Consider the following 57,671-nt stretch of genomic DNA (forward strand, 5'->3'; position numbering starts at 1 on the left):
GTGGCGGGGAGGCGGGCCGGGCGGAGCTTCGCGAGATGCCGGGCACCGGCGGCCGGCTGGGGAAGTTGGCCGCCTATGACGTCCGCACGATGGACGAGGTGTGGAGCCACGAGCAGCGCGCTGTCTTCTTGACGTCGGCCCTCACTACGGCGGGCGGCCTCGTGTTCGCGGGCGATGCCGATCGCTACTTCCGCGCCTTCGACGTCCGGACGGGCGACGTCCTGTGGGAAACGCGTCTCGGCACGGCCGCCCACGGGTTCCCGATCACCTACGAGGCGGGAGGCCGCCAGTACATCGCGGTTCCGGCCGGGCTGGGCATCTTCCGGGGCCTGACCGCGTCACTCCTGCCGGAGGTCTATCAGCCGGAAATGGGCAACGCGCTGTACGTCTTCGCGTTGCCGGACTGAGAAGGTGCGCCGGCATCCATGCCGGCTGTCTCTCTTGCCGGTCTGGACACCGGCGCATCCGGCCGGCGAAACGTCCGAAAAGGCCTTGAAATCGTCCTATTCGAGGGCCTAAAATACCCGCGTGCCGGTCGTAGTCTGTCCAGGCGTCCGGTCCGCGGTCCGTGCGTGGTGTGTCCGCGCTACATGCGGAGCCATGGCGCTTCTGTTCTGTCTGCCCGTGCCGGTCGCTGCACAGCAGGCGGACGGCGTGGCCTTCACCGCCGACGAGGGCCATCGGCTGTTCCGCCAACACTGCGTCTCGTGCCACAACGACCGGCTCGAGACCGCCGGTTTCAGCCTGGAGGGTGTCCTCGACCACCTCGACGCCACCGGCATCGCGGCCGAGGCGGAGACGTGGGAGAAGGTCGTCCAGAAGCTCCGGACGGCCACCATGCCGCCGTCCAACCGGCCGCAGCCGTCTCCGGAGGAACGGACGGCGGCGCTCCACTGGTTGACGTCGACGCTCGACGCCGCGGCGGAATCCACGCCGAACCCGGGCCGGACCGAGACGCTGCGCCACCTCAGCCGGACGGAGTACCGGAACGCGATCCGCGACCTGATCGGGATTGACATCGACGCCCAGGCGTTGCTGCCGCCCGACGAGTCGGGCCACGGTTTCGACAACGTGATCCTCGGCGACCTGCCGCCGGCCCTGCTCGACCGCTACGTCTCCGCCGCGCGCCGGATCAGCCGGCTGGCCGTCGCCGGAACGTCCGAGTCGGTCGACAGCGTCGTCATCCGCGTGCCGCCCGACACGACGCAGGAAGCGCACGTGCCGGGGCTGCCGATAGGCACCCGCGGCGGTGTCGCCATAACCCACAACTTCCCGGCGGACGGCGAGTACGACATTCAGGTCAACCTGGCCCGCAATCGGAGCGGCAACATCGGCGGCCTGCGCGATCCGCGCCCGCACGACATGGAAGTCCTCCTCGACCGCTGGCCGGTCGCCAACTTCACGGTTCGGCAGCCGGAGGATCGGATCGACGACGGTCTGGTCGACGCCAACCTGAAGGTGCGCGTTGCCGCGACCGCCGGCCCGCGCGAGCTGGGGGTCACGTTCATTCAGAACGCGTCGTCGCTGCTCGAGACCGAGCGGCAGCCTCTGCAGTCCCACTTCAACGAGACGCGCCATCCCCGGCTGACGCCTGCCGTTTATCAGGTGACGATCACCGGGCCGTACGAAGCCAGGGGGGCCAACGACACGCCGGCCCGCCAGCGCATCTTCGTCTGCCGGCCCGGCGCGGCGAACCCGGGTGACGCCGACGCCGAGGCCGCGGCGGACGTGGCCGAGACGGAGGCGTGCGCCGCGGAGATCCTCTCGACGCTGATGCGGCGGGCATATCGCCGCCCGGTTGTCCCGGCCGATCTCGCGACGCCGATGACGTTCTTCCGCGAGGGCCTTGCGGCCGCCGGTTTCGACGCCGGGATCGAGCGGGCGCTCGGCGCGGTGCTGATGAACCCGGAGTTCCTCTTCCGCGTCGAGGCCGATTCGGCGGAGGCGGCGCCGGACGAGCCGTACCGCGTGAGCGATGTCGAGTTGGCGTCGCGGCTGTCGTTCTTCCTGTGGAGCAGCATTCCGGACGACGAGTTGCTCGACGCGGCGGAACGGGGCGTCCTGAGTGATCCGGACGAACTGGAACGGCAGACGCGCCGCATGCTGGCCGATCCCCGCTCGTACAACATTGCGAGCAACTTCGCCGGGCAGTGGCTGCAGTTGCGCAACCTGCCCGCGGTCAGCCCGAACGGCCGACTCTTTCCCGACTTCGACGACAACCTGCGCCAGGCCTTCCGCGAGGAGACCGAACGCTTCGTCGACAGCGTGATGCGCGAGGACGGGGGCGTCGCCGACCTGCTGCAGGCGGACTACTCCTTCATGAACGAGCGCCTGGCGAAGCACTACGGGATCCCCGGCGTCTACGGCACCCGCTTTCGGCGCGTCGAACTGGACGAGCACAGCCGGCGCGGAGGCCTGCTGCGGCACGGCAGCGTCCTGTCGGTGACCTCGTACGCCACCCGCACGTCTCCCGTCATCCGCGGAGTCTGGGTGCTGAGCAACATCTTCGGCGCGCCGCCACCGCCGCCGCTGCCGAACGTCCCCGCCCTCGAGGACGCCAAGGTGGATCCGAACCTGCCGTTGCGCGAGCGTTTGGCCGCGCACCGCGCGAACCCGGTCTGCGCCAATTGCCACCGCACCATCGACCCGGTCGGTTTCGCCCTGGAGAACTATGATGCGCTGGGCCGCTGGCGCGACCACGAAGGGGACAATCCGACCATCGACGTCTCGGGCGCCCTGCCGGGCGTCGGCGAGTTCCAGGGGATCGACGGGCTGGTGGACGGCCTGCTCACGCGTCCCGACCTGTTCGCCGGGACGATCACCGAGAAACTCATGACCTTCGCCCTGGGTCGCGGCGTCGAGTACTTCGATCAGCCGTCGATCCGTCAGATCCTGCGCGATGCCGAGCCGGACGGCTACCGGCTGTCGTCGCTCATCCTGGGTATTGTCCGGAGCGCACCGTTTCAGATGAGGAGAGCGGAATCATGATCATCACCAAGATGGCCCTGCCCCGGCGGACTTTCCTGAAGGGCGCCGGCGCCACACTGGCCCTGCCGCTGCTGGATGCGATGGTGCCGGCGGCGACCGCCCTGGCGAAGACCGCGGCGCGGCCGGTGCCGCGGCTCGGGTTCGTCTTCATTCCGATGGGGTGCGACCATGACCGCTGGACGCCGTCCGAGGACGGGCGGCTCGGGCAGTTGACGCCGATCCTCAGTCCGCTCGAGCCGGTGAAGGACCAGTTGACGGTCATCACCAAGATGGAGTTGCAGAACTCCTACCCGGGGACGCATGACACGTCCAACTCCGGGTTCCTGAGCGCGGCTTACGCCAAGCACACGGAGAGTTCGGACTACTACCTCGGAACGACGGTCGATCAGATTGCCGCGAAGGAGATCGGTCAGGAAACGCAGCTCCCTTCGCTCGAGCTGTCGATGGACCTGAACCCGCTCTCCGGGGTCTGCAACAACGGCTACGCCTGTGTCTATCAGAACTGCCTCTCCTGGTCTTCGCCGACCACGCCGCTGCCGTCCGAGGCGCATCCGCGGATCGTCTTCGAGCGCCTTTTCGGCGAGGGTGGCACGGCGGAGGAGCGGCAGGCGGCGCGGGCGAGCCGGGGAAGCCTGCTCGATGCGTTCAGTGACGACATCGCGCGTTTGAAGGGGGCGGTCGGACCGGCCGACCAGATGCGGGTCGATCAATACCTCGACACCGTCCGCGAGATCGAGCGGCAGATCGAACGGGCCGAGGCGGGCGCGCTGAACAACGCAACGATCGACGCCGACCGTCCGGTCGGCGTGCCGGCCTCGTTTGCCGACCACGCCCGGCTGATGTTCGAGTTGCAGAAGCTGGCGTTCCAGGCCGACATCACGCGCGTCGTCACCTTCCAGTTGACCCGCGAGCTGAGCAACCGGACGTATCCTGAGATTGGCGTACCCGATCCACACCACCCGACCAGCCACCATGGCGGCGACCCCGAGAAGCTGCTGAAGATCTCCAAGATCAACACGTTCCACATGTCGTTGTTCGCGGAGTTCCTCGAGAAGCTGAAGGCGACGCCGGACGGCGACGGGACGCTGCTCGACAGCACCGTGTACCTGTACGGCAGCGGGATGGGGAACTCGAGCCTGCACGACCACGAGAACCTTCCGATCCTCGTGGCCGGCGGTGCGGCGTGCGGCCTGCAGGGCGGGAGCCACATTCGCTACGCCGAGGGGACGCCGCTCGCGAACCTGCACCTGACGCTGCTCGAGCGGGTGGGAGTCCACCTCGATCAGTTCGGCGACAGCGACGGCAAGGTGGCGAATCTGTTCGATACGGTTCCGGTCTAGGGCGTGCGGCGACAGCAGCAGGGGAGACGAACCATGACCTGGGGACGACGCGGACGAACCGTGGGACGAACCGCCGCGCCGTGCGCCGCGCTGGCGATCCTGATGCTTGGCGTGGCGGTGGCGTCGGCGGCCGAGAAGGGAGCTGTCGCTGACGCCGTCGAGACGCTCGCGGCGGACGAGCGCGCCGAGCGTGTTCGCGCGCTGTTGGCGGAAGGGGCCGACGTCAACGAAGCGCAGGTGGACGGCATGACGGCGCTCCACTGGGCCGCCTACTACGACGACACCGCCACCGCGCAACTGCTGATCGAGGCGGGCGCCGACGTCAACGCTACGAACCGCTACGGCGTGCCGCCATTGTCGCTGGTGGCGACGAACGCCAACGCGACGCTCGTCTCGGCGCTGCTCGACGCGGGGGCGGACCCGAACGTCGCGCTCGAAGGCGGCGAGACGGTACTGATGACCGCGGCGCGGACCGGCAGCATCGATGCGGTGCGGGCGCTCCTTGCGGCGGGAGCCGACGCGAACGCGACCGAGCGGCGCGGGCAGACGGCGCTGATGTGGGCCGCCAACGAGGGACACAACGACATCGTCCATACGCTGATCGAGACCGGCGCGCAGGTTGACGCATCGCTCACATCGGGCTTCAACGCGCTGTTCTTCGCCGTGCGCGAGGGGCACATGGACGTCGTCGCGACGCTGCTCGACGCCGGGATGGACGTCAACGAGCTGCTCATGCGGGTGAAGGACGGACCCGACGAGACCGTCAACAATGCCAGCTTCCGTCCCGTGGACGACGGGATGAGCCCCCTGCTGCTGGCGGTTCGCAACGGTCATTTCGAACTGGCGATTGCGCTCGTCAACGCCGGCGCCGATCCGAATGACACGCGAACCGGTTTCGCCCCGCTGCACACCATGAGCTGGGTCCGGAAGCCGGACGCGAGCGATCGGGGAGATCCCTCGCCGATCGGTTCCGGAAACCTCACCACCCTGCAGTTCGTCCGCGAACTGGTGGCCTTGGGCGCCGACGTCAACCTGCAACTCGCCGAGAATGCGCCGCGGGTCCCGAACACCGCATCGAGCTTTGGCACCGGGGGCGCGACGCCGTTCGCGCTGGCCGCCGACCGGGCGGACGTCCCGTTGATGAAGCTCCTGCTCGAGCTGGACGCCGACCCGTTCATCCCGAACGCGGAGAGCAGCACTCCGTTGATGGCGGCTGCCGGGCTGGGCACCGGAGCACCGGAAGAGGAAGCGGGCACCGAGGAGGAGGCGTACCAGGCGGTCGAGTTGCTCCTCGAGCTGGGCGCCGACATCGACGCGGTCGATGACAAGGGCGACACCGCCATGCATGGCGCGGCCTACGGCAGCTTCCCGAGCGTCGTGCAGTTGCTGTCGGACCACGGCGCCGACATCGACGTCTGGAACATCCCCAACAGTATGGGTCGCACGCCGCTGTTCATCGCTGAGGGCCACCGTGGCGGCCTGCCGCGCCCGTCACGCGAGACCATCGCGGTGCTCACGGCGCTGATGGACGGCGCCGGCGTCTCGACGGAGGGACCCCGACCGGAGATCATCGACCAGTACGCGCCGAAGCCGAAGGACGAGAAGACCCAGCAGTAGCGGTGCGGCCCACCAACGTTCGATCTCCCGGTTCCAGGGTCGTCCAGCGGCTCGCGGCGAGACGGCCTCCCGGCCGGTAGCGCCGGCCGTTTGCTTGTGGAATGGCCAGGGTCACGGCCTCACGTGGTTACACTTCCCACCTGCGTTGACGGGGCCGCGGCCGCGGTTTCCGGCGTGGAAGCTGGATGAGCGTACTAATCAGGAACGGCCGGATCGTGACCGCGGCCGACGACTACCGGGCCGACGTCTTCATTGACGGCGAAACCGTCGCGATGATCGGGCGCGACCTGACCGTGTCCGCCGATCGGACCCTCGACGCGACGGACCGGCTCGTGATCCCCGGCGGCGTCGATCCGCACACCCACATGGAGATGCCGTTCGGCGGCACCGAGTCGTCGGACACGTTCGAGACCGGCACCCGGGCCGCCGCGTTCGGCGGCACGACGAGCATCGTCGACTTCGCGATCCAGAGCCGAGGCGCCTCGACCCTGGCCGCCCTGGACACGTGGCACGCCAAGGCCGCCGGCCACGCGGCGATCGACTACGCGTTCCACATGATCGTCACCGACCTGCCCGGCCAGCGGGTCCCGGAACTGCGCCGTCTGGCCGACGAAGGCGTGACCAGCTACAAGCTCTTCATGGCCTATCCGGATGTCCTCCTTTCCGACGACGCCACGATCTTCCGGGCGATGCGCAAGGCCGGCGAGGACGGGACGCTCGTCTGCATGCACGCCGAGAACGGCGTCGTGATCGATGAACTCGTCAAGATCGCGCTCGCCGAGGGAAAGGTCGAACCGAAGTACCACGCGCTGACGCGGCCCACCCGCCTGGAAGGGGAGGGCGCGCACCGCGCGCTGGCCATCGCCGAGGTCGCCCGGGCTCCCGTCTACATCGTGCACCTGAGCTGCTACGACGCACTTACCGAGCTGCGGCGGGCGCAGGAGCGCGGCGTCATGGCGCACGCCGAGACGTGCCCGCAGTACCTGCTCCTCGACATCGAGGCGTACGACGAGCCGGACTTCGGCGGCGCCAAGTACGTCATGACGCCGCCGCTGCGGGAGAAGTGGAATCAGGACGAGTTGTGGCGGGGACTCCGCGCCAAGGATCTGGACGTCATCTCGACGGATCACTGTCCCTTCTGCCTGCGCGAACAGAAGGAACTGGGCCGGAACGACTTCAGCCGGATTCCCAACGGCGGGCCGGGCGTCGAGAACCGCATGAGCCTCATTTTTCACCATGGCGTCAACGCCGGCCGCATCGACGTCAACCGGTTCGTGGAGATCACGTCCACCGCCCCGGCACGGATCTTCGGCATGTTCCCGCGTAAGGGAACTATCGCGGTCGGCTCCGACGCGGACATCGTCATCTTCGACCCGGAGCGCGAAGTCACGATCAGCGCCAGCAACCCCTGCACGCATCACATGAACATCGACTACAGCACGTACGAGGGCTTCCGGGTCCGGGGCTATCCGGAGACGGTGCTGTCGAGGGGACGCGTGGTCATCGACAACGGCGAATATGCCGGCCGGGCCGGGGACGGAGAGTTCATCAAGCGCGGGCCGTATGGCGGCGCGTATGCTCCGCACGCCGCCACGCTGCGGCAGGGCGCAGCCGAGGACGCCGGCGGACGTCGGCGGAAGGGCGAGAGCGGAGAGTAGAGTGGCGAACTCCACGTCGACGCCCGGCGTCGCGCCGGGCCGGCTGCCGGCCCCGGCCTACGACGAGAACTTCGCCGACCTGCATCCGCCCTATAGCGCTCACGAGGCTGCGGTCGCGGCGGACCGATGTTACTTCTGTCACGACGCGCCCTGCGTTGCCGCCTGTCCCACGACGATCGATATCCCGCTGTTCGTGCGCCAGATCTCGACCGGCATACCGCGGGCCGCCGCGAAGACCATCCTCAACCAGAACATCCTGGGCGGGATGTGCGCGCGGGCCTGTCCGACGGAGACCCTCTGCGAGCAGGCTTGCGTCCGCGAGGCAGCCGAGGGGAAACCGGTCGAGATCGGCCGGCTGCAGCGCTTCGCCACCGACGCCCTGATGGCGCGGGACGGGCATCCCTACCAGCGTGCCGACGCCACCGGCCGCCGTGTCGCCGTCGTGGGAGCGGGGCCGGCGGGGCTCGCCTGCGCCCACCGGCTTGCCATGAAGGGGCACGCCGTGACCCTGTTCGACGCGCGGGCCAAGGCGGGCGGGCTCAACGAATTCGGCATCGCCAGCTACAAGACGGTCGACCGTTTCGCGGAACGGGAGGTCGAGTGGCTGCTCGGGATCGGCGGCATCGCGGTGGAGTTGGGGCGGCGCCTGGGCGGTGACCTGACCCTCGACGGGCTCGTGCAGGACTACGACGCGGTCTTCCTGGGCATCGGGCTCGGTGGGGTCAACGCGCTGGGGGTCGGCGGCGACGGGGCGCGGAACGTGGCTGACGCCATCGATTTCATCGCCGAACTGCGCCAGGCCGAGGACCTGGCGACGCTTCCCGTGGGGCGTCACGTCGTGGTCATCGGCGGTGGCATGACCGCTATCGACGCCGCCGTGCAGGCGAGGCTTCTGGGCGCCGAGGACGTTGCCATCGTCTACCGGCAGGGGCGCGAGCGGATGAGCGCGTCCGGCTACGAACAGGAGCTCGCGACATCGAGGGGCGTGCGCATCGTAACCAACGCCCGTCCGGTGCGGTTCGTGACGGAGGGCCGGGTGCGTGCGGTGGAGTTCGTCCGTACGGAGGATGTGCCGGACGGCTTCCGGGACACCGAGGAAGCGTTCCGGCTACCCGCCGATCAGGTGTTCAGGGCCATCGGCCAGACGCTCGAGCCGTCCACGGCGGGCCTGGCGCTCGAAGGCCGCAAGATCCGGACCGCGGGTCCGGGACGCACGAGCCTCCCGGGCGTCTGGGCGGGGGGCGACTGCGTCGCGGAAGGCGACGATCTGGTTGTCACCGCAGTCGCCCAGGGACGTGACGCGGCGGAAGACATCCATACGGCCCTCATGGGTTGAATCTCCGGAGTTTCGTGACATGGCATCACTGGCAACCGACTTTCTCGGCATTCGTTCTCCCAATCCGTTCTGGCTCGCGTCGGGACCACCGACGGACAAGGAATACAACGTTCGCCGTGCGTTCGAGGCGGGCTGGGGCGGCGTCGTCTGGAAGACGCTGGGCGATGTGGGGCCGCAGGCCGTCAACGTGAACGGCCCGCGATACGGCGCCGTGTGGGGAGCGGACCGGCGCCTGTTAGGCCTGAACAACATCGAGCTGATCACCGACCGTCCCCTGGAGCTGAACCTCCGCGAGATCAAGGCGATCAAGTGCGACTATCCCGACCGGGCCGTCATCGTATCGCTGATGGTGCCCTGCGAGGAGCACGCGTGGCAGCGCATCCTGGGGCATGTCGAAGAGACCGGGGCGGACGGGGTGGAGCTCAATTTCGGTTGCCCGCACGGCATGAGCGAGCGGGGCATGGGCTCGGCCGTGGGCCAGGTGCCCGAGTACATCGAGATGGTGACCCGGTGGGTGAAGGCGGCGACGCGGATGCCGGTCATCGTCAAGCTCACCCCCAATGTCGCCGACATCCGGCGCGCTGCCCGCGCCGCGAAGGCGGGCGGGGCCGACGCGGTCAGCCTGATCAACACCGTGAACTCGATCACGTCGATCGATCTCGATACGTTCAGTCCCGAGCCCTCCATCGATGGGAAGGGCAGCCACGGCGGCTACGCCGGTCAGGCCATCAAGCCGATCGGCCTGCACATGGTGGCCGAGGTCGCCCGGGATTCCGAAACCGCGGGCCTGCCCATTTCGGGGATAGGCGGTATCACCACCTGGCGCGACGCCGCAGAGTACATCGCACTCGGCTGTGGCACCGTTCAGGTCTGCACGGCGGCCATGGCCTACGGATTCCGGATCGTCCAGGAGATGATCTCGGGACTGGAGCTCTGGATGGACGACAAGGGGTATTCGCGGCTGAGCGACTTCGAGGGGCGCGCTGCACGGAACGTCGTCGACTGGCAGTACCTCAACCTCAACTATGTCGCCAAGGCGAACATCCACCAGGAGCATTGCATCCAGTGCGGGCGTTGCTACGCCGCGTGCGAGGACACCTCGCATCAGTCGATCGCGATCCGGGACGGGCGCCTCTTCGAGGTGATCGACGAGGAATGCGTCGCCTGCAACCTGTGCGTAATCGTCTGTCCGGTGGAGGGTTGCATCTCGATGGATGCACTCCCGGTGGGGTCCGTCGACACGCGTACCGGCCAAGTGGTCGGCGAGTACGCGAACTGGATGACCCATCCCAACAACCCCACCACGCGCTCGGACCGCGAGTCCTGACGCCCTCGTCCCCGCCGGCTCAGGGATGCGTTAAGTGCGATAGCGTTCGAGTTCGCGCCTGACGATCGGCGCCATCAGGTACAGGCCGACCAGGTTCGGGATGGCGACCACGAAGACCAGCGCATCCGACAGATCGGTAATCGCGCCGAGATTTACGCTGGCGCCGACGACGACGAACAGGCAGAAGAAGAACTTGAAGCTGAGGTCCTGCAGGCGTCCTTCACCGGCCAGGTACGTGAACGCCTTCAGCCCGTAGTAGGCCCAGGCGATCATCGTGGAGAAGGCGAACAGGATGGCCGCGATGGCGAGCGGGACGGGAGACCAGGAAAGCGTGGAGGCGAATGCTCGGATCGTCATCTCGATCCCGCTGACGTCACCCGAGGCGAGCGACGGGTCGTAGATCGTGGTGGTAATCACGAGGGCGGTCGCCGTACAGATCACGACGGTGTCGATGAACGGCTCGAGCAGGCCGACGAAACCCTCGCTGGCCGGCTGCGGGGTGCGGGCCGTGGCGTGGGCGATGGCGGCGCTGCCTAATCCCGCTTCGTTCGAGAAGACGGCGCGCCGGAATCCGATGATGAGCGCGCCGATCGCGCCTCCGGCGGCGCCGGAAGGCGTGAACGCCCCCTCCCAGATCGCCGCGATTGCACCCGGCAGCCGGTCGGCGTTCAAGGCGATGGTCAGCGCGGCGAGCGTCAGGTAGAGCAGCGCCATCGCCGGCACGAGCCGGACCGTGGTGCGGGCGATGGACTGAATCCCGCCGATGATCACGAGGGCTACGACGCCGGCCAGCCCCAGGCCAATCAGCCATCCGCGCCCCGCGAAGAGGCTGGCGTCGCCGCCGGTGATGTCGATGAAGATCGCCGCCGCCTGGTTCGACTGGAACATGTTCCCGATGCCGAGGCAGCCGAACACCAGGCTGGCCGCGTAGAAGGCGCCGAGCCGGCGGCCGAGGCCCGGCCAGCCGCGTTCACCCAGTCCCCGCTCCAGGTAGTGCATCGGTCCGCCGGAAACCGACCCGTCGGGATTCTGGCGCCGGTAGAGCACGCCGAGCGTGCACTCGGCGAACTTGGACGACATGCCGAGCAGCCCCGCGACCATCAGCCAGAACGTGGCGCCGGGGCCGCCGGTCGAGATGGCGACCGCGACGCCCGCCATGTTGCCGATGCCCACCGTACCCGAAACGGCGGTCGTCAACGCGCTGAATTGCGAGATCTCGCCCGGGTCGCCCGCGCGTGCGTACTTCCCGGAAACGACGCGCACCGCTTCCGCGAATCCGCGCACGTTGATGAACCGGAGATAGATTGTGAAGAAGAGTCCTCCGCCGACCAGCCACAGCACGATCAGTGGCATCTCCGTCCCGAACAGCGGAACCGTGAAGAAGATGAAAGCCGAGACCGCGTCCGCCACCGGACGCATGACGGCGTCGATGCGCTGATCGATAGTCACCGCAATGCGTCGGGTCCGAACGCGTCGGGCAGCATCTCGCTGATGGTGTGGTGTTCGTTGACGCGAAGGTCTCCACCACCCGCTTCGTACAGCAGTTGGCGGCAGCGGCCGCACGGCTTGCCCGGTTGCAGGTCGTCCGCGTCCCGGCCCGCCACTACCGCGATCGCCACGAGGCGGCCCCCGCCGCTCGCGTGCAGGGCGCATACCACCGAGCACTCCGCACAGAGCGCCAGCCCGTAGGAGGCGTTCTCCACGTTGCAGCCCTCGACGACGCGCCCATCGTCGACGAGGCCCGCGGCGCCCACGTAGTACCCGGAGTACGGCGCGTAGGCGTGGCGGGCCACGGCGCGAGCGCGGCGAAACAGATGGTCCCAGTCTGGTCGGGCGCTGCTCATCCGGGCAGCGTAGCAGACTGGCGCACCTTGCAGGCCGCCCTCGACTTTCGTGTACCCTTTGGTGCGAGCAAGGGCCATGCGTGCAGTGAGCGTTGCTTCAGGGCTTCTGGCCGCCGCGTTGATCCTGGTGGCGATGGCGCCTGTTCAGGCGCAGTCCCGAGAGCCCGGGGCTGCTCAGGGAGCCGGCGGCACCGTGCTCGTGCTGCCGTTTGCCAACCTGACCGGGAATCCGGCCGACGACTGGATCGGCGTAGGAATCGCCGAGGCGGTCGCCACCGACTTGCAGGCCGGGGGCACGCGAACGCTCCGCGCCACCCGGCCGCCGCTCGACGAGAACGATCCCGGCGAAGGCTGGGAGGCGGCGCTGGAAGCGGGTCGGCTCGCCGGCGCCGCGCTGGTGATCAGCGGCACCTATCAGCGCCTAGGTGACGAGATTCGCGTGACCGCTCGGGTCGTCGACGTGATGGGTGGCACTGTCATCCGGTCGGCGATGGCGACCGGACGGACGGACGAGATGTTCGACCTTCAGGACCAGGTCGCGGCGAGCCTTAGGGACGTCCCGGCGGTCGCCCAAGCGCAGCCGAACCGGGATCCGGCGCCGGCGCCAGTGTCACCGCCTTCAGCTCCGTCGCCGAGCGGGAGCGCGGCTGCAATCTTCGAACGCTACCGATCGTCGGCCGCTCCCGCCACCGCTGCCACTTCCGCCCCCCGCACCGCCGGCGGGGCAGCCGCCGCGCCGGCGGGCGCCGCGGTCGAAGCCGGACTCATTGACGGCCCGCCCGCGCCGGAGCCGCCGGCTGTCATGACACGCGACGAGGATGGGCGGACGACGGTTCGGGCGATCCGCCTCGACGAGGGTATCAGCCTCGACGGCGTCCTCGACGAGCCGGTCTACGAGACGGTGCCCGCGATCACGGGGTTCATTCAGCAGGTGCCCGACATCGGCGCGCCCGCGACCGAGCGCACCGAGGCGTGGGTCATGTTCGACGACACGAACGTCTACGTGGCGGGCCGTCTGTACGAATCGGTTCCGGAGAGCCAGTGGGTTGCCAACGAGATGCGGCGCGACACCAGTCAACTCCGCCAGAACGATACGTTCACGGCGTTCTTCGACACGTTCTACGACCGGCGCAACGGCTTCAACTTCTATACCAACCCGCTGGGCGCTCGCGCCGATCAGCAGTTCACGAACGAGGGTAACCCGAACGCCGACTGGAATCCGGTCTGGGACGTCCGGACCGGCCGCTTCGATGGCGGCTGGACGGTGGAGATGGAGATTCCGTTCAAGACCCTGCGTTACCGGTCGGAGCCGCCGCATATCTGGGGCATCCAGCTCCGGCGCGCCATCCGGCGCAAGAACGAGTGGGTCTACCTGACGCGGCTGCCGATCTCGGCTGGTGGCGGCAGCGGGTCGGCCGGCATCTTTCGCGTCTCGGCGGCCGGCACGCTGGTCGGTCTGGAGCCGCCCCCGGCGAGCCGCAACATCGAGGTCAAGCCGTACGCCATCGGCGGCGTTACTACCGATCTCACCGCGTCTCCCTCGATTGTCGACGAAAGGAGCGGCGACGCCGGCATCGACATCAAATACGGTATCACGCAGAATCTGACTGCGGATTTCACCTTGAACACCGACTTCGCCCAGGTGGAGGTGGACGAGCGGCAGGTGAACCTGACCCGCTTCCCGCTGTTTTTTCCGGAGAAACGGGAGTTCTTTCTCGAAGGACGGGGCATTTTCGGGTTCGCTCGGGGTGGCGTCACCGGCCGGTTCGGCGGGCCGGGAGGCGGGCCGACCGGCGGTGTTTTCGGCGACGTGAATGTCCCGCAACTCTTCTATAGCCGGAAGATCGGACTGGAACGGGGTCGGGTGGTGCCCATCGTTGGGGGCGCACGAGTCACCGGCAAGGTGGGGCAGTTCGACGTCGGCGCCCTCAACATCCATACCGGGGACGAGACGGTCTCCAGCTCGGATCCGACCAACTTCACCGTCGTTCGACTCCGGCGCGATCTCCTGCGGCGCAGTTCGGTCGGCGCGATGTTCACCAACCGCTCCGTCTCCCGTGTCGCTCCGGGCTCCAGCCAGGCGTACGGCATCGACGGCACCTTCGCCTTCTTCGAGAACGTCAGCCTGATTACCTACATCGCCCAGACTCGTCTTCCCAGCCCGGAATACCGCGGCAAGGACATGAGCTACCAGGGCAAGTTCGAGTACGCGGCGGACCGCTACGGTTTCCAGGTGGATCACCTGGTGGTGGAGGACAACTTCCTGCCGGAGGTCGGTTTTCTCAGGCGCGATAACTTCCGGCGCACGTTTTCCGCGGCGCGGTTCAGCCCCCGGCCGCGGTCCATCGAGAGCGTCCGGCAGTTCAGCCTGGAGGGGAGCATCGACTACATCGTCACGGCCGACGAGAACCTACTGGAGACGCGGCAGGGCATCGTGGCGTTCCAGACCGAGTTCGAGTCCAGCGACCGGCTCACCTTCACGGGGACCGACAACTATGAGGTGCTGGTTCGGCCGTTCACACCTCCCGGTTCCGATTTTTCCATCCCGATCGGGGGTTACGGTTTCACCGATGGCGAGGTGTCCTATTCGATCGGCCAGCAACGGCGCATCAACGGGACGTTGGCAGCGCGGTACGGCGAGTATTTCGGCGGCGACCTGACGTCGGTGGAGTTCAGGCAAGGGCGCATCGCCGTGCTGCCGCAGATGTCGATCGAGCCGACTATTTCGTTCAACTGGATCGACACGCCGTACGGCGCGTTCCAGACCAACCTGGCGGTGACCCGCGTGAACTACGCCTTCAATCCCCGCATGTTCTTCAGCGGGCTCCTGCAGTACAACTCGGCGAGCAACTCGTTCGGCAGCAACCTACGGCTCCGCTGGGAGTACAGCCCCGGCAGCGAGTTGTTCGTCGTGTACACCGACGACCGCGACGTAACCGGCGGATTGCGGCCCGACCGCGGCTGGGACCTGCGGAACCGCGGCTTCGTCGTCAAGTTCAACCGGCTGTTCCGATTCTGACTACAGCCCCGAACCGCCGACGATAAGCGCGACCGCGAGGAGCGCGCACGCTACCCCGGCCACCTGCCAGCCGTTTAGGTGCTCGCCAAGCACCACGCGCGCCAGGATGACGGTACTCGCGGGGTACAGCGACGACAGGGTTACCGCGACGCTGAGCGGCCCGTAACGGGTGGCGAGCAGGTACAGCGCGTTGGCGCTCATATCGAGGGCCCCGGAGGCGATGGCGATTCTGGCGGTGGGCGTAGCCATGCGCAGCGGTCGTCCGCCCAGGCGCGCCAGGACGCTCAGAAGCGTCACCGAGACGGCACGTGCCGCAACGAGCGGCCACATGCCGGCTTGGGCGTCCGTTTCGGCCAGGGCAAGAAAGAACAGGCCGATAGCCACACCCGCCGGAAGTGCAAGTCCAACGCCTGGGGGAAGCGCACCGGCCCGCACCGACGGGGAGGTGGCCGTTCCCTGCCGGCTGACCAGCACGATGGCCACAATTGCCAGCGCGATGCCGAGTAGCGCCGGCCCCCCGAGGCGTTCACCGAGCAATACACTGGTGGCTACGGGGATCATTACGGAGCACACGGCCGTCGTTGGAGCCACGACCGCCATTCTCCCCACCGCCAGCGCACGAAAGAGCAGTGTGATGCCGACACCGCCGGTCAATCCGGCCACGCCGCCCCAGGCCAGGTCACGCGTCGAAGGCGCGGCCTCGGGCAACAGCGGCAGCAGAAGGGCCAGGAGCGCCAGGCCGGTGCACTGCGACGTCACGACTATGGCGAGAGTGTTCGTTCGCCGCGATGCGAAACCGCCAAGGAAATCGGCCGCGCCGTACAACGCTGCTGAACCGAGTGCGAGCAGAGAAGCCATGGCGGTCGGCGGCGGGTTCGACCGGCCGTCAGCCCGCCGGCGGCAGTCAGTACCTGAACAGGTACTGGAACTTCGTGAAGAACGCCCGGTTCGTGCGCTGCAGCGTAGTGACCGACGGGAACAGATAGTCCTGGATCCCGTCGCCGTCGATGTCGTCGCCCACGATGAGGCTGCCTTGCCGGTAGCGGTCGTCGTAGCCGACGTAGAAGACCGTTCCTGCGTTGACGCGGTAGCTTACGAGCAGGTTCAGGCCCGCCGTCTTCTGCAACGTGTTGAACTCGGCGATGTTCCGCAACGCCAGCCGGTCCGTGAACTGGTAGGTGCTCAGGGCGCGCACGATGGTGACGTCGAAGATCAGGGGGTCGTCGTTGCGCGGGTCGATGCGCGGGTCGAACAGCCGGCTGGAGTTGATGTTGATCTGCGACTGGAACCGGGGTACCGGACGGAGCGTCAGGAACATGCCGCCGCTGCCGCCGTGACCGAGGAACGGGTTCTCCTGGTACCGTACCTCGTCGCCGTATTGATAGAACCCTCCGATGGAGAATCGGCTGCTGGTGCTGACGCGGCCGAAGGCGCGGTAGCTGACCTTGTCGAAGTTCACGCCGAGGTAGCGCTCCATGTCGCGGTTGGCGCTGACGCTGGCGCTGATGTTATTCGCGAACGTCGTGTTCAGGCTGGCCCGGAACTGCTCGTCCTCCAGTACGTCGTCGAAGTTCCAGTTCCGGCCGTAGGTGACACTCGGTCCCCAGTTGATGAGCCAGCTCTCCGGCCAGAACCGGTATCCGACAGTCGTGACGTTACGCCGCTGGTCGGTTCGCTGCACGAAGCCGACGTCGGTCTGGAAGTCGGGCGACAGAGTATACGTGCCGTTGAAGATGCTCCAGTTGCGGCCGTTCAGTCGGTAGTTGACGTCGAACAGCGTGCCCCGGGAATCGATGCCGTCGAGATCGCGGTTGTCGGTCTGGACCGCCGTGAACGCGACCGCCTGAGTCTGGCCCAGCCGGAACGCGCCGTCGGCCAGCACCATGCGGCTGTAGCCACCCAGGAAGTCGCGGTTGGTCACCATCGCGCCGATGTGCGACTCCGAGTAGAGGTCGTAGCGGGCTCGCCCGATCAGGACGTTGGCGCCGACGTCGGCGGCGGGTCCCGCCAGGCCGGCCACGGCGCCCGCCGCGGCATCGTTCGCGGCCAGGAAGCCGATAGAGGTCCGTCCCACCTTGCCGGTGATCTTCGCTCCCCAGTCCGGGTCCCGGATCGTCCGCGTATGCACGAAGTTGACGGGTCCGAACACGTTGAAGATCTCGGCGCCCTCGAGAAAGAACGGCCGCAGTTCGGGGTAGAAGAGCGCAAACCGCTGGTTGATCTCGATTTGCGGGCGGTCGGACTCGACCTGCGAGAAGTCCGGATTGAAGGTGAAGTCCAGCGTCAGGTTCGACGTGATGCCGTACTTGACGTTGACGCCTCCTTCCGGCTCCGCATCCCCGGGCTGGAAGGCGCCGGTCGACGTGTCGATCGATCCGAGCTGGAGGCCCGTCGCCACCGGCATGATCTCGAGATTCCGGCTCGTCGAGAGGTTGGTCATGCCTTCAAGCAAGCCCATCTGGGGCAGGAAGCCGGCCACCCCGCGCGATATCGGCGCCCAGACGACGTTCTCGTCCTTGTCGCGGATCTCGCGGACGATCTGGAACGCCCATCGATGCGGGACGTCGCGTTCCCGCCGCGGATAGCGCAGGCTCTTGAACGGGATCGCCATCTCGGCGGTGAAGCCGTCGTCGACGATCTGGGCGCCGCTGTCGAACAGGACATCCCACGAGTCGTCGCCCCAGGGAATACCCGAGCGTCTGAAACCACCGCCACCGCCGCCACGACCGCCTCGGCCACCACCCCCGCCGCCGCGCGCGTTGATGATCTCGTCGCCCTGCACGTTGTAGCCGTTGACGGAGAATGCGTAGGCGCGCTGCTGGTCGAGGAACGGGTCGAAGTAGACCGTGATCTTGTCGTCGCGAAACGCCCGGTCGCGGTCGACCCGAGTTGCCCGCATGATGCCGGGATCCTCGTAGTGGGCGTGGAAGGCGACGTACAGGTTCTGGCTGTCGTAGCTGATCCAGGCCTCGGTCTCCTCGGTGGCGGGTGCTCCCTCCAGGGGCTGTTCCTGAACGAACTCGGTGATGCGCACCGCGTTCCGCCAGACCTCGTCGTCGAGGCGGCCGTCGATGTCCGGGCGGGTATCGGTCCGCGTGGGCCGGAGCATCGGACGTCCGGTCAGGATGCCGGCTGCGGCGGCGAATCCGGCGGCCGGTGGACCGTCGCTCGCCGGTTCGGCTCGTGCGCCCAGTTCCAGACTGCCGGCCACGTCCGCTGGCGGCATCGGAGCCCGGCGTGCCGATCGCCGGGGTGGCACCGTCCCGCCACTGCCGTTACCGTTGCCATTGCCGGACACCAGCCGGGGGAGAGAGGAGTCAACCGGTGTCGCATTCCCACCGTTGATGCGAACCCGCAGCGTGGTGCTCAGGTCAGCGGCGATCTGGTCCTGGAGTGCGAAGAGCTCGCCCACGCTACCATCCGCCCTGGCCGCAGAGGCCACCGCGCCGGTCTCCGTGTCCGTCACGCGCGCCGTGATGCGCATGCGATCGCCCACGCGCTGGTAGGCGCCAGTGACGAGCCACTTGGCGACGGGTTGCCGGCCGACGACCGACACCGTGTCCAGGCGGGCGAACTCCGCCGACAGAGTCTCCGCGATACCAGCGCCGATCCAGTCGTCGGCCGGGTTGGCCGAGATGTTCTCGAAGGAAGCGATCGCTACTGAGACGGGTTCGGTGGCCATCACGGCCGTCGAGGCTCCGGCTCCGGGCCCTGTCTGCGCCAGCGCCACGGCCGGAAGGGCAGCGAGGAACCAAGCGATCACACCGGCCAGTGTCCGAATCCACTGAGCCCGGCGCTCGCTTGTCGAGGGGCGGATCCGCATCTGCTTCCTGCTGAGGTTACCTGAGAATCCAGACCCCGGGCGGCGGGGATTCGTTTACGCTTCGCGCCGACGCTAGCTTACGTCAGAATCGGTCGACTCTCGGAGGTGACCGATGAACCAGGTCAGGATGCCGATGCGTGACGGCGACGGACCCGGCTGCATGTACTGGATCGGCGCTTCGTAGCTGTCACAAGACCGGACCGCAGGGCGCGGCCTCCACCCATGACCCCGCAACTGGCGCGCAGCGTCCAGCCCAAAGTCCAGCTAGGCAAGTCAGGGAAGCAGATCGTTAACGACGATCCGTGCCTGCGGGCGCGCGGCCGGGGCCACGCTATCGCCGGCCGCATGCTTGGTGACGCTTCGGTAGCCGTCTGCATCCGGATCGCGGTACACCTCGAGCCGGGCCTCGGGTATGGCGAGGATCCAGTACTCCGGAATCCCGCAGCGCGCGTACACACTCTGCTTGACGCTCCGGTCGTGCTGCAGCGACTCGATCGCTACCTCGACGACCAGCACCGCGGACGTTGGGTGGGCGTCCCGGTAGTCGCGCATCACGCCGGTGACCACGGCCACGTCCGGCTCGGGCTCCGAGTAGTCGTCGGTGGCCAGCGGGTGCTGGATGCGCACGTAGCACCCGGGGCTGAACACCCGCCGCAGGTAGTCGGCGACCAGGTCGATCCCGAGCGCATGGCGGCTTCCTTCCGGTGTCATGGCGCGCAGGTCTCCGTCGATCAACTCCAGTTTGGCGTCGGCCGCGAATACGCCGGCTTCGACGGCGCGGTCGTACTCGACGCGGCTCAGCCGATAGTTGCCGATAGGCACGTTGGACACGTGGACCTTATGACGGTTCATCTATCATAGCGCCGACGGCCCGAGAGACTGTCCCGCCGCCGACGCCAGCACCGCATCGGCCCGGCTCCCGGCCGGTTCCTGATCCTGGTACTGCAACTGATACAACGTGTGGTAAAGGTCGCGCCGCGCCAGCAGTTCCTGGTGGGTCCCCGCCTCGCGCAGCTCTCCCCTGTGGAACAGCAGAATCCGGTCCATGTCCTGCACGGTTGACAGCCTATGCGCGATGGCGATGGTGGTCCGTCCCGCCATCAGGACGCCGAGCGCGTCCTGAATGAGCCGTTCGGTGCCGGTGTCGACGCTCGAGGTCGCTTCGTCGAGCAACAGAACCTCGGGCGCAAACGCGAGCGCCCTGGCAAACGACAGCAGTTGCCGCTGGCCGGTCGAGAGCGTTGCCCCCCGCTCGGCCAATTCGCTGTCAAGACCCCCCGACAACCGCTCGATGAACCCGTCGGCATGGACGCTCGCCGCCGCCGCACGCACCTCGGCGTCACCGATCTCCTCATGGCCGAGCCGGATGTTCTCGCGGACGCTGCCGGAGAAGAGATGGACGTCCTGCAGCACCAGCCCGAAGCGACGCCGCAGGTCGGGCAAGGGAAGCTCCCGGATGTCGACGCCATCGATCGTGATGCGGCCGCGGTTGACGTCGTAGAAACGCATCAACAGGTTGATCAGGGTCGTCTTGCCCGCCCCGGTTGCGCCGACCACGCCCACCCGGGAGCCGGGCGGGACGTCGAACGTCACGTCGCGGAGCACGTAGTCGTCATCCCGGTACGCGAACCAGACTCCTTCGAACCGGATGTGTCCCCGGCCACCCACGGTGGTCGTTCGTGCGGCCGGCCCCTGCGGCCCCGTCGCCGACGCCGGCGACGTCATGGCGACCGGCGTGTCGAGCAGGCCGAAGATCCGCTCCGACGACGCCATTGCCGACTGCATCAGATTGAACTTCTCCGACAGGTCGCTGATGGGCCGGAAGAACAGATGTGAATAGCTGATGAACGCGATGAGCGACCCCAGCGTTATCGTCTCCTGCAGGGCGCGGCCGCCGCCGTACCAGAGGATCAGCCCGGTTGCCACCGCTCCGAGGAGCTCGATGGCGGGATAGAACGTGGCGTAGTAGAAGATCGAGTCGACGTTGGCGTCGCGGTGGGCCCGGTTGATCCGGCTGAACTGCGCGAAGTTGCAGCGCTCGCGCCGGAACACCTGGACGGTGGCCATGCCGGAAATGTTCTCCTGCAGAAACGCGTTGATCCGCGCGATCCACGTCCGCACCTCCCGGTACGACGCGCGCGCATGGGTCCGGAACCAGTGGGTGACGGCGGCGATCAGCGGCAGGACGACAAAGGTGACCAGCGCGAGGCGCCAGTCGAGGACCAGCAGCAGCACCATGATGCCGGCCAGCATCACGACGTCGCGTACCACGGCCACGACGCCTGAGGCGAACAGGTCGTTCAGGGCATCGACGTCGGTCGTCACCCGCGTCATCAGCCGTCCGACCGGGTTCCGGTCGTAGAACGCGACGTCCAGCCGCTGCAGGTGCCGGTAGATCTCCATCCGGAGGTCGTACATGATCCGCTGCCCCATCATCTGAAGCGTCAGCGTCTCGATGTAGCCGAGAACGAACGAGCCAAGCAGGACGCCGAGGAACACCAGGACGATCTGCCCCAGGCCATCCAGGTTGCCGGTGGCGACATGGTTGTCGATGACCAGCTTCGTGAGCCACGGCGGCGCCAGCTGGAGCACCGATCCGGCCGCGATGGTCCCGAGCGCGAGAGCCACCGAGCGCCGGTGCGGCCCGAGGTACGTCAGCAGCCGCCGCATCAGACGGGCGTCGTACGCTTTGCCGAGCACCTCCGGTTCGTACATCTACGACTCCGCCAAGGCGGCTTCGAGCAACTGCTTGTGGTGCAGTCCCGCATAGAGACCGCCCGCTCCCACGAGTTCGTCGTGCGTCCCGCGTTCGACGACACGGCCCTCTTCGAGCACCAGGATCAGGTCCGCGTCGCGCACGGTCGAGATGCGGTGCGACACCAGGATCGTCGTCCGTTCGCGCATCACCCCCCGCAGCCGCGACAGGATCGCCTCCTCGGTGTGCGTATCGACGGCCGAAAGCGCGTCATCGAGGATCAGGATGCGGGGGTCGGTCAGAAGCGCACGGGCCAGCGCCGCCCGTTGCTTCTGTCCGCCCGACAGGGTAATCCCACGCTCTCCCACTTCGGTCGCGAGCCCCTGCGGAAAACCGGCGACGTCCGTGTCGAGCTGCGCCAGCGCCACTACGCCGGCCACGTCGTCCGCGAGCGCCCCGCCCGGCAGCCCGGCTTGCCGTCCAGCCGCAAGCGTGTATGGCAGAGCGCCATCGTCATCGTCGCCCTCCAGATCCGCGAGCGCCCCGAACGCGACGTTTCCCGCCACCGTCTCCGAAAACAGCAGCGGCTCCTGGGGCACGTACCCGATCGCGCCGCGCAACTGATCGAGTGGCAGGTCGCGGACGTCGACGCCGTCGACGAACACGCTGCCGCCCGGCGGATCGAACAGCCGCGGGAGCAGCTCGACCAGCGTCGACTTGCCCGATCCCGTCGGGCCGATGAGGGCGAGCACCTGACCCGGCTCGACCCGCGCGGAGACGTTCGAAAGGACGGGCTGTCCGTTGTAGGCGAACGTCAGGTCCCGGAACTCGACCGCGCCACGGATCGAGTCGACCGACGCCGGCCGCTTCGCGTCGCGGATGGCGGGCTCGACCTCCAGGATGTCGAGCATCCGCCTCCAGGCCGCCATGCCCCGCTGGAGCATGTTGGTCACCCAGCCGAATGCGATCATCGGCCACGCAAGCATCATCGTGTAGCCGCTGAAGGCGACGAAATCCCCCAGGGTCATCCGCCCCTCGACCACGTAGCGGCCGCCGAACCAGAGCACCAGGAGGCCGGAAACTCCGAGGAACAGGCCGAGCGACGGATGGAACGCGCCCTGCAGCTCCACGAGCCGGCGGCTCCGCTCCAGGTACTCGCGGTTCGCGCCGCGGAAACGTTCTACTTCCACGCCTTCCCGCCGGTAGGCCCGAACGACGCGGACGCCGGCGAGTGCCTCCTGCACGACCGCGCTCATCCGAGCCAACTGCTCCTGCACCGCCTCCGATCGGCGGTAGATGGCACTGCCGAACCACTTGACGACGACCGACACGAATGGCAGCGGCAGGAGTGCGATCAGGGTCAGGGCAGGCGAGATGGATACCATCAGCAGGACCGCGACTACGAACGTGATGGAGGTGGTGGCGGAGTACATGATGGCGGGTCCGGCCATCATCCGGACCGCCGACAGATCGTTTGTCGCCCGGGACATCAGGTCGCCGGTTCGCTGCGCGTGGAACCAGGCGGGCGGCAGCCGCTGCAGGTGACGGAAGAAGTCGTTGCGCAGGTCGAATTCGACGTCGCGCGACGCGCCGATTATGATCCGCCGCATCAGGAAGCGGCAGACGCCGGCCGCCGCCGCGAGACCGACCAGCATGGCGGCGTAGGTGACGAGTCCGGCGAAGGCGTCCGGGCCAGCGGCCGCATCCTGAGCCAGTTGCGTATCCAGATGGTCTATGCCGAGCTTCACCACCCAGGGCGACAACAGTTGCAGACTCGTGGCGCCCACGAGGAAAATGGCGCCCACGGCAAACCGGCGGCGATACCTGAGCAGATACGGGAGGAAGGCGGACGCGGCTGACGACATCGATCCACTGAGGATAGCAGGCGCTGTCGGCGCGGTGCCGGGGAGCAGAACGGTGGCAACGAACGGACGGATGCGGCAGGACGGGCGAACTGCCGGGCGGGCGATACGAAGGGCGATGGTGGCAGCGGCCGCAGCAGCAGTCGTGCTGGCCGCTGGCGCCGCCACGCCCGTCGTGGCGCAGCAACCGGAGGCACAGCAACCGGAGGCCGAACTCACCGAGTATCTCTGGGCGATCAACGAATCGCTCTGGGTCGGCCCCGCGGTCGGCGAGGACTACACCATCGAGGTCTCGGGTGGCGGCTGGCGGCCAATGCCGTCTCTCTTCGCCTCCAGCGAGCAGTTCGGTATCCTCGGCACGCGGATCGACTTCGGATCGGACCTGGGCCTCTCCCGCACGGACCACCCGGAAGTTCGCGCGACCGTCAAGCGGGGCCGGCAGAAGCTGCGTGTCTCGGTGGTGCCGATGCGCTACGAACAGGAGGTGCAAGCGCTGGCGCGGCCGATCACCTTTCACGGCATCCGGTTCGACGCCGGCCTGCCGATCGAATCGGCTCTCAACTGGAACGCGTGGAGGATCGGCTACGAGCTCGACGTCCTGTCGTTCTCCCGCGGCTACCTCGGCCTGATTGCCGAAGCGAAATACAACCAGATCGACCTGTCGCTCGAGACGCCCTCGCTCGACCCTGAATGGCTGAAGGTGAAGGCGCCGATCCCGGCGGCCGGACTCGTACTGCGGATCTACCCGACCCGCTTTTCGCCGATCACGGCCGAGGTGTCCGGCATGCGCCTGCCGGAAGGATCGCTGGAAGAAGGACACGGCTACTACTTCGATCTCGACGTCTACGCTACGCTCAATCTGGCGCGGACCTTCGGCCTCACCGTCGGCTATCGCGCGATCGACTTCAGCTACCTGTTCGAACGGGACAGCGGCGACCTGAAACTGGAGGGTTTCTATCTGCAGGCCGCCGTCCGCTACTGATGGGCGGCGGCGCCGCCGATTGTGGCGCGGCCTCCGGGCGACGGTCCGATGACTCGCGACGCCGGTCGACTAGTCGTCCCGGGAGTCGTCCCGGGCGAGGCCGGCGGCGAGGTCCGCGACACGATTCGCGGTGAGCGACTCCAGGCGGCAGCCTGCGTAGCGCGCCAGGACTTCCACCGCGGCCAACCAGAACGGCGCGGGCCGCCCCGGTTCGGCGCGCCCTCCCTTCGCGTCGGTCCGCTCGCCGTCCGCATAGAGAACCGCCATCGGTTGGCCGCCCACGACCACCGGCACCGCCATAGCGCCCCGATCCGTATCGATAGCCGCGCCCCGTTCGCTGAGCGCGCGCTCCATTAATCCCGGATCGACGCCGCCCGCCGCGCGGTCCGTCGGATCGCCGGCCACCTCGTCGAACCCCACGAAACGCCAGCCTCGCAGCGACCCCTCGGTGCTGACGAACAGCGCAGCCCGGCCCGCCTCGCCCGCGGCCACGTTCACCAGCGTGTCGAGAACACCGCTCAGGTTCTCTACCTCGTCGATGCGCCGCACGCCGGCCAGCAGCGCGCGCGGGCCGCTCTCGGCCACTTCCGCCAGCGCGGCAGCGATCGCCGTATCCGTCTCCGCCGCCGATTCGGCCGCCGCCGCCTCCAGCGCCTGCGCAAACGCGGCGTCGCGCTCCTCCATGGCGGCATCGAGGGCCTGCTGCTGATTCTGATCCACCTGCGCGATCAGCTCTTCGACGAGACCGTGGATCTCGACCGACGCGATGTCACGTAACCTCGCTACCCGCTCGGCGATCTCCCGCTCGTAGTCGCGCGCGTCGGCCATGGGTGGACAGGGATTATAATGATTGCGTGTTCGTCATTGGGGGCGACACGGCTTCGACGGGGGTCATGGAACCGCCGGATGCATGCCGAGCACCATCGACTCGTAAATCCGATGGAAACCGAGTAACTGCGGACACGCAGCTGCCTCTCGCTGCCTAGACGGTAGCGACGCCTCTTCCGATCCTGCCCGCGGGCCGGGAGCCAGGCGCCATATCAGCGGGCTGGCCACCGCGCGCGGCACCGACGCGCGGCGGCGAGACGTCATCGGGGCTGGTTCCCTGGCGGTTTCCGCCGCCCTTAGACGCCGGGGACGAGACAAACAAGGGCGGACACGCATGTAGAGTCCGACGGGACTGGGTTCTCGGACGCGGGTTCGACTCCCGCCGCCTCCACCACATTCTTGCCCTGCAGATAAGCGGTACAGCGATTTCTTGGGATCGCCGTACCTATTGTTCTCGGTGGTTCAAGTGTGGTGGCCACTTGGCGGTACGCCGCCTGATGATGGCCCGAAGCAAGCAAACATGCAGACAATACAACCTTATAGCATATAAATTAAACGACGCGAAACCCTATAGATAGCCCGGAACCCCAGATGGCGACACCGCAAGAGAAACTCGCTGAATCCTTGCAGACCCTGAATAGGTTGCAGGCGCGCGGCGTCACGGCGATCCGGTCGCGGGACTTGAGCCGCACCCACCGGGAGCGGCTGCTGGGCAGCGGCTTCCTGCGGGAAGTAATCAAGGGGTGGTACATCGCGTCGCGCCCGGACGAGACGCCCGGCGACAGCACGGCCTGGTATTCATCCTTCTGGGATTTCTGCGCAAGCTATCTCTCCGCGCGGTTCGGCGAGGAATGGTGTCTCTCGCCCCAGCAGTCGCTGGCGCTGCACGCCGGCAACCGGACGGTCCCGGCGCAGCTGCTCGTGCGCACGCCACACGGCGACAACAAGCCTACGCCGCTGCCCCACAACACATCGCTGCTCGATGTGCGCCACGCCATGCCACCGGGCGGCGAGGTGGCGGTGCGCGATGGCCTGCGACTGTTTTCCGTGCCGTCGGCGCTCGTCGCCGTGTCGGAACAGCATTTTCGGCGCGCGGCAACGGATGTGCGCGTGGCGATGGCGAGCGTGAAGGATGCGTCCGATGTGCTCGCCGTGCTGCTGGAGGGCGGCCGCAGCACGGTCGCCGGCCGGCTGGCCGGTGCGTTCCGCAACGCTGGCAATGCGCGGATCGCCGATGACATCCTGCAGACTATGGAGACGGCCGGATATGACGTCCGGGAAAGCGATCCGTTTTTGGACCGGCCCGGCATCGTGCTGCCGGTGCGCGAGCTCTCGCCTTACGTAAATCGACTGCGTCTGATGTGGGATGCGATGCGCGCGCCCGTGCTCGAAGGGTTTCCAGCGCCACCGGGTGCAGTCGAGCCTTCGTCCTATCTGCGGGCGGTGGACGATGTGTATATCAACGACGCCTACCACTCACTGTCGATCGAGGGATACCGGGTCAGCCCTGAGCTGATCGAGAGAGTGCGCAGCGGCGCATGGAATCCCGACGGCGAACCGCAGGACCGCGATGCGCTTGCGGCGCGCGGGTACTACGATGCCTTCAGCGCGGTGAAGGCGAGCCTGGAGAGGGTGCTGCACCGGGAGAATCCGGGCACTGTTGGGCGCGACGACCATGGCGGCTGGTATCGCCGCCTGTTCGGCCCCAGCGTGACGGCGGGCATTGTCGGCGCTGCTGATCTGGCCGGCTACCGCAGCGGTCAGGTCTATATCCGGCACTCCATGCATGTGCCGCCGCCGCGCGAGGCGGTCCGCGATTGCATGCCGGCCCTGTTCGAGATGCTCGAGGCCGAAGCCGAGCCCGCCGTGCGCGTTGTGCTCGGGCATTTCGTGTTCGTCTACATCCATCCCTACAGGGACGGGAACGGCCGCATGGGGCGTTTTCTGATGAACGTGATGCTGGCCGCAGGCGGCTATCCCTGGACAATCATCCCGGTCGAACGGCGCGACGATTACATGGCGGCACTTGAATCGGCGAGCGTGAACCAGAACATCCGGCCCTTCGCCTCATTCATCGGCGATCTGGCCGCTTCGGCCCTACCTGTCGCGCGCGCCTCTACGCGGAGACCGTCGGATGATGGCGGCGGCGGGTGACCGGCGCGAGCGGTTGCGGCCGAGGGCCTTCCATGGCCTACTGGGCGGCCGGTACCGCCCCGAAGTGCACGAAGCCAGCGGGAAGCGGTTCTTCGCGCCCGGCCCGGCTGAACCGTACGTCCTTCTCCTTCGTCACGACGCCGATCGGTGTGAGCGCGACGTCGCCAATCTGCCGCCGGACATGCCGCAACCGGCCGGTCAGGCGGGGCGGCGCCGTGAACGCAAGCTCGTAGTCGTCGCCGCCGGCGAGGGCCGCCGTCACGGGATCGACGCCCGCCGCCTCGAACCAGGCGCGAGCTTCGGAGTGGATGGGCAGCGCCTCGGCATCGATTCGGATGCCGACGTTGCTGGCGTTGGCGATCTGCCGAACGCCGTCGGCAAGGCCGTCGCTCAGGTCGACGCAGGCGTGCGCGGCCCGGTTGCGGCCCAATGCGACCCCGAGCGCGACGCGCGGCTCCGGCCGGCGGCACCGTTCAACGCAGGCCGGGAATCCGGACGTGGCGGCTCCGCCGGCTCGCAGCGCGTCGAGTCCGGCGGCGGCGGTTCCGATCGTTCCGCTGACCCAGACCACGTCGCCGGGTCGCGCCGCGTCGCGCGTCAGCAGGCGTCGCCGCTTGGCGCTCCCCAAGGCGGTGATGCCGATGACGATGGGCCCGGGAGACGCGGTGACGTCGCCGCCGACAAGTGCGGTCCGATGGCGGGCGGCGAGCGCCAGAAGCCCGTCCAGGAGGGCGTCGACGTCGGCGATCGGACAAGTGCCCGGGAGCGACAGCGCGAGCAGGACGGTCCGCGGCGCGGCGCCCATCGCGGCAAGGTCGCTCAGGTTGGCGGCGAGCGCCTTGTGACCGGCATCGGCGGGCGGGCCGAGCGCGAGGTCGAAGTGGATTCCTTCGACCAGGGTGTCCGTTGTGGCAACGGTGAGGGTGCCTCGGTCCGGTTGAATAACGGCGGCGTCGTCGCCAATACCCACTTCGACGCCGGACGGCGCCGGTCCCACGCGTGCGCGGATCCGCTCGATAACGGCGTGCTCGCCCCGGCCGGCAACGGTGTCGCCCTTCACGCCTGCGCGCCGCCTACTTCGCGTACTCGACGGAGCGTGTTTCGCGAATCACCGTTACCTTGATTTGTCCGGGGTACTGCAGCTCGTTTTCGATCCGCTTGGCGATGTCGCGCGACAGCCAGACGGCGTCCTCGTCGGAGACCTGCTCGCTCTGCACCATGATGCGGATTTCCCGCCCAGCCTGTAGCGCAAACGCCCTTCCGACCCCCTGAAACGACTCCGCGATGTCCTCCAGCTTCTCGATCCGCTTGACGTACGACTCCAGGATGTCCCTGCGCGCGCCGGGTCGGGCGGCGGAAACCGCATCGGCCGCCTGGACGATCATCGATTCGAGAGACGGCCAGTCAATGTCCATGTGGTGCGCCGCCATGGCGCCGATGACCTCCTCGGTCTCTCCATGCTTCCGGAGGAAGTCGATGCCAAGCTCCAGGTGGGTCCCTTCCAGCTCACGGTCCATCGCCTTGCCGATGTCATGCAGGAACGCCGCGCGGACCGTGGTATGTGCATCGAGCCCCACCTCACGGGCCATCACCCCGGCGACGTACGCCACTTCCTTCGAGTGGGCAAGGACGTTCTGGCCGTAGCTCGTTCGGAACTTCAGCCGTCCCATCATCCGGCTCAGCTCGGGATGGAGGTCGTGCAGGCCCAACTCGAAGGCCGCCGCCTCGCCATCCTTCAGTGTCGCCGCGTCCATCTCTTCACGTACCTTGTCGACGACCTCTTCCACGCGGGCCGGATGGATGCGACCATCGGCGACCAGTTGCTCGATGACGCGCCGGGCGATCTCGCGGCGGTAGGGATCGAAGCAGGAGAGGATGATCGCGCCGGGGGTGTCGTCGACGATCAGCTCGACGCCGGTAGCGGTTTCGAGCGCCCGGATGTTGCGCCCCTCACGTCCGATGATCCGTCCCTTCAGATCGTCGCTTGGCAGGTCTACCACGGACACCGTCGTCTCGATGGCATGGTCGGGCGCGCTCCGCTGAATCGCCTGCGTGATGATCTGCTTCGCCTTGGCCTCGGCGCTCTCCCGCGCTTCGTGCTCCAGCCGTTTCACCAGATGAGCGGCGTCGCGCCGTGCGTCCGCCTCGAGCTGTTGCAGCAACAGCGTCTTCGCTTCGTCGGCCGTCATGCCGGAGACCTGCTGCAGCGCGCGCTGGGCTTCGGTGACCAGTTCCTGGCGGCGCGCCTCGTCCGCTTCGGCCGCCGCCTCACGCCTGGCGAGGGCCTGATCGCGCGCTTCGACCGCCGCTTCGCGCCCCTCGACTTCCTGCGTGGCGCGGGCGAGCGACGCGTCGCGGTCGGCAAGCGCCTGGCGCTTTCCCGCCAGCTCGCGCTCCAGGGCGGCGATCTCCGCACGGCGCGCCTGAGCCTGCTCCTCGGCTTCCTGGCGCAGCTCGTGTGCTTGTTCCTTGGCGCCGAGGAGTACTTCCTTGAGCTTGGCCTCCGCCTCACGTTCGGCGTCAGCCAGTAGGCGCTGGGCGTCCGCCGTGGCCCGATCGACGGTCTCTGCGGCTACTCGGCGTCGCGTGGAGATCCAGTAGATGAGTATGGACAGGCCGACAACGGCAGCTGTAACGGCCCCCGCAAGGATCGGACCGAATTCCACCACGCGCGCCTCCCTGCAACTTGGCGCGCATGCCGGAACCTGAGCCGAACGAAAAACCCCGCGATTACCGTGTGGGGAGGTCGTATGAACCTGCGGGTGCAGGTGGAACCGCTCTCATCAAACGCCGCCTCTCAGGCTTCCTCGCACGGAGGCGTGCTCACAGCGACGCGTCGCGATCCGCTTCGATTCAACAATGGCTCAAACGAGCCTCCGACCATCACGCGTACTGCAGGGACCTCAATCTCAGGACTCGCGGCGCCTCCCCTGCGGCCGGCGACGCGTCCGACACGCGTACCTTTTTGTTGCTGAGAGGCATCTTAGCCCCGCACGGACGGCGGTGCAAGCAACCCGGGTCACGCGTTCGCGGAGTCGTCGGAAGGTGGCAAGCTGACCCTTATCGCGCGATCGACAACCGCCTCGATCTCCGCCGTCCGCTCGCGGATGACGCGGTCGCGGTCGGTCCGGTGTTCCCGGCAGCGGAAGTAGTCATCGGCGATATTCAGCGCGGCGAGCACGGCGACCCGCACCAGGTCCCCGTGCGGCGTCTGGGTGGTGATTGTCCGCATCTTCCCCTGGACATAGTCCGCGAGGCGCTGCAGCTCGGCGCGATCGAGGCTGCTGCGGACGAGATAGGACTGGTCCAGAATCCGGACCGTCACGGTCGCGGCTTCCGGTGTCGGATCGTCCACGGGCTGCTAGAGCTCGATGGCCTCGAGCTGATCGAGCATGGCCGCGACCCGTGTCTGCAACTGCGCGCGTTCCGCGCGGAGGGCCTGCAACTCGTGGCGATCCTGTTGTGCGTGAACACCCTGATCGTCGAGGTTGCGCTTCAACTGCTCGTTCTCCTGTTTCGACTCGGCAAGCTCGCGGCGAGTCGCGTCGAGGAGTTCGACGAGCGCTGAAACCTTGTCGGCGAGCCGTTCGATGGCCGCGAGACTGACAGTCTCAACCGCGCCGGCGTCGATTCTGGCGTCGTCGGTCGCAGTCTCAAGGGTGGCGGGAACGGTCTGATCCATGACGGGTTGTGCTCCTTACTCGTGGCAGTGGACAGGCTTGCGCGCCGTCGTCTCGCCGGGGACAGCGACGTATCGACAGGTCATCGCAACGTCGCCCCATGCGCTGTCTGGAGAGCGCCGACGATCGAGTCCATCGCCTGCTGGACCTCCGGATCGGTCAGCGTGCGATCGGCTGCGCGGAAAGTCAGCCGGAACGCCAGACTGACACACCCTCTCGGTATGCCTTTGCCTTCGTACCGATCGAACTCGTGCACTGCAAGCAGGGTTTCCGGGGCGGCCGAACGAATGGTGCCACGAACGGAGGCGGCGGGCAAGGCGGCATCGACAACAACGGCCAGGTCGCGCACGCTCGACGGATAGCGGGGCAGCGGTGCGGTGACCATCCGGCGGCGGTCGGTGCCGGCGGCGGCGAGGCCGTCGAGATCGAGCTCCGCCACCCAGACCGCCTCGGCCCCGGCACGGTGGATTCCACGCTGCTCGGCGATGTCGAACGCCAATTGCCCGACCGCGCCCAATGGCCGCGGCGCGCCGCCGCCGGGAGCCGGCGCAACGACGGTGGCCGCCCGTCCCGGCACGAGTGTTGGCCGCTTCAAGGGTTCAAAGCCCGCGTGGACGCCAAACGCGTCGCACAGGCGGCTGACGATGCCGGTCAGGTCGAAGAAATCGGACGGTCGCTCCTCTCCGCTCCAATGGCCCGCCGTTCCCGAGCCGGTCAGCGCAATGCCCACGCTGCGCACTTCGCCGCCGCTGGCGGTGAAGCGGGCGCCGATCTCGAAGAGGCGTATGTCATGGTGTTCGCGGTGGCGGTTGTAGACCAGGGCGCCGATCAGGCCGGGCAGGAGCGACGGTCTGAGGACGGCGAAGTGCTCCGAGAGCGGGTTGGCGATTCGGACGATCTCGTCGTCGCGTTCGACGAACGGTCGAGCCGCCGATTCCTCGATGAAGCCGTAGGTGACCGCCTCGGAACAAGTGCTCGCGGTCAGGACGCGCCGCGCCAGACGCTGCTGCGCCAGCGCGTTGCTCTCCGGTGCGGGCGCGTGGGCCATTGCCGGGAAGGTCGACGGCAGCCGATCGTAGCCGTAGTGCCGCGCCACCTCCTCGATCAGGTCGATCTCGCGGCTGACGTCCACCCGGTGGCCCGGCACCGTGACCCGCCAGGTATCGTTCGCCGGCGCGTCTGCGTCGCCGGATGCGTCAGCGGCGGCCGGCGGGTCGTCTACGTCGAAGCCGAGCCGTCCGAGCGCCGCCGGGACGAACGCACGGTCCACTTCAACCCCCAGCACGCGACCGATCCGCGCATGACGCAGCGTAACCGTCGGCCGCGTCCGCGGGGCGGGGTAGCGGTCGACGATGGCTCCCTCCGGTGCGCCGGCCCCCAGCTCGACGAGCAACTTTTGCGCGCGCCGCATCGCGCGGACCGGCGCGGTGATGTCGGCGCCCCGTTCGAACCGGTACGACGCCTCGGTCGACAGCGCCAGTCGCCGGCCGGTGCGACGGACCGAGATCGGGTCGAACCAGGCGCTCTCGAACGCGACACGGCGGGTGCCGCCGGCCACCTCCGAGTCCGCGCTGCCCATGACCCCGGCCACCGCCTGCGGGACGGTGGCGTCGGCAATTACCAGCATGTCGTCTTCGAGCGTCCGCGCGATGCCGTCCAGCGTTGTGACGGACTCGCCGGCCCGGGCGCGGCGGATCCGCAGCTCGCCGCCTCGGAGCCGGTCGAGATCGAAGGCGTGCAGCGGGTGGCCCATCTCGATCAGGACGTAGTTGGTGATGTCTACGAGGTTGTTGATGGGACGGATATCCACCGCCTCGAGACGCGCCGCCATCCAGGCCGGCGAGGGTCCGATGGTGACGCCTGCGAGCGACGCCGCGTAGCGGGGGCAGAGATCGAGTGCGTCGGACTCAATCGTGACGGGCAGCGGGTCGTCGCCGCCGGCCGCCGCGCCGTGGCCGTCCGCCACAGTCCCGTCCGCCAGGACCGGCAGCGCCAGCGGCTCGCCGTAGATGGTCGAGACTTCGCGTGCGATACCGACGACGCTGAGGCAGTCGGGGCGGTTGGTCGTCACCTCGAGGTCGAGCACCGCGTCCGGTTCGCCGGCGGGCCGACCAGGAACGTCCGGCGCCGGATCGATAGACGCCACCTCGAATCCGTGCCGGGTGAGCGAGTCGGCCAACTCCTCGATGGAAGCGGTGACCGGAACAAACTCGCGCAGCCACGAGACCAGGATCTTCACAGCGCGAACTGCTCCAGAAGACGCAGGTCGTTGTCGTAGAAGGCGCGGATGTCGTGCACGCGGTACTTCAGAATCGCGATCCGGTCTACGCCGATGCCGAAGGCCCAGCCGGTGAGCCGCTCGGGGTCGTAGCCGACCGCCTCGAGAACCGCCGGGTCCACCATCCCGCTCCCGAGGATCTCCAGCCATCCCGTCTTCTTGCAGACCGGGCAGCCGTCGCCGTTGCAGAAGACGCAACTGATGAACACCTCCGCGCTCGGCTCCGTGTAGGGGAAGAAGCTGGGGCGGAACATCACCCGCGTCTCCGGGTCGAAGAGCTGCTGCAGGAAGCACTCCAGCGTGCCTTTCAAGTCCGCCATCGTCACATCCTCGCCCACGAGCAGTCCCTCCACCTGCTGGAACATCGGCGAGTGCGTCAGGTCAGGGTTGTCGCGACGGTAGACGCGGCCGGGCGCGATGATCCGCACCGGCGGCTCGTGCGTTTCCATGTAGCGGATCTGCATCCCGGACGTGTGTGTCCGGAGAAGCGTGCCGGGCGGACCGTGCGGCGTTCGGAGCGGCCCGTCGAGGTAGAGGGTGTCCTGCATGTCGCGCGCCGGGTGCTCCGGCGGCATGTTGAGCGCTTCGAAGTTGTGGTAGTCATCCTCCACTTCAGGGCCATCGACGATTTCGAAACCGAGGCCGGTGAAGATCCGTTCGATCTCCTCGCGGATGAGCGTCAGCGGGTGCCGGTGGCCAATCCGGACGTCGCGCCCCGGGAGGGTGACGTCGACCGCGCCGGCGGGACGCGTGAACGCCGTGAGCGCGTCCCGCCGCTCGCCGAGCGCGCGCTCGATCTCCTTGCGGAGCTGGTTTGCCTGCTGCCCCAGCGTGCGGCGCATCTCCGGTGGGGCCGCCGCGACCGACTTGAGGAGCGCCTGCACGGCGCCCCGCTTGCGGCCCAGGTACTGATCGTGCAGCGCCTGCAGGTGGTCGGCCGTCTCGGTCAGCGCGAGGTCGGCGTGGAAGGAGGCCCGGATCTCGTCTGCGGTCGGAACGTCAGCCATCTGGATGCATCACCGCTTGAAGGTAGCGGGGGTTCATCACGGGCTGACCGGGACCGGGACTCCCTACGGCGCGGCGGCCACCGATGGGCGCGCCTCCCGAGCCTGCTCCGCGAGGTGCGCGAACGCATCCGGCTCGCGCACCGCGAGGTCGGCCAGCGCCTTCCGGTCGAGACCGATACCGGCTGCTTTCAATCCGTGCATGAACTGGCTGTAGCTAAGTCCGTGCTGCCGTGACGCCGCGCCGATGCGGGTGATCCAGAGCCGCCGGAAGTCCCGCTTTCGCAGCTTGCGGCCGACGAACGCGTAGTTCAGCGAGGTGTCGACCGCTTCCTTCGCGGCGCGGTACAGCTTGCTCTTGGTCTGAAAGAAACCCTTGGCGCGGGCGAGCAGCTTCTTTCGCTTGCGCCGCCGGATGGGTCCGCGTTTCACTCGAGGCATGATGCTGGCGTCCTTCCTCTGCTTGCCTGTGCCGGCGGGCCGCTACTTGTAGGGGATCATCCGCGCGACTCTTGGAGTGTCAGCGTCGGAGACCGTCGTCGTACCGCGCAGCTTCCGTTTCTGTTTCGTTGTCTTCGTAGTCAGGATGTGCCGCGCGTACGCCTTCTTCCGTGTCACCTTGCCGGTGCCGGTCCGGTTGAAGCGCTTCGCCGCGCCGCGATGAGTCTTCAGCTTCGGCATCTGTCGTCTCCATGTCGTTTCCTGCCACGGGCTGGCGACGCGCGTGGCGATGCGCGCGCCCGAAAGGGCGCGCTACCGCCGCTTCTTCGTCACGGCCCGGCTCGACAGGATCGTGTGCATCTGGTTCCCTTCCATGCGCGGCGCGGTCTCCTGCACCGCCACCTCCTGCAACTCGTCGACCAGCCGGTCAAGGATGTGACGCCCGAACTCGGGGTGCGCCATCTCGCGCCCGCGGAAGAAGATTGTCGCCTTCACCTTGTCGCCGTGGGCGAGGAAGCGCTCCACATGCTTCTTCTTGAACTGATAGTCGTGTTCGTCCACCTTCGGGCGGAACTTGATCTCCTTGACTTCGATTGTCTTCTGATGCTTGCGCGCCAGCCGCGACCGCTTCTGTTCCTCGTACTGATACCGCCCGAAGTCCATGATGCGGCAGACGGGCGGGCGCGCGGTGGGGGAAATCTCGACCAGGTCGAGCCCCTTCTCGCGCGCGATGACGAGCGCCTCAGCCGGCGCCATCAGACCGAGTTGTTCACCCTCATCGTTGATGACGCGAACCTCACGAACCCGAATCCGTTCGTTGACCCGTGTACGCGGCTGACGAAAGTCGCGGCGTGGCCCTCTGGGGCCCCGTCCTGGAGGAATCTCTGCTGCTCCCTTCGTTTCGTTCGTCCGCGGCTCGCCGCGAACGGACAGTTTACTCTTTCTGGCCTTGCTCTGGATCCGGCGACCGCTTCGCCCGCACTTCGGCGCGGAGTGCGCGCACGAGGTCGTCCACGTCGCGCGGGCCCTGATCCCCGGCCGTACGGCTCCTGACCGCCACCGTTCCGTGCTCGGTCTCCCGGTCGCCGACGACGAGCATGTAGGGAATCTTCTGGAGTTGCGCCTCGCGGATCTTCAGCCCGATCTTCTCCTGCCGGCCGTCCAGCTCCACCCGGAATCCCTCCGCCGCGAGACGGTCGCGCACCGTTTCCGCGTGCGGGATGTGCCGGTCCGCGATCGTCAGGACGCGGGTCTGGACCGGCGCCAGCCAGAGCGGAAACGCGCCGGCGTACTGCTCGATCAGGAGGGCGACGAACCGCTCGAAGCTGCCGAAGATCGCACGATGGATCAGCACCGGGGTATGCTCGGCGTTGTCCGCGCCGACGTACTTGAGGCCGAAGCGCTGCGGCATCTGGTAGTCGAGTTGAATCGTCGCGCATTGCCACCGGCGGCCGAGCGCGTCGGTCACGTGCAGGTCGATCTTCGGGCCGTAGAAGCTGCCGTCCCCCTCGGAGATGGTGAACGGCGTCCCCGTCGTTTCGATCGCCGCCTTCAATTGCGCTTCGGCATGGTCCCAGGTTTCCGCCGTTCCCAGGTAGTCGTCGGGCCGCGTCGACAACTCCACCTCGTAGTCGAGGCCGAAATCGGAGTAGACCCGATCGACGAGGCGTAACAGCCGTTCGACCTCGTCGCCGATCTGATCCTCGGTGATGAAACAGTGGGCGTCGTCCTGCGCAAACTGCCGGACGCGGGTCAGGCCGCTCAGCACGCCGGACGCCTCGTTCCGATGCAGCACGCCCTGGTCGTGGAACCGTAGCGGCAGATCGCGATAGCTCCGCCCCTCGCTCGCGAACATCAGCATGTGGCCGGGGCAGTTCATCGCCTTCAGGCCGAACGGTTCGCCGTCCGATTCGACCAGGAACATGTTCTCCCGGTAATGCTCCCAGTGGCCGGAGGTCTCCCAGAGCGCCTTGTTGAAGACGAGTGGCGTCCGCACTTCCTGGTAACCCTCTCCGGAGAGCGCGTCGCGCATGTAGTCGGAGAGCAACTGGTAGAGCGTTGCCCCCTTCGCGTGCCAGAACGGCGCGCCGGGCGCCCAGGGATGGAAGGTGAAGAGTCCCAGCTCCTTGCCCAGCTTGCGGTGGTCGCGCTTCTTCGCCTCCTCGATCCGGTGGAGGTGGTCGGAGAGTTCCGACGCCTTGAAGAACGCGGTGCCGTAGATCCGCTGCATCGGCTGATTGCGCGCGTCACCCTTCCAGTAGGCGTTCGAACTCGACAGCACCTTGAACGCCTTGAGGCGGCCGGTCGAGGGAACGTGCGGGCCGGTGCAGAAATCGATGAAGGCGTGCTCGATGGTGTAGCAGGAAACGCGCGGGCCTCCCTTTTCCTCGATCAGCTGCACCTTCAGGGGCTCGCCCCGGCCGTCGAAGTACGCCTTGGCTTCCTCCTTCGACATCATCTTCCGCTCGTAGCGGAGATCCTGCCGGGCGATCTCGGTCATCTTCCGCTCTATCGCTTCGAGATCCTCGGGAACGAACGGGCGGTTGACGACGAAGTCGTAGAAGAAGCCGTCATCGATTGCTGGGCCGATGCCACACTGCGCCTCCGGGAAGAGGGCGGTCACCGCCGCCGCCATCAGGTGCGCCGTGCTGTGGCGGTACAGAGCGAGGGCTTCCGGCGTCCCTGGCGTCACGAAACGGACCGAAGCGTCCGTCTCCAGCGGGAAGGTGAGATCCACCATACGGTCGTCGACCAACGCGGCAAGCGCGTGCTTGGCCAGACGCGGCGACAGCCCCTTCGCCAGATCGACGACGGGGGCGCCTGCCGGCACGGCCCGGGTGGAGCCGTCGGGCAGCGTGACGGTTACCTGACTCATGCGGTGTGCAGTGGAGCGGACGGGCTCAGGCCGTACACGGCGCAACGGGCGGAGGGGCTAGCGGGAGCATGGAACATGGTAGGCACGGGCGGACTTGAACCGCCGACCTCCTGCATGTCAAGCAGGCGCTCTAACCAACTGAGCTACGCGCCTAGACTTCAGAATCGACAAACCGGTGCATGATCGCGCATACGCGCCATCGCGTCAAACGCGTTTGCTATGCGCCGGCGGAGCCGGTGACTTCCTCGACGGCCCGGTCGAGAACGACGTCCTCGTCCGGCAGGGGCTCTCCAAGCTCTGGCGGCGTGACCTGAACCGGCACGTCCGGTTGGAGGCCGAAGGGGTGGATGGCGTCGCCGGACGGGCGCACGTAGCGCGCCCAGGAGATCCACAGGCCCGCGCCGTCCGGCAGCCGGACCAGTCGTTGAAGGCTGGTCCGCCCGGAGGTCTGCTGGCCGACGGACGTCGCGCGATCCCGATCGAGCAGCGCTGCGGCGAAGACCTCCGCCGGACCCGACGTTCCGTAATTGGTGAGAAGCGTCACGGGCAGGGCGATGGCTGCCGCGCCGTCGTTCCCGGCCTCGAGTGTCTCCTGCGCATCGCCCGGTTCCTCACGGATGGCGATGGCTCCGTCGGCGACGAACAGCCGTGCCGCTCCGACTGCGCCGTCGTACGTGCCTTCAGCCGTCCCGCGGATGTCCACGATGAGGTGCGTGGCGCCGTTGCCCGCGAGCGCCGCCGCGGCATCGGCGATACCCGCCGCGGCGGCGTCGCCGAAGTCGGGAATCCGCAGGTAGCCGATGCCCGCGCCCTCGTCGGCGAGCATGCGGCCGGCCGCGGCGGGGGCAGTCATCGCCTCACGGGTCAGCGTGATGTCATACGGTTCCTGCGTGCTGCCGCGGATGAGGGACAGCGTCACTTCCGTGCCCGGCTCGCCCCGGAGCAGCCGCCGGCCCTCGATCGCCGAAAGGCGCCGCGTCGGCTCGCCGTCAATCGCGCGGACGAAATCGCCCGGCAGGATGTTCGCCTCGGCCGCTGGCGAGTCCTCCAACGGGGCGATCACCTGCAGGTAGTAGCGGCGGGTTACTTCCAGACCGACCCGGCCGTCCGGCAGCGGCCCGCTCCGCTCGATCCGATCCGCATCCTCGGGGGCCAGATAGGCGCTGTCTGAATCGAGTCCCTCCGCCAGGCCCCGCAGGGCGCCGTCCATCACCTCGTCGAGGTTCACTTCCTCGACATAGTTGTTGGAGATGAGCGATACGACGTCTTCGAAAACACGGAGGTGGCGGTAGGTGTCCTCACCGGCGGAGACACGTCCGAGGTAGCCGCCGATCAGCGTGAAGGCGACGACCGAAATGCCGGCCAGGAGGACGGTGATGCGGGTCTTGCTCGACATAATTCAGGATTCCGCGTGACGTGGGTGCAACGCCATCTTAACGGATCGGGCGGCGGGTGGACACTTCCGGCGGCCGGGACGTAGGCTGAGGGCGAGAGCGGTGACGTGGTGAACGCTGCCGGGCATCCTCCGATGCGTATTCTGGGAATCGACTACGGCGAACGACGCATCGGGCTGGCCGTGAGCGACCCGACCGGGACGCTCGCCCGGCCGTTGCGGACGATCGCCCCCCGGGGCCCGGTGGGCAGGCGCGCCAGGGCGGTGGCAGGGGAAATTGCGGCGCTCGCGGCTGATTCCGACGGCCTCGAGAGCGTGGTGGTGGGCCTGCCGCGGCGCCTCGATGGCGCCGGCCACGAGCAGACGGCGCGCGTTCTCACGTTCGTCGACGCGCTTCGGCGGTCGGTCGACCTGCCGGTCGCGTTGCAGGACGAACGACTCAGCAGCGTGGAGGCGGATGCGCGCCTGGCCGCGCGCGACCGCGCGTTTGTGCGCGAACGCGACTGGCGCCGCCGCAAGGCGCAGCTCGATGCCGCCGCGGCGGCCGTCATCCTGCAGGACTACCTCGACACGGAGGACGGCGCGTGATGTGGCGTCTGCTACGGCGTCTGCTGATCGCCAGCGTCTGCCTGGCGCTGCTCGCGGCGGCGGGCGGGTACTACGCGTGGCAGGAGTTCGAGAGCCGCCTGGCGACCCCCCACGCGGGCGTGCCGGACGGTGGCGTTTTCGTCGACGTCGTCCCGGGTCAGGGGGCGCGGGAGATCGCGGCACGGCTTGTGGAGGCCGGGGTCGTGGCGGATGGGCTGACGTTCCGCGCCGCGCTCTGGCGTAGCGGCCGCGACCGCGAACTGCAGGCGGGGGAGTACTTCTTCGCCGCGCCGATCGCGCCCCTCGATGTCGTCGCCACGATCGCCGACGGCCGGGTCTTCCTTCGGCCGATCACGTTTCCCGAAGGCTTGACGCTGCCGGAAATGGCGGCGGTTTTCGGGGCGTCCGGCTTCGGCGAGGCGGCGGCGTTCCTCGAGGCGGCCTCGGACCCGTCGCTGGTTGCCGATCTCGATCCTGACGCTGCCGATCTGGAGGGCTATCTCTTTCCCGAGACGTACTCGCTGCCGCGGGACGGAACCGCCCGCGATCTCGTGGAGGCGATGGTGGCGCAGTTCCGGGCGTCGTTCGATCCCGAGTTGCGCGCGCGCGCGGCCGAGCGCGGCCTGACGGTGCGCGAGGTGGTGACGCTGGCCTCGGTTATTCAGAAGGAAACCGGGCAGGCGGCCGAGCATGAACTGGTCTCGGCCGTATTCAACAACCGCCTCCGGATCGGCATGCCGCTTCAGAGCGATCCGACGGTCATCTACGCACTGACGCTGGCCGGTGTCTACGACGGGAACCTGACCCGCGACAATCTGCAGTTCGATTCCCCCTACAACACGTACCGTTACGGGGGGCTGCCGCCGGGTCCGATCGCCGCGCCGGGCCTCGCCGTGCTGCACGCCACGCTCGCGCCGGCCGATGCGGACTACCTTTACTTCGTCAGCCGCAATGACGGAACGCACGCCTTCGCCCGCACCCTGCGCGAACACAACCGCAACGTGAGGGAGTTCCAGGTGGAGTACTTCCGGCGCCGCCGCGCCGGCGCCTGAGGGTGCGCCGGTTGGTATGCCGGCCTGGAGGCCGGCGCACCAGGCCGGCGCACCAGGCCGGCAGTCCTACCGCCGCCGGCGAGCCCGCTACTTCTCCAGCTCGGCCGACCGCGTCTGCCAGCCGTCCACTTCCGTATAGAACAGCCCCGTCGCATCGCGCCCGGCGTCGAGGTTCGCTTCGATGGCGGTGGCCGTTCCGCCCGTGGCGCCGCTGTCCGAGTCCGCCACCATCGGCCGATCGAACAGGATCCCGCCGAACGCGAGGTACGCCGCGAGCAGCGTCAAGACGACGTTGAACGCCTGACCCGTCACGTAGAGCTTGAGGGGCCGGCTGCCCCCGGCGCGACGCGCCAGCTCGCGAAAGCTGGACTCGAGCCCGATGCTGACGAAAGCCAGGCAGAAGAGCCAGCCGCGCAGGTCGGAGGTGAGGTCGAGCACGGTGCTGACGCGCGCATCCCCGAGCGACGGCGTGAGGACGAAAGAGAAGATGAGCGACGCCGCGACGAAGCCGATGATGAACTTCGGCAGGCGGTGCCAAATCTCCATCGCGTCGGGCTTGCGCGTGCCGTTCGCTTCGATGCGCGTCACCCAGAAGACCGCCACCAGGAACGCGACGACGCCGATCAGCGTGTTCTGAATCATCTTGACGACGGCCGCAATCTGTTCCGCCTGCTCGCCCAGGAGCGCGCCCGCGGCGACGACGGCGCCCGTCGCATCGACCGTGCCGCCGATCCAGGCGGCGCCCACCACCGGATCCATGCCGGCGGCCCGGATGCCGAGCGGCATGAGTACCATCATCGCCACCGTGAAGATGAGCGACATGCCGACGGCCAGGGTCAGTTCCTGCTTGTGGGCCCGCACGGCGGCGGCGACCGCGATGGCGGCCGACACGCCGCACACCGATGCCGCCGCCGCGATGATGATGACCAGCGACCGGCTTGCCATGCCGAGGACGCGGGTCCCGAACTGGTACATGAAGATGATGACGACCGGCGTGACGAACCACGCGACGAACAGCCCCGGCAACCCCAGGTTCAGGATGTTGCCGAACAGCACCTCGGCGCCCAGCAGCACCAGGCCGGTCTTGATATAGAGCTCGCTCCGGATCGCGGGCCAAAGCCACGATGGCGTGCCGATGGTGTTGGCTATCGCGAGGCCGATGAGCAGCGCCCAGAAGGCATAGCCGAAGCCCGCCGCCCGGATGCCCGTCTGACTGGCCAGCGTGTAGGCAACCAGTGCGAGCACGAACAGCGGCACGAACGCGGCCGCCTGCCGGGCGCCGTCGCCGGACATCACCTGCACCGCCGCCGCAGTGAGCGCCGCGAGGCCCAGGCCCAGGGCGAGCAGCCCCCATTCACGTCCCAGAAACGCCTCGAATGGGAGTGTGCTCCAGCGGCCGACGCCGGGAACGAAGGCGATCAGGCCACCTGCCGTCGCGGCGAGCAGCAGGCCGGCCATCCAGACCGCCCACCAGTCTTCGGAAGCTACGAGGGGGTTCCGCGGCGGCAGGGAGCTGTCAGCCATGGTGTCGTTTATGGGTCGCTATAATGCCGGAAATCCCGCGGCAGTTGGGAGGAGCGCATTATGGCACGGTCCTTGAAGACTCGGTTCGCGGCCGGTTCGGCTCTGGTTTGCGTCCTGCTGCTGACCGGCGGCGGAAGGCATTTCGGCGCTCCGGCGGCGGCGCAGGACGCCGCGACCGAAACGCTCCGACCCCCCGGTCTCCAGGCGCCGGTCGAGATAATCACCGACCGGTGGGGCATCTCGCACATCTACGCGGAGAACGAGCATGATCTCTTCTTCGCACAGGGCTATGCGGCGGCGCGCGACCGGCTCTTCCAGTTCGAGCTGTGGCGGCGGCAGGCGACCGGCACGGTGGCCGAGATTCTCGGCCCGCGCGAGCTCGAACGCGACATCGGCGCCCGGCTGTTCCAGTTCCGGGGCGACATGACGACCGAGATGCGCCACTACCATGACCGTGGCGACACGATCATCCCGGCGTTCGTCGACGGCATCAACGCCTACATCGCCCGGACCGAACAGGAGCCGGACCTGCTCCCCATCGAGTTCCGGCTGCTCGGCATCACCCCGGGGCGGTGGACGCCGGAAGTAGTGGTCTCGCGCCATCAGGGGCTGGTCGCCAACGTGACGTCGGAGATCGACCGCGCGCGGGCTGTCGCGGAACTGGGGCCCGACGCCGTGAAGGAGCTGAACTACTTCATTGGCGATCCGGACCTGACGCTCGATCCGGCCATCGATGCCTCGCTTCTGTCGGATGCGATCCTCGACCGCTACCGCGCCCACCGTCGCGCCGTCCGCTTCGAGCCGGAGGACATCACGGTCGCCCACCGGGGCGATCGCGAGACGTTCGAGCGGCTGGCGGCGGCGATGCCGTCCGAGCTGGATCTCCGGGGGCAGGAGCAGGACGCCATCGGCAGCAACAACTGGGTGGTGCACGGAACGCGGACGCTGAGCGGTTATCCGATCATGGCGAACGATCCCCATCGCGCGCAGTCGGCGCCGTCGCTCCGCTACTGGGTCCACCTCGTAGCGCCCGGCTGGAACGTCATCGGCGGCGGCGAGCCGGTGTTGCCCGGCGTCTCGATCGGCCACAACGAGCATGGCGCCTGGGGACTGACGGTCTTCGGCCAGGACAACGAGGATCTGTACGTCTACGAGACGAACCCGGCCAACCCGAATCAGTACCGCTATCTCGGCGGCTGGGAGTCGATGACGGTCAGGACCGACACGATCCCGGTCAAGGGGCAGGCGGACGCGGAGGTAGAGCTGAAGTACACGCGTCACGGCCCGGTCGTCCACGAAGACACCGCGAACAACGTCGCCTACGCCGTCCGGGCGGCATGGCTCGACTACGGCTCGGCGCCCTACCTGGCGAGCCTTCGGATGGACCAGGCGACCACCTGGGAGGAGTTCGTCGAGGCGTGCAACTACAGCCGGATCCCGTCGGAGAACATGGTCTGGGCCGACCGGGCCGGCAACATCGGCTACCAGGCGGTCGGCGTGTCGCCGATCCGGCCGAACCACAGCGGGCTGGTGCCGGTGCCAGGCGACGGGCGCTACGAATGGGACGGCTTCCTGCCGATCAAGGCCCTTCCGAGCGTCCACAACCCGGACAAGGGGTACTTCGGCACCGCGAACAACTACGTGCTGCTCGACAACCCGGCGACGTACCCCCACTGGGAGGCGCTCCACTACACCTGGGGCGATCAGATGCGCGCCGCGCGCGTCGAGGAGGTCCTGGCCAACGCGCGGCACATGACCGTCATCGACAACATGCGCCTCCAGATGGACGAGGTGTCGGTAGCCGCGCGCAACCTGGTGCCGCTGCTGCGCGACGTCCCGGGGCTGGATGATCGTTCCGCCCGCGCCCGCGACATGCTGCTCAACTGGGACGCCGTACTCGACCGGGATTCCGTCGAAGCGGCGATCTACGTGAGCTGGAACCGCGCGCTGCGCGCCGCCGTCCGCGACGTGGTCGTACCGGAATCGGTGCGCGACTCCATCGGCGGCATCAACACGAAGCGGATGATCGACTGGCTGACGGCGCCCGATGGCCGCTTCGGCGACGATCCCATCGCCGGCCGCGACCGGGTGCTGCGCGACACGCTGGCGGCGTCGCTCGACAGCCTCGAGGAGCGCTTCGGCACCACCGAGACGACGACGTGGCGCTACGGCGGCGAGCGGTTCAAGCACGCCCTGATCCGCCACCCCATGAGCGCCGCGGTGAACGAAGACCTGCGCCGCCGCCTCGACGTCGGCCCACTGCCGCGCGGCGGTTACGGCGGAACCGTCCACAACACCGGCAACGGCGACAACCAGACCTCCGGCGGGTCGTTCATGCTCATCGCGGACACCGCCGACTGGGACAACTCGGTGGGTCTGAACACGCCCGGCCAGTCGGGTGATCCGGACAACCCCCACTACCGCGACCTGTTCGAGGTCTGGGCACGGGATCGCTATGTCCCTATCTTCTATTCCCGCGAGAAGATCGACAGTGTCACGGAGTCGGTCACCCACCTGCAGCCGGCCGGCGCGCCGACGTCCGGAGTGGACGGACAGTAATCTATACTCCTACCGGGACTTGACCGAAACTACTCCGGTAGTTGCTTCTGGTGCGCTCGGTTGGGGGCGGTTCGACCAGACTTGCACGGCAGACAGGCATTCGGTGTGAATCAAACAGCCGTAGGGCGTCATGAGCGTTCTGGCGGGGGCCTGATGGTTCCGTCGGCTTTCGCAGACGGCTACGAGAGGGCCCGCCTGATCGACTCGGAGCTCGCTGATCGGTACGTGGCCCACCTGTGGATTGGCGATCCGTTGGCCGACGCCGCGATGCGGGACGTTGGAGGACTGGACGGCAGGGAAACGGCGCGGCTGATCGGGGGGGCGATCGAGTTGGATGAGCGCGTCCTCCGCGATGCGCCCCAGAGCCTGCAAGACCTGATCCATGAAGTGACCACGGTTCCAGCGTGGTACGACCCCTTGGCCGGCCAGCGCGGGTGCAGCGCTTTCCTCAGGAACTCGGATCACGTCCTGGCGGCTTTTGTGGCAGGCGCCATCGTGGAGGGTTTTGCCACGATGATCAGCAAGTCCTTCGCCATAACCGGACGGTTGATCGACGATGGCGTCCGCCGCCTGAAGCAGAACATCCGGCACCTGCTGGACATTTTCATGCCGGGCGGGGTCGAGCCGTCCGGTGACGGCTGGAAGCTCACGATGCGCATCCGCATGGTGCATGCGCGCGTGCGGTTGTTGTTTCGGGATGCCGAGGAATGGGATTACGACGCCTGGGGAACGCCGATCAGCGCGGCGCACACGACTCTGGCAGCGGCGGCCTTCTCCGCTCGCATGATCCAGTTCGCGGAGCTGCTCGGGGCGTCGCTGGACGACGACGACCGCGCCGGGATCATGGAAGTCTGGTCCTACACCGCGTGGGTGATGGGCGCCCCCGAGGCGATTCTCTTCCACAATCAGGCCGACGGACTGCACCTGCACCGCGTGGGCGCTACGTGCGAGCCTCAGCCCGACTTCGATGCCATTGCGCTGGCGCATTGCATTGTCAACAGCGCTCCCGTCGTCGTCGGCGTCCGTGATCCCGACAAGCGTCAGGCGGCGGCGCAGTACATCTTTCGTGTGTCTCGTGAACTCGTCGGCGACGCACGGGCGGAGACGTTGCGTTTTCCGGCGCGACCAAGGATGCCGCTGCTGCCGTGGTTGAGAACGAAGGTCCGGTTGCAACGCGCCATGGGAAAGCTCTTGCCGGCCTGGGGCAAGGCGAGAAGCAGGCGCACCTTCCTGCACGTTCTCGATCTGGCCGACCTCGGTGAGGGTAGATTCTCCTATCACCTTCCGGACGAAGTTCAGTCGGACCGATCGAGCCGATGGTGAGCGAGGATCGGAACACCAAACGGGAGGAGTCGTCGATGTCTGCAAGTAACCGATCTCGGCGTGTGTTGCCCCGTTCCTCGCTTTGTCTGCTGCTGACCGTCGTGGCGTGGCATGGCGGGTTGGCGCCCACAAGCGCCCGGGCCCAGACGCCGGAAGAGACGGGACTCGCCATCGCCGAGGATGCGCGGGCGCGGGAGGAGGGGTTCGGCGACTTCACGGCCACCCAGGTCATGGTGTTGCGCAACCGGCAGGGCCAGGAGAGCCGGCGCGAGTTGCGGGTGCAGGTTCTCGAGGTGTCCGACGACGGGGACAAGAGCCTGTTCGTGTTCGACAATCCCGGCGACGTCAGGGGAACCGCGTTTCTCGTTCACGCGCATCGCGAGGATGCGGACGATCAGTGGATCTATCTTCCTGCCCTGAGACGCGTGAAGCGCATCAATTCCGCTAACCGGTCCGGGTCATTCATGGGCAGCGAGTTCGCGTACGAAGACATGACGCCGCCGGAAGTCGAGAAATTCACCTACCGATACCTGCGAGACGAGCCGTGCGGCGACGCGAGTTGCACCGTCACGGAGCGCGTTCCGGTGGACCAGCGGTCCAACTATCGCCGCCAGGTCGTCTGGCGTGACAAGGACGAGCTTCGGACCCGCAAGGTGGAGTACTACGACCGCAAGGACGATCACCTGAAGACGCTCACCCTCTCGGACTACACGCAGCATGCGGATCGTTACTGGCGGGCGGGCGAGATGGAGATGGTGAATCACCTTACGGGCAAGAGCACGGTGCTCACCTGGACCGACTACCAGTTCCAGACCGGCCTCGAGGACAGCGATTTCACGCAAACGAGCCTGCGAAGAGCGCGGTGATGCGGCTCCGATGCGCGCTCCGTGGCCTGGCGCTGGGCGCGGTCTGCGCGGCCTGGGCAGTGGCTTCCGCGCCCGCCGTAGCGGCTCAGGCGGACGACGAAGAAGAGGAGACGCCGCTGACCGTCGGGTTCTCCGGACGCCTGAGCGCGGAGAGCCGGGGGTTTCCCGCCGCCCCCGCCTTTCCCGCGCAGCGCTCGCTGGCAAGCGGCGCCGTCGCCGAAGCGACCCTGTATGTGGAGAACGTGAACGGTCAGCGCTTCACTGCGGCGCCCTTCTTTCGCTACGACCATACGGACTCGCGTCGAACCCACTTCGATTTGCGGGAGGCCTACCTTCTGCTCTTCGGCGATGTCGGTGACGGAGGGTGGGAGGCGCGTCTGGGTGTCGGCCAGGTGTCCTGGGGGGTCGCCGAGTCGCAGCCCCTGGTGGACATCGTGAACCAGGTCGACTTCGTCGAGCATCCGGGCGGCGAGGCGAAGTTGGGGCAGCCCATGGCGCACGTCACCTGGTTCGGCGAGTGGGGCACGCTGGAAGTGCTGGGCATGTCCTATCACCGAGCGCGCACCTTTCCGGGGCGTCGAGGACGCCTGCGCCTGCCGGTGCTCGTGGAGCATGAGAATGTCCAGTACGACGGCTCGGGGGGCCGCTGGCGTCCCGAGGTGGCGTCGCGTTACAGCCATAGCGTGGGTCTGGTCGATCTGGGCGCCTCCTTCTTCGACGGGACGAGCCGAGAACCGTTTTTCTTTCCCGCCGGCGGGGCCGACGGCGAACCGGTCCTGGTTCAGCACTACGCGCCGATTCGCCAGTTCGGCGCCGACGTGCAGGTGACTGCCGGGGCCGGATTGCTGAAGGCGGAGGCCATTCAGCGCTCCGGCGCGCGGAATCTCCTCGGCCTGGAGCAGGCTTACTTCGCCAGCGTGCTCGGCGGCGAGTACAGTCTCTACGCGGTGGGGGGATCGGCCATCGACGTCACTCTGTTGGGGGAATGGAGCTACGACAGCCGCGGCTCCGCCGCGACGCCCAGCCGGACGCCCAACACGCTGGAGAACGACGTCTTCCTCGCTACGCGCTTCGCGTTCAACGACGTCCAGAGCACCGAGTTCACGGCCAGCGTGCTGCTGGACGCCAGCCGGGCCAACCGGCTGCTGGCCCTGGAATTCGGCCGGCGCCTCTCCAACGACTGGTCGGTGAGGGCGGAAGGCGTGGCCATTATCAGCCTGGACGAACGCGACATCTTCTATGAGATGCGACGGGACAGCTTCATAGACATGAGCCTGGTCTACAACTTCTGAGACGATGGCATCTTCCCTGCTGGACCGCTACGTCGAAGCCACCCTCCGCTACCGGTGGATCGTGGTTGCCGCCGCGTTTCTGGTGCTGCTGGCGGCGGGCGCCGGCGCCCGCCTCATCGGTGTCACGAACGACTATCTCGTTCTCTTCCGGGACGACAATCCGCAGCTTCTCGCGTTCCAGGCCATGGAGAACCGGTTCTCGGCCAGCGACCGCGCGCTCATTGCCGTCGCGCCTCGGGAAGGCTCGGTGTTCACCCGGGAGGCGCTCGGCGCCGTCGTGGAGCTGACGGATGCCGCATGGGGCGCGCCGTATTCCAGCCGGGTGGACTCCCTCACCAACTTCAATCACAGCGAGGCGTTCGGCGAGGACGACCTGATCGTCGCTCCCCTGGTAGAGGACGCGACCTCGCTGAGCGATGCTGATCTCGCCGGCATCGAGTCGATCGCCCTGGATTCGGTGGAACTGGTCGGCCGCCTCGTGGCCGGCGACGGGCGAGCGGCCGGCGTGGTGATCAATTTCGTGCTTCCCGAGAATCAGGACGAGGCGGTGGTCGAGATCAACGGCTATCTCGACGCGCTTCTCGAAGAGGCACGCGCGAACCATCCGGAGATCGACTACTACGTGACCGGCGACGTGCCGATGCACCGGGCATTCGCGCAGGCCACGGCGGAGGATCTCGAAACGCGAACGCCGCTCGTATTCCTCATCATCGTGGTCCTTGCCACCCTGCTGCTGCGCTCGGTCCTGGGTACGGCGGCGGTCGTTGCCGTCCTGACCTTCGCCGTCGGCACCACCCTCGGATTTGCCGGCTGGACGGGGGTCGTCTTCAGTCCGGCCAGCTCCGGCGTCGCGATCATCGTGATGGTGATTGCCGTCGCGGACTCCATCCACGTCGTCAGCACCGTCTTGTTGGAGTTGAGGCGCGGGCGGGAGCGGCGGGCCGCGATCGTGGAGGCGTTCCGCGTCAATACCTATCCGATCTTCCTGACGTCGGTGACCACCGGGATCGGTTTTCTCAGCCTCAACGCGGCCGACGCGCCGCCGTTCCACGATCTGGGGAACTACACGGCCCTCGGCGTCCTGTGCGCCTTCGTCTACTCCATGACGCTGCTGCCGGCGCTACTGGCCATCCTCCCGATGCGGGCGAATCGCGCCGTCGGAGGACCGGCCGCGGTGTTGGATCGCTTCGCCGAGTTCGTGGTCGAACGGCGGCGGGTTCTTCTGTGGTCCGTCGCGGCGGGTGCGGTGATCCTCGCGGCCGGCGTCCCACTCGTCGAGCTGAACGACAACCCGAGGCAGTACTTCGACGAGGGGTACGAGTTCCGGCGTCATTCCGACTACGTCGCGGCGAATCTCACGAGCCTCGATACGCTGGAGTACACGCTGGACGCGGGACGCGAAGGCGGGATCACCGACCCGGAGTACCTGCGGCGGATAGACGCTTTCGCCGAGTGGTTCCGGGAGCAGCCGGAGGTCACCCATGTCCAGGTCTTCTCGGACATCATGAGGCGCCTGAACCGGAACATGAACGGCGATGATCCGGCCTTCGATCGCCTGCCCGATGACGGAGACCTGGCAGCGCAGTACCTGTTGCTGTACGAGCTCTCGCTGCCGTTCGGAAGCGACCTGAACAATCGCATCGACATCGCGAAGTCGGCCACGCGGATGGTGGTGGCGGCGGATAGCCCCTGGTACCGGGAGCTGCGTGAACTCGATGCGCGCGCACAGTCCTGGCTCGATGCCAACGCGCCCGGCCTGGCGGGGGAGGCCTCCGGCCTCAGCGTGATGTTCGCTCATGTATCGCAGCGGAGCATCGACAGCATGCTGGGCAGCACCATCACCGCCATGGCGTTGATTTCGTTCCTCCTGATCTTTGTCTTCCGGAGCGTGCGGCTGGGGCTGCTGAGCCTCGTGCCGAACTTCCTTCCCGCCATCATGAGCTTCGGCGTGTGGGGCTATCTCGTCGGCAACGTGGGCATTGCCGCGTCCGTGATGGTCGCCATCGTCTTCGGGATCATCGTGGACGACACGATTCACTTCCTGTGCGAGTACCAGAAGTCGCGGCGTGAGGGCCGTGCGCCCGCCGACGCCGTACGCTCCACGTTTCGCACCGTGGGCCAGGCCCTGTTGACGACCACCGTGGTTCTTTCCGCCGGCTTCACGGCGTTCGCGACCTCCGGGTTCCAGATCTCCTGGTCACTCGGACTGCTGGTGGCGATTACGGTCGTGCTTGCCCTCGCGGCCGACTTCCTGCTTCTGCCGCCGCTGTTGATGGCCACCGACGCACGGAGCCGCAGAACGTAGCCCACCGGCGCCGTGACAACCGAGTCGCCCGTCGTGTCGCGGGCGTGACAGAGACTCAGACGAGGGCGAGTTGCGGCAGGTGATCGAAATGCCTGTCGCGGGCGTGCAGCACCAGGTTGTGCTGCAGGACCAGCGCCGCCAGCCACATGTCGTTCGTCGGAATCGGCGTGCCCTGCTTCCGGAGCTGGCGGAAGACCGCGGCGTAGTGATGGGTAGTCTGATCGTCGGCGTAGAGGACCCGGACACCATCCGACAAGAGAAACCGCCGGAGAAGCCGCTCGTTCTCCGCGGCGCGCCGGCCGTGGGCAAAACCGGCCCGGAGTTCGCCCAGAACGACGAAGGGTAGCAGGACTTCATCGGCCGCTTCGAGCAGCGCGACGGTTCCGGCAAGACCTCTACAGAGGTCGACGTACCGATTCGTGTCCAGCGCAAGCCTCATTCCCAGAGGTCCGCATCCGGCTCATCCTGTGCGGCGAGCGCCGCTTCGACCGCGGCGTCGTCTTCCCAGGCGCCGGCCAGGTCGCTCAGATCCCGCTTCTTGTGTGGCGCCCGGGTCACGCCGGCGCCTGCCGCCAGCGCGTCGACGACGACCTGATTCAGGCTCTTGCCCGTCTCGCGTGCGCGGAGGCGCAAGGCGTCGTCAACGACCGCTGGAATGCCGCGAACGGTGTACTGCATGCACTAAGTATAGGCAATGCAGGCGCGTATAGCCAGCAGCGCAACGAATAGGCTTCGTCGAGGCAGCGCGACTTACCTCATTCTCGTAGACCATTGACCTCAAGTGGATGGCTGCGAGGAGTCCTCTACGAGCCGAGGATCGAGTTCTCTGAGGTAGGGATCGAAGACGTGCTTCATCTGGGCTGAAGCTCGGTCCGGCGCCGAGCACCGGCAGCACTCGGTCACAAGGGTTGTCGTTCCACATGTCGAGGGCGATGCGCCGCTCGAGTACGTCGGCCATGTGGATCTCGGAGACCGAGAGCAGTACCGTCGTAGTCAGACGGCTCCAGCCATGGTGGCTGGAGTCACGTAAATGACCTCTGGAATACGCGGTACGGATCACTCCAGCGTGTCGATCCCCGGCTACATCGAACGACGAATCCGACAACGCCCACCCGGAGGTTGCTGCGTCGTTCCGGGTTCTACGCCCGTCATTTCGTTTGGTGACGTCAGCGTCGCCAGGGTTGCTACGATCAGTATCAATCCCAGTCACCGCGAGTTCTCCGACGGTCACATACCGTTGAATCGTGAAAGCGTCCACGACGTGCTGGCGGACTGCAATGGCTACTTTCGGCGGGAGCCCTACAAGAGCTGGTTCAATCAGTTGGAGGCTTGGATTCTCCAGAAGTGTGGCGCCAGTTACTATGACGGTACTGCCTGCGCGTTGGATTTGGTTCAGTGGGCGACGGATCCGGTGTGGAGCGACTTGCCCGGCGGTGTGCGGGACAGGCTGCTGGCTGCCGACGGTACGTTCCTCAAGACCCAATTGGAGGAGAACAAGAACGTCAAGTTGGTGCTTGCCAACGGGCGCCAAGTTATCGATGGGTTGCAAGCGATGGGGTTTCCCTTGGATTACGGCGAATCAATCACACCGGATGGAAGGCAAATCCATCTGTTCCGCGGGAGGCTGGGAGAACGGACATTCATCGGCTGGAACCTGAATCTACAGGGCAGTCTGAACCGTACCGGGTTTCCTGGAGGCTCCATTTATTGGGAGGATGGAGTCCATGGGAAGAGCGAGTCGGTACTCACCTGAGGTACGGGAGCGGGCGGTTCGGATGGTGCTTGAACACACGCCGGAGCACGGCTCGCAGTGGGCCGCGATGTGCTCGATCGCGTCGAAGATCGGCTGCTCGGCGGAGACGCTGCGCAACTGGGTTCGGGCGATGGAACGTGACACCGGGCGCCGCCCCGGCTTGACCACGGAGGAACGGCAGCGCCTCAAGGCTCTTGAGCGGGAGAATCGCGAGCTGAAGCGTGCGAACGAGATCCTGCGGAAGGCTTCGGCGTTTTTCGCACAGGCGGAGCTCGACCGCCGACCGAAGTGATGGTCAGGTTCATCGATGCCCACCGGGCCGCCTACGGGGTCGAGCCGATCTGTGCCGTGTTGCCGATCGCCCCGGCGACGTATCACGCGCACAAGGCGAGGCAGGCGGACGCGTCGCGTCTGCCGGCGCGTATGGTGCACGACGACGGGCTGAAGGCGGAGATTCGTCGTGTCTGGACCGAACACCATGGCGTGTATGGGTCGCGCAAGGTCTGGCGGCAGTTGAAGCGAGAGGGCTTCGCGGTTGCGCGGTGCACGGTCGAGCGGTTGATGCGCGAGTTGAATCTGCAGGGTGCGGTACGCGGCCGGCGGTTCAAGACGACGATTCCGGCTCACGCGGCCGAGCGGCCGCAGGACCTGGTCGAACGCAACTTCACCGCCACACGTCCGAATCAGTTGTGGGTAGCCGACGTGACCTACGTGGCGACGTGGCGCGGCTTCGTGTACGTGGCCTTCGTAATCGACGCCTTCGCCAGGCGAATCGTCGGTTGGCGAGTTACCCAGACGCTGCGGACGGACCTGGTGCTCGACGCGTTGGAGCAGGCCCTCTACGGCCGACCGCTGGACTCGGCCCAGGGCTTGGTGCATCACAGCGATCGTGGGGTGCAGTACCTCTCTATTCGCTACACCGAACGTCTCGCCGAGGCCGGGATCGAGCCCTCAGTGGGCAGCCGCGGCGACTCGTACGACAACGCCCTGGCCGAATCCGTCATCGGTCTCTACAAGACTGAGGTCACCAATCGTCGTGGACCGTGGCGCAGCGTCGAAGCGGTTGAGCTGGCCACCCTCGAGTGGGTCGACTGGTTCAACAACAGTCGCCTCCTCGCCCCTATCGGATACGTCCCTCCGGTCGAGTGCGAAGAGCAGTACTATCGCCGTCAGGAGACTCCAGCCATGGTGGCCGGAGTCACGTAATTCAGTCTCTGGAAAACCCGGTACGGTTCAGTCACTTGAACAATAAGAAGATGAAGCCAGAGTTGGGAGACGCAGTGGGTCGTCTGGCCGCCAAACAGGCAGGGTGAGTGTTGACGTGCCGGCGCCAAGGCCGTTCACGCCTACGCGGCGAGAATCTGCCGCAGGCGCTCCGCGGTTCGAGCTCGGTCCAGGCGGCTGCCGGCCACGTCCAGTGTCAGTGCTTCCCACGCCGCCACGTCGAGCTGTTCGTTGGGCAGGAGGTCGTTCTCCCTGAGAAGAACCAGACAGGTGGCGAGCGCTACCCGCTTGTTGCCGTCAACGAACGGGTGATTCTGGCAGACGTAGAAGAGGTAGGCCGCGGCGATCTCAACGGGATCGCTGAGCAGCGGCTTGCCCATCATGGTGGCCTGCGGCGCCGCCACGGCCGACTCGAGCAATCCTTCGTTCTGTAGCCCGCCCGCGCCTCCGTGGGCGGCGAGAACTTCGGCGTGGATCGCCTTCACCGCCGAGACGGTCGGATGGAGCAGCGGCGGCCTCAAGACAGTCGCCTAAACAGCTCGGAGTTCTTGTCGATGAGCCGCTTGGCTGTAGCCGCGGCCTTCTCGGGGCCGATCACGGGACGCACCGGAGTCAACACGATCGAACCGCCCTCGTGGAGGCTGATCGTCAACTGGTCCCCGACCTTGAGGTGAGCGAGGTCCATCAGGGCCGAATCGAAGATGATGCCCTGAGAGTTGCCGATCCGGGTAATCGTCTTCGTCATGCTGTAAAACTATGTTTTACAAAGCGCCCCGTCAAGTCTGTGAAGAGAGTCGAGGGATCGCGGCCCCGGGATCCGTCTGCCCAGGGCGCCGAGACACGGAGCCACGGTGACACAATGGTGTGTGTGCGGTTCCTCGGTATCGTCCCGGCAGCGACCCACGGAGGGCAGCGACGATGAGACTCACTAGATCGTGGCGAACGGCCTTGCTGATCGTCTTGACCACGCCGGGGTTCGCTGCCGCGCAGGACGCGGCGCTGTCAGGCACGGTCACCGACACGACTGGGCTCGTGCTGCCGGGAGTCACCGTGGAGGCGCGTAGCGCGGCGGGCGATGCGGCCCGCACGGCCGTCACCGACGGCGCGGGCGCGTACCTGATCGCCGCGCCGCCCGGCGTCTACGAGGTGACGTTCAGCCTGCCGGGCTTCGGGCCCGTCGTGCGCGACGGCGTGGAGGTCCGCGCCGGGGCGACGGTCACGCTGGACATCGCGCTGGCGGTGCAGTTGGAGGAACGTGTGGTCGTCGTCGGCAGCCGGGCGCAGCCGCGGTCCGTGACCGCGTCGCAGGTACCCATCGACGCCGTCCCATTCCAGGACGTGATGAGCCAGGGCGCCACGACACTGGACTACCAGTTGCGGACGCTGATCCCGTCGTTCAACGTCGCCACCCACCCGATCAGCGACGCGGCCACGCTCGTCCGGCCGGCTACGCTGCGCAACCTCGCCCACGACCACACGCTGGTCCTGGTAAACGGCAAACGCCGCCACCGCTCGTCGGTCGTCGCGTGGTTCGCGGGCACGACCGACGGTTCGCAGGGGCCGGACATCTCGACGATTCCCGCGATTGCGCTGCGCCAGGTCGAAGTGCTGCGCGACGGCGCGTCGGCGCAGTACGGCTCGGACGCGATAGCCGGTGTCATCAACTTCCTCTTGAGGGACGACGCGGCGGGAGGCAGCGTCGATGTCAGCACGGGAACGTACCGCGCCGGCGACGGCGACGCGTACAACGTCGCCAGCAACGTCGGGCTGCCGCTCGGCGCCAACGGGTTCGCCAATCTCAGCCTGGAGTACGGTCAGGCCGACCCCACGGATCGCAGCGTGCAGCGGGCCGACGCGGCGGCGCTGGTCGCGGCCGGCAACACGGCGGTGGCCGACCCGGCGCAGATCTGGGGCAACCCGACTATCGAGGACGACCTGAAGCTGTTCGGCAACTTCGGACACCTGTATGCCAACGGGTTGCAGTTCTACGGGCATGCCAACTACGCCGACAAGAAGGTGACCGAGGGGTTCTACTTCCGGAACCCGAACACGCGCCAGAACATCTACACCCTCGACGGCGGGCAGACGCTGCTCATCGGCGACGTGCTCCGGGCGAAGGGGATGGGCTCGGCCAACTGTCCGACCGTGAGCGTCACCGGCAACGTTCCGGACCAGGAGGCGCTGGCGCGGGTGTTCGCCGACGACAACTGCTTTTCGTTCCAGGAGATCGCGCCGGGCGGCTTCACGCCGCAGTTCGGCGGCGTGGTCACCGACATGTCGGCTCTCGCTGGCCTCCGCCGGGTCGCGGCCAACGGCCTGACCTGGGACGTGAGCGCCAGCTACGGCTCCCACGAGTCGGACTTCTTCTTCAAGAACACGGTCAACGCGTCGCTCGGCCCGGATACGCCACGCGACTTCGATCCGGGCCTCTACCGGCAGGAAGACGTCAGTCTCAACGTCGACATCTCCTACGCCGTCAGCGAGGTGGTCCACCTGGCGGCGGGCGCCGAGTGGCGCGACGAGAGTTTCACCGTCGGCGCGGGGGATCGGGCGTCGTGGGAGGTGGGGCCGTACGCCGCGCAGGGGTTCGTGCCCGCGTCGAACGGCTTCCCCGGCTTCGCCGACTACACCGCCGGCACGTGGAGCCGCCGCAACGTGGCGGTCTACGGCGACGCGGAGCTGCGGGGCCGCGACGACCGGTGGTCGGTCGGCGGGGCCGTGCGGGTCGAGCGCTTCGACCTGTTCGGGGCGACGGCGAACGGCAAGCTGTCGGCCCGGATCGGGCTGAGCGACGCCGTCTCGCTACGCGGCGGCGTGAGCACGGGGTTCCGCGCGCCGACGCCCGGCCAGCAGAATACGATCAACGTACAGACCTTCCTCAACGACCAACTCGAACTCACCGACAGCGGCACCGTACCGTCCACTTTCGCGGCAGCGCGGCGCCACGGCGGCGTCCCGCTCCGGCCGGAAACCTCGCGCAACGTCACGGCCGGGCTGGTCGTCGACAGCGGTCCGTTCACCCTGACCGCCGACTACTTCCGGGTCGCCATCGCCGACCGCCTGGCCCTGTCAGGAGTCATCAGCACCGACGCGGAGGATCGCGCACTCCTGTTGGCCGACGGGATCACCGCCGCCGAGTCGCTGACCCTGTTCCGGTTCTTCATCAACGACTTCTCCACCCGGACCCAGGGAATCGATGTCGTCTCTACCTGGACGCCGCCGGCCCTGTCCGGCGACACGGTCCTCAGCTTCACGATGAACTACACCGATACGAAGATGACGGAGGAGTCCGACCTGCTTGCTCCCGGCGACGTGCTCGCCCTGGAGCGGGGCGTGCCCCGGACCCGCTGGAACGCCGCCGTCAACCAGCGCGTGGGGCGGATTGGCCTGCTCGGCCGCCTGAGCTACTACGGCGGCTGGGTAGACCTGTTCGACGCGCGGTTCGTCAGTGGCGCGGATGCGCCGGTCCTGAACGGCCGCCCCATCGTCGACCTGGAAATCAGCGTGCCGTTGTCGGAGGACGTGACGCTGGCATTCGGCGGGCAGAATGTCTTCGACACGTTCTCGGACCGAAACGACGTGCTGGCCGACGCGCTCGGCGTCCCCTTCAGCCAGTTCACGCCATGGGGCTTCAGCGGCGGCTACTACTACGTCCGCACCAACTATCGCTGGGGCCGTTAGGAGTCCGTCAAGCCGCCCTCCGATCAGGAAGCGGCGGCCGTAGGGCGACTGGCTGAAACTGCCGAACCATGTCAGCCTGTTGCTCGGAAGCCGCATCCGGTAGTTCCCGCGCACGTCCAGCGCCCACTGCTCCCGAGCAGCGGCGGGCAGATAGCGGCGGTAGACCTCGTCCTGCCACAGCGCGTCGGTCCCGGCCGCCGCGCCCCAGCGCGGCGACACCGACAGCGACGGCCCTTCGCCCTTCTGGCCGCCCACCGTCAGCGTCACCCCCGCGCCCCGCTCCCGGTAGCCGGCCGCCGAGTGCAACGCCAGCGACCGGCCCTGCGCATCGATCCGTACGATGCCGCTCCGAGCCCGCAG

The 57,671-nt window shown here is 67.5% G+C and carries 45 protein-coding genes, 1 tRNA gene, 2 other RNA genes and 1 other annotated feature (1 of these 49 running past the window's edge); of the genes, 21 read left to right on the forward strand and 27 right to left on the reverse strand.

The window, feature by feature from the left end:
- The 7 genes from F4Y45_17585 to preA all read left to right on the forward strand — a co-directional run.
- The coding region (locus tag F4Y45_17585; protein MXY26319.1) for a PQQ-binding-like beta-propeller repeat protein at window positions 1–407 on the forward strand (407 nt) is incomplete at its 5' end.
- 193 nt (window positions 408–600) lie between these two features.
- A complete protein-coding gene (locus tag F4Y45_17590; protein MXY26320.1) occupies window positions 601–2,988 on the forward strand; it encodes a DUF1592 domain-containing protein in 2,388 nt (795 codons plus the stop codon).
- Entirely contained in the window at window positions 2,985–4,328 is a 1,344-nt protein-coding gene (locus F4Y45_17595; GenBank protein MXY26321.1) for a DUF1552 domain-containing protein, read from the forward strand. Before F4Y45_17590 ends, F4Y45_17595 begins: the two co-directional genes overlap by 4 nt.
- A 102-nt stretch (window positions 4,329–4,430) precedes the next feature.
- Window positions 4,431–5,945, forward strand: a complete 1,515-nt coding sequence (locus tag F4Y45_17600) for a hypothetical protein (protein ID MXY26322.1) — start codon at window positions 4,431–4,433, stop codon at window positions 5,943–5,945.
- A 185-nt stretch (window positions 5,946–6,130) separates the two neighbouring features.
- Complete coding sequence (gene hydA / locus F4Y45_17605; protein ID MXY26323.1) at window positions 6,131–7,603, forward strand: dihydropyrimidinase; 1,473 nt, start codon at window positions 6,131–6,133, stop codon at window positions 7,601–7,603.
- Window positions 7,521–8,939 carry an NAD(P)-dependent oxidoreductase gene (locus F4Y45_17610; GenBank protein ID MXY26324.1) on the forward strand — a complete coding sequence of 473 codons (1,419 nt, stop codon included), beginning with the start codon at window positions 7,521–7,523 and terminating at the stop codon, window positions 8,937–8,939. The genes hydA and F4Y45_17610 overlap by 83 nt, the downstream gene beginning before the upstream one ends.
- A 19-nt stretch (window positions 8,940–8,958) precedes the next feature.
- Window positions 8,959–10,266, forward strand: a complete 1,308-nt coding sequence (gene preA / locus F4Y45_17615) for an NAD-dependent dihydropyrimidine dehydrogenase subunit PreA (protein ID MXY26325.1) — start codon at window positions 8,959–8,961, stop codon at window positions 10,264–10,266.
- A 30-nt stretch (window positions 10,267–10,296) separates the two neighbouring features.
- Here preA and F4Y45_17620 read toward each other — a convergent pair whose 3' ends face one another.
- Both F4Y45_17620 and F4Y45_17625 read right to left on the reverse strand, forming a co-directional pair.
- Window positions 10,297–11,685: an alanine:cation symporter family protein gene (locus tag F4Y45_17620; GenBank protein MXY26326.1), complete on the reverse strand. Its 1,389-nt coding sequence runs from the start codon at window positions 11,683–11,685 to the stop codon at window positions 10,297–10,299.
- Between the two features lie 26 nt (window positions 11,686–11,711).
- The gene (locus tag F4Y45_17625; protein MXY26327.1) at window positions 11,712–12,110 is read right to left on the reverse strand and encodes a cytidine deaminase; all 399 of its coding nucleotides are present in this window, start codon (window positions 12,108–12,110) and stop codon (window positions 11,712–11,714) included.
- Window positions 12,111–12,186: 76 nt separating this feature from the next.
- On the opposite strand from F4Y45_17625, the gene F4Y45_17630 reads away from it, so the two are divergent.
- Window positions 12,187–15,129, forward strand: a complete 2,943-nt coding sequence (locus F4Y45_17630; GenBank protein ID MXY26328.1) for a hypothetical protein — start codon at window positions 12,187–12,189, stop codon at window positions 15,127–15,129.
- Here the strand turns inward: F4Y45_17630 and F4Y45_17635 are convergent, their stop codons facing one another.
- The 5 genes from F4Y45_17635 to F4Y45_17655 all read right to left on the reverse strand — a co-directional run bounded on the left by F4Y45_17635 (window position 15,130) and on the right by F4Y45_17655 (window position 23,512).
- Window positions 15,130–15,987 (reverse strand): DMT family transporter, encoded by an 858-nt coding sequence (locus F4Y45_17635; protein ID MXY26329.1) that lies wholly within the window; start codon window positions 15,985–15,987, stop codon window positions 15,130–15,132.
- 46 nt (window positions 15,988–16,033) lie between these two features.
- Window positions 16,034–18,952, reverse strand: a complete 2,919-nt coding sequence (locus F4Y45_17640; protein MXY26330.1) for a hypothetical protein — start codon at window positions 18,950–18,952, stop codon at window positions 16,034–16,036.
- Between the two features lie 273 nt (window positions 18,953–19,225).
- Complete coding sequence (locus F4Y45_17645) at window positions 19,226–19,804, reverse strand: Uma2 family endonuclease (GenBank protein ID MXY26331.1); 579 nt, start codon at window positions 19,802–19,804, stop codon at window positions 19,226–19,228.
- 3 nt (window positions 19,805–19,807) lie between these two features.
- Window positions 19,808–21,667: an ABC transporter ATP-binding protein gene (locus F4Y45_17650; protein ID MXY26332.1), complete on the reverse strand. Its 1,860-nt coding sequence runs from the start codon at window positions 21,665–21,667 to the stop codon at window positions 19,808–19,810.
- Window positions 21,668–23,512 carry an ABC transporter ATP-binding protein gene (locus F4Y45_17655; protein ID MXY26333.1) on the reverse strand — a complete coding sequence of 615 codons (1,845 nt, stop codon included), beginning with the start codon at window positions 23,510–23,512 and terminating at the stop codon, window positions 21,668–21,670.
- Between the two features lie 52 nt (window positions 23,513–23,564).
- Here F4Y45_17655 and F4Y45_17660 point away from each other — a divergent pair, with 52 nt between their 5' ends.
- Window positions 23,565–24,491: a hypothetical protein gene (locus F4Y45_17660; protein ID MXY26334.1), complete on the forward strand. Its 927-nt coding sequence runs from the start codon at window positions 23,565–23,567 to the stop codon at window positions 24,489–24,491.
- A gap of 69 nt (window positions 24,492–24,560) precedes the next feature.
- On the opposite strand, the gene F4Y45_17665 is transcribed toward F4Y45_17660, so the two are convergent.
- Window positions 24,561–25,319, reverse strand: coding sequence for a hypothetical protein (locus F4Y45_17665; protein MXY26335.1), 759 nt, complete (start codon window positions 25,317–25,319; stop codon window positions 24,561–24,563).
- Window positions 25,320–25,357: 38 nt separating this feature from the next.
- Between F4Y45_17665 and ssrA the strand changes: the two genes are divergently transcribed.
- Together ssrA and F4Y45_17675 are read left to right on the forward strand one after the other, a co-directional pair.
- Window positions 25,358–25,713: a transfer-messenger RNA gene (gene ssrA / locus F4Y45_17670) on the forward strand.
- 197 nt (window positions 25,714–25,910) lie between these two features.
- Window positions 25,911–27,473 (forward strand): Fic family protein, encoded by a 1,563-nt coding sequence (locus F4Y45_17675; GenBank protein MXY26336.1) that lies wholly within the window; start codon window positions 25,911–25,913, stop codon window positions 27,471–27,473.
- Between the two features lie 37 nt (window positions 27,474–27,510).
- Here the strand turns inward: F4Y45_17675 and thiL are convergent, their stop codons facing one another.
- The 13 genes from thiL to F4Y45_17740 form a co-directional block, all read right to left on the reverse strand.
- Window positions 27,511–28,491: a thiamine-phosphate kinase gene (gene thiL, locus F4Y45_17680; GenBank protein MXY26337.1), complete on the reverse strand. Its 981-nt coding sequence runs from the start codon at window positions 28,489–28,491 to the stop codon at window positions 27,511–27,513.
- Window positions 28,492–28,546: 55 nt separating this feature from the next.
- Complete coding sequence (gene rny / locus F4Y45_17685; GenBank protein MXY26338.1) at window positions 28,547–30,142, reverse strand: ribonuclease Y; 1,596 nt, start codon at window positions 30,140–30,142, stop codon at window positions 28,547–28,549.
- A gap of 48 nt (window positions 30,143–30,190) precedes the next feature.
- Window positions 30,191–30,377, reverse strand: a non-coding RNA gene (gene ssrS, locus F4Y45_17690) — 6S RNA.
- Window positions 30,378–30,492: 115 nt separating this feature from the next.
- On the reverse strand, window positions 30,493–30,828 hold the full coding sequence (locus F4Y45_17695; protein MXY26339.1) for a cell division protein ZapA: 336 nt from the start codon (window positions 30,826–30,828) through the stop codon (window positions 30,493–30,495).
- A 6-nt stretch (window positions 30,829–30,834) separates the two neighbouring features.
- Window positions 30,835–31,155: a cell division protein ZapB gene (gene zapB / locus F4Y45_17700; protein ID MXY26340.1), complete on the reverse strand. Its 321-nt coding sequence runs from the start codon at window positions 31,153–31,155 to the stop codon at window positions 30,835–30,837.
- A gap of 80 nt (window positions 31,156–31,235) precedes the next feature.
- Entirely contained in the window at window positions 31,236–33,581 is a 2,346-nt protein-coding gene (gene pheT / locus F4Y45_17705) for a phenylalanine--tRNA ligase subunit beta (protein ID MXY26341.1), read from the reverse strand.
- A complete protein-coding gene (pheS, locus tag F4Y45_17710) occupies window positions 33,389–34,438 on the reverse strand; it encodes a phenylalanine--tRNA ligase subunit alpha (GenBank protein ID MXY26342.1) in 1,050 nt (349 codons plus the stop codon). Before pheS ends, pheT begins: the two co-directional genes overlap by 193 nt.
- 63 nt (window positions 34,439–34,501) lie before the next feature.
- Window positions 34,502–34,876 (reverse strand): 50S ribosomal protein L20, encoded by a 375-nt coding sequence (gene rplT, locus F4Y45_17715; protein MXY26343.1) that lies wholly within the window; start codon window positions 34,874–34,876, stop codon window positions 34,502–34,504.
- A 42-nt stretch (window positions 34,877–34,918) separates the two neighbouring features.
- Window positions 34,919–35,116 (reverse strand): 50S ribosomal protein L35, encoded by a 198-nt coding sequence (gene rpmI, locus F4Y45_17720; GenBank protein ID MXY26344.1) that lies wholly within the window; start codon window positions 35,114–35,116, stop codon window positions 34,919–34,921.
- A gap of 72 nt (window positions 35,117–35,188) precedes the next feature.
- Window positions 35,189–35,758: a translation initiation factor IF-3 gene (locus tag F4Y45_17725; GenBank protein ID MXY26345.1), complete on the reverse strand. Its 570-nt coding sequence runs from the start codon at window positions 35,756–35,758 to the stop codon at window positions 35,189–35,191.
- 52 nt (window positions 35,759–35,810) lie between these two features.
- The gene (gene thrS / locus F4Y45_17730; GenBank protein MXY26346.1) at window positions 35,811–37,751 is read right to left on the reverse strand and encodes a threonine--tRNA ligase; all 1,941 of its coding nucleotides are present in this window, start codon (window positions 37,749–37,751) and stop codon (window positions 35,811–35,813) included.
- 76 nt (window positions 37,752–37,827) lie between these two features.
- Window positions 37,828–37,904 (reverse strand) — tRNA-Val (locus F4Y45_17735).
- A gap of 64 nt (window positions 37,905–37,968) precedes the next feature.
- Window positions 37,969–39,147, reverse strand: a complete 1,179-nt coding sequence (locus F4Y45_17740; protein ID MXY26347.1) for a PDZ domain-containing protein — start codon at window positions 39,145–39,147, stop codon at window positions 37,969–37,971.
- A 132-nt stretch (window positions 39,148–39,279) separates the two neighbouring features.
- Between F4Y45_17740 and ruvX the strand changes: the two genes are divergently transcribed.
- Entirely contained in the window at window positions 39,280–39,732 is a 453-nt protein-coding gene (ruvX, locus tag F4Y45_17745) for a Holliday junction resolvase RuvX (protein MXY26348.1), read from the forward strand.
- Complete coding sequence (gene mltG, locus F4Y45_17750) at window positions 39,729–40,784, forward strand: endolytic transglycosylase MltG (GenBank protein ID MXY26349.1); 1,056 nt, start codon at window positions 39,729–39,731, stop codon at window positions 40,782–40,784. Before ruvX ends, mltG begins: the two co-directional genes overlap by 4 nt.
- Window positions 40,785–40,871: 87 nt before the next feature.
- On the opposite strand, the gene F4Y45_17755 is transcribed toward mltG, so the two are convergent.
- Window positions 40,872–42,308, reverse strand: coding sequence for a putative sulfate exporter family transporter (locus F4Y45_17755; GenBank protein ID MXY26350.1), 1,437 nt, complete (start codon window positions 42,306–42,308; stop codon window positions 40,872–40,874).
- 60 nt (window positions 42,309–42,368) lie between these two features.
- Between F4Y45_17755 and F4Y45_17760 the strand changes: the two genes are divergently transcribed.
- From F4Y45_17760 to F4Y45_17780, 5 genes are all read left to right on the forward strand, one after another.
- The gene (locus tag F4Y45_17760) at window positions 42,369–44,867 is read left to right on the forward strand and encodes a penicillin acylase family protein (GenBank protein MXY26351.1); all 2,499 of its coding nucleotides are present in this window, start codon (window positions 42,369–42,371) and stop codon (window positions 44,865–44,867) included.
- A 153-nt stretch (window positions 44,868–45,020) separates the two neighbouring features.
- Window positions 45,021–46,190, forward strand: coding sequence for a DUF2236 domain-containing protein (locus F4Y45_17765; GenBank protein MXY26352.1), 1,170 nt, complete (start codon window positions 45,021–45,023; stop codon window positions 46,188–46,190).
- A 35-nt stretch (window positions 46,191–46,225) separates the two neighbouring features.
- Window positions 46,226–47,056: an outer membrane lipoprotein-sorting protein gene (locus tag F4Y45_17770; GenBank protein MXY26353.1), complete on the forward strand. Its 831-nt coding sequence runs from the start codon at window positions 46,226–46,228 to the stop codon at window positions 47,054–47,056.
- The gene (locus F4Y45_17775; protein ID MXY26354.1) at window positions 47,056–48,348 is read left to right on the forward strand and encodes a hypothetical protein; all 1,293 of its coding nucleotides are present in this window, start codon (window positions 47,056–47,058) and stop codon (window positions 48,346–48,348) included. Before F4Y45_17770 ends, F4Y45_17775 begins: the two co-directional genes overlap by 1 nt.
- Before the next feature lie 4 nt (window positions 48,349–48,352).
- Window positions 48,353–50,653, forward strand: coding sequence for an MMPL family transporter (locus tag F4Y45_17780; protein MXY26355.1), 2,301 nt, complete (start codon window positions 48,353–48,355; stop codon window positions 50,651–50,653).
- A gap of 55 nt (window positions 50,654–50,708) precedes the next feature.
- On the opposite strand, the gene F4Y45_17785 is transcribed toward F4Y45_17780, so the two are convergent.
- Window positions 50,709–51,092 carry a type II toxin-antitoxin system VapC family toxin gene (locus tag F4Y45_17785; protein MXY26356.1) on the reverse strand — a complete coding sequence of 128 codons (384 nt, stop codon included), beginning with the start codon at window positions 51,090–51,092 and terminating at the stop codon, window positions 50,709–50,711.
- The gene (locus F4Y45_17790) at window positions 51,089–51,331 is read right to left on the reverse strand and encodes a hypothetical protein (protein ID MXY26357.1); all 243 of its coding nucleotides are present in this window, start codon (window positions 51,329–51,331) and stop codon (window positions 51,089–51,091) included. Before F4Y45_17790 ends, F4Y45_17785 begins: the two co-directional genes overlap by 4 nt.
- A gap of 352 nt (window positions 51,332–51,683) precedes the next feature.
- On the opposite strand from F4Y45_17790, the gene F4Y45_17795 reads away from it, so the two are divergent.
- Complete coding sequence (locus F4Y45_17795; protein ID MXY26358.1) at window positions 51,684–52,406, forward strand: hypothetical protein; 723 nt, start codon at window positions 51,684–51,686, stop codon at window positions 52,404–52,406.
- Window positions 52,378–53,612 (forward strand): IS3 family transposase gene (locus F4Y45_17800; protein ID MXY26359.1). Its coding sequence is split into 2 segments (ribosomal slippage): window positions 52,378–52,669 and window positions 52,669–53,612, totalling 1,236 coding nucleotides; the frame shifts between segments, so codons are not numbered across the junction. Before F4Y45_17795 ends, F4Y45_17800 begins: the two co-directional genes overlap by 29 nt.
- Window positions 52,656–52,772 (forward strand) — a sequence feature (AL1L pseudoknot). Its footprint overlaps the gene before it by 117 nt.
- A gap of 140 nt (window positions 53,613–53,752) precedes the next feature.
- On the opposite strand, the gene F4Y45_17805 is transcribed toward F4Y45_17800, so the two are convergent.
- Together F4Y45_17805 and F4Y45_17810 are read right to left on the reverse strand one after the other, a co-directional pair.
- On the reverse strand, window positions 53,753–54,139 hold the full coding sequence (locus tag F4Y45_17805) for a type II toxin-antitoxin system death-on-curing family toxin (GenBank protein ID MXY26360.1): 387 nt from the start codon (window positions 54,137–54,139) through the stop codon (window positions 53,753–53,755).
- A gap of 8 nt (window positions 54,140–54,147) precedes the next feature.
- On the reverse strand, window positions 54,148–54,375 hold the full coding sequence (locus F4Y45_17810; GenBank protein ID MXY26361.1) for a hypothetical protein: 228 nt from the start codon (window positions 54,373–54,375) through the stop codon (window positions 54,148–54,150).
- A gap of 173 nt (window positions 54,376–54,548) precedes the next feature.
- Here F4Y45_17810 and F4Y45_17815 point away from each other — a divergent pair, with 173 nt between their 5' ends.
- Window positions 54,549–57,311, forward strand: a complete 2,763-nt coding sequence (locus tag F4Y45_17815) for a TonB-dependent receptor (protein ID MXY26362.1) — start codon at window positions 54,549–54,551, stop codon at window positions 57,309–57,311.
- Here the strand turns inward: F4Y45_17815 and F4Y45_17820 are convergent.
- Window positions 56,700–57,671, reverse strand: partial view of a tandem-95 repeat protein gene (locus F4Y45_17820; protein MXY26363.1) — the 3' portion only. 3,063 nt of this gene lie beyond the right edge of the window; 972 of the gene's 4,035 nt are visible here — the last part of the coding sequence; its start codon lies beyond the right edge, outside the window; its stop codon occupies window positions 56,700–56,702. The two genes, F4Y45_17815 and F4Y45_17820, sit on opposite strands and share 612 nt — an antisense overlap.

The sequence above is a fragment of the Acidobacteriota bacterium genome (assembly GCA_009838525.1).
Classification (GTDB): domain Bacteria; phylum Acidobacteriota; class Vicinamibacteria; order Vicinamibacterales; family UBA8438; genus VXRJ01.

Coding starts and splice junctions, on each gene's coding strand:
- pheT (MXY26341.1), bottom strand. CDS start 33,581: ATGGCTGGAGATCCTCGGGAGCGGGATGGTGGACCCGGCGGTTCTCGA.
- F4Y45_17755 (MXY26350.1), bottom strand. CDS start 42,308: ATGGCTGACAGCTCCCTGCCGCCGCGGAACCCCCTCGTAGCTTCCGAA.
- F4Y45_17810 (MXY26361.1), bottom strand. CDS start 54,375: ATGACGAAGACGATTACCCGGATCGGCAACTCTCAGGGCATCATCTTC.
- F4Y45_17765 (MXY26352.1), top strand. CDS start 45,021: ATGGTTCCGTCGGCTTTCGCAGACGGCTACGAGAGGGCCCGCCTGATC.
- hydA (MXY26323.1), top strand. CDS start 6,131: ATGAGCGTACTAATCAGGAACGGCCGGATCGTGACCGCGGCCGACGAC.
- F4Y45_17645 (MXY26331.1), bottom strand. CDS start 19,804: ATGAACCGTCATAAGGTCCACGTGTCCAACGTGCCTATCGGCAACTAT.
- F4Y45_17635 (MXY26329.1), bottom strand. CDS start 15,987: ATGGCTTCTCTGCTCGCACTCGGTTCAGCAGCGTTGTACGGCGCGGCC.
- thrS (MXY26346.1), bottom strand. CDS start 37,751: ATGAGTCAGGTAACCGTCACGCTGCCCGACGGCTCCACCCGGGCCGTG.
- F4Y45_17630 (MXY26328.1), top strand. CDS start 12,187: ATGCGTGCAGTGAGCGTTGCTTCAGGGCTTCTGGCCGCCGCGTTGATC.
- F4Y45_17650 (MXY26332.1), bottom strand. CDS start 21,667: ATGTACGAACCGGAGGTGCTCGGCAAAGCGTACGACGCCCGTCTGATG.
- F4Y45_17665 (MXY26335.1), bottom strand. CDS start 25,319: ATGGCCGACGCGCGCGACTACGAGCGGGAGATCGCCGAGCGGGTAGCG.
- pheS (MXY26342.1), bottom strand. CDS start 34,438: ATGGCTGACGTTCCGACCGCAGACGAGATCCGGGCCTCCTTCCACGCC.
- F4Y45_17595 (MXY26321.1), top strand. CDS start 2,985: ATGATCATCACCAAGATGGCCCTGCCCCGGCGGACTTTCCTGAAGGGC.
- F4Y45_17625 (MXY26327.1), bottom strand. CDS start 12,110: ATGAGCAGCGCCCGACCAGACTGGGACCATCTGTTTCGCCGCGCTCGC.
- F4Y45_17675 (MXY26336.1), top strand. CDS start 25,911: ATGGCGACACCGCAAGAGAAACTCGCTGAATCCTTGCAGACCCTGAAT.
- F4Y45_17610 (MXY26324.1), top strand. CDS start 7,521: ATGCTCCGCACGCCGCCACGCTGCGGCAGGGCGCAGCCGAGGACGCCG.
- rplT (MXY26343.1), bottom strand. CDS start 34,876: ATGCCTCGAGTGAAACGCGGACCCATCCGGCGGCGCAAGCGAAAGAAG.
- F4Y45_17780 (MXY26355.1), top strand. CDS start 48,353: ATGGCATCTTCCCTGCTGGACCGCTACGTCGAAGCCACCCTCCGCTAC.
- F4Y45_17590 (MXY26320.1), top strand. CDS start 601: ATGGCGCTTCTGTTCTGTCTGCCCGTGCCGGTCGCTGCACAGCAGGCG.
- F4Y45_17790 (MXY26357.1), bottom strand. CDS start 51,331: ATGCAGTACACCGTTCGCGGCATTCCAGCGGTCGTTGACGACGCCTTG.
- preA (MXY26325.1), top strand. CDS start 8,959: ATGGCATCACTGGCAACCGACTTTCTCGGCATTCGTTCTCCCAATCCG.
- F4Y45_17640 (MXY26330.1), bottom strand. CDS start 18,952: ATGCGGATCCGCCCCTCGACAAGCGAGCGCCGGGCTCAGTGGATTCGG.
- F4Y45_17775 (MXY26354.1), top strand. CDS start 47,056: ATGCGGCTCCGATGCGCGCTCCGTGGCCTGGCGCTGGGCGCGGTCTGC.
- ruvX (MXY26348.1), top strand. CDS start 39,280: ATGCGTATTCTGGGAATCGACTACGGCGAACGACGCATCGGGCTGGCC.
- F4Y45_17795 (MXY26358.1), top strand. CDS start 51,684: ATGACCTCTGGAATACGCGGTACGGATCACTCCAGCGTGTCGATCCCC.
- rpmI (MXY26344.1), bottom strand. CDS start 35,116: ATGCCGAAGCTGAAGACTCATCGCGGCGCGGCGAAGCGCTTCAACCGG.
- F4Y45_17620 (MXY26326.1), bottom strand. CDS start 11,685: ATGCGTCCGGTGGCGGACGCGGTCTCGGCTTTCATCTTCTTCACGGTT.
- F4Y45_17760 (MXY26351.1), top strand. CDS start 42,369: ATGGCACGGTCCTTGAAGACTCGGTTCGCGGCCGGTTCGGCTCTGGTT.
- zapB (MXY26340.1), bottom strand. CDS start 31,155: ATGGATCAGACCGTTCCCGCCACCCTTGAGACTGCGACCGACGACGCC.
- F4Y45_17770 (MXY26353.1), top strand. CDS start 46,226: ATGTCTGCAAGTAACCGATCTCGGCGTGTGTTGCCCCGTTCCTCGCTT.
- F4Y45_17600 (MXY26322.1), top strand. CDS start 4,431: ATGCTTGGCGTGGCGGTGGCGTCGGCGGCCGAGAAGGGAGCTGTCGCT.
- F4Y45_17785 (MXY26356.1), bottom strand. CDS start 51,092: ATGAGGCTTGCGCTGGACACGAATCGGTACGTCGACCTCTGTAGAGGT.
- F4Y45_17655 (MXY26333.1), bottom strand. CDS start 23,512: ATGTCGTCAGCCGCGTCCGCCTTCCTCCCGTATCTGCTCAGGTATCGC.
- F4Y45_17740 (MXY26347.1), bottom strand. CDS start 39,147: ATGTCGAGCAAGACCCGCATCACCGTCCTCCTGGCCGGCATTTCGGTC.
- F4Y45_17815 (MXY26362.1), top strand. CDS start 54,549: ATGAGACTCACTAGATCGTGGCGAACGGCCTTGCTGATCGTCTTGACC.